This is a genomic window from Shewanella sp. MBTL60-112-B2 (assembly GCF_019655055.1).
In the GTDB taxonomy this organism is placed as follows: Bacteria; Pseudomonadota; Gammaproteobacteria; order Enterobacterales; family Shewanellaceae; genus Shewanella.
Window position 1 is genome coordinate 1 of sequence record NZ_BPFA01000005.1, and the last position, 57671, is coordinate 57671.

The following is a 57671-nucleotide window of genomic DNA, read 5'->3' on the forward strand; positions in this document are numbered from 1 at the left end:
GGAAAGTAGAAGCAAATATCCATCAGGGCCAGAGGAGTACCTCAATAACAGGCCGAATATATGGGTGCAATGAACTCTTCTCAAAGTCGATATTAAATATCTTGCAAACCGGATGGGTCCATATATGTGGTGAATGTCATTAAAGCAAGGAGCACTTAATGACCTTGCCTCATAACCGCTAAACTCTCGCTGAGCGACTAAATGTTTATACTGATTGGTATTATAATCCAGCTCTTAATTAAGGCTTAGTTACTCGCTAAGCCTGCTTTCTGCTTTCTGCTTTCTGCTTTCTGCTTTCTGCTTTCTGCTTTCTGCTTTCTGCTTTCTGCTTTCTGCTTTCTGCTTTCTGCTTTCTGCTTTCTCATGATATTTAATCACTAAATCCAGCATTATTAACAACGAGTTAATTAGCAATGTATAAACAAACACCTTACTTAATGTGATTGATGTAGCAAAAAATGCTTTACCAAACCAGCAAACGTGACACAAACCAAGATCTTGCGACATATTGTCCACTGGCAATATCATTATTAAAATAAGCCAATTATAATAATGACTTAACCATTAAGGATATACTTATGAAAATCAGCGCACGCAACACCCTAAACGGCACTATCAAGTCAATTGAAGAAGGTTCTGTAAACAACGAAGTTGTTATCGAACTAGCACCAGGTGTTGAAATCACTTCTGTTGTAACTAAGAAATCTTGCGAGCAACTAGGTCTAGTTGTTGGTGGTCAAGCATACGCGATCATCAAAGCAAGCAACGTAATGGTTGCTGTAGACTAATATTAGTCTATATAAACAAATGCTAAAAAGCCGCCAACACTGCTGTGTTGGCGGCTTTTTTGATTGACAGAATTAATGAATATGAGCGCTTAAATCACTTTAAAGACTGATTGATATTATAGGCCTATCAGCGCAGCGACTGAGCCTATGATAATCAAAGATATCCCGGCTAAGATAGTGTACTTAACCCGAGTCGCTCGTTTGTAGGCCAATAAACCAGCGTACTGAATATCGATATTCTCAGAGTTTTCAAACCCTCGACCCAGTGTCCAGGTGAACAGCGTCATACGATCAGAAGAGGAGAGCAAGCTAGATTCAGATCCCAACAAAGAATCCCATAGCGCCCTATCATGTTGCTTTAACACTCGGTTAAGCTCTGGTAAGCCCATAAAGGCTAACCCCAGAAACATAAGAATAAAACCTAATGCCATCACAGCCATAACGTCCTCCATTGACGAAAAATCATCCAACTTTTGTATTAACATCGGGTATTTTTCGAAAGATGTAAAGCTCTGTTATAACTCAGTCAAAGTTTTCGGTGATAACGACAGCTAATTCAAAGCCATTACCATTACTTCACGCTTCTAAAACCTGCGTATTGCACAGCACTTGCTGGCGATTGCTTCTCCAGTTGATAAGGTGTTTTCAGTATTCTAGGATCCAGGCTATTGCTTACGCTTGCTTTACCACTGCAACCGCAGCCACCACTCGAACCACCACAACAGCCGCCCTTTTTCTCATGGTTTATCGAGGCACGTCCTTGAGCCGCATCTACTAAGCGATGATTGAGATCTTTTGCCCTGTTGATAAGCTCAGCTACATCCAAAGCATTATCAGCCTGACTCACACTAATACCCGCATCAAGCAGCTTGCCTAACATGCGTTCACCAATATGCTGCACCACAACGATATCGGTTTTATGGTCGATGATAAGATTTAGCATTGCCTTCTTGGCGCTACATCCACCACTCATGGCAGGATTGTCATAACGCCCAATGAGCTGTAGATGCTTATCATAAAAAGCGATTTGTGGAGCTTTAGTGAAGTGAGTAGCCAAACGATCTCGGCTCATAGGAATAGCAATGATCATGATTAATCCTTGTTTGCAATTTGGGGAAGTAAAAGCGCCTGGCCTTGAGTGACAGCCGTGGCCACTTTTTTACGAGCACTCGCCAACAAGTAGCCAAAAGTTTGCCGTGAGATCCCCATAGATGAAGCCGCATCTAGCTGACTCATCTTGTGGACATCTCCAAGGCTCAGCGCTTCAAACTCATCAGCTTCTAGCTGAATCTTCTCAAGCTGAGTCGATGGGATACCATTTGGTTTAAACAGACTACATGGTACGCAACTACTAAGGTGACGACATTTCTTGGGTCTAGACATTAGCAGTTGCTCTCTGACTATTTGTTGGTATTAACTCGATATAAGCTGACTTGCGCTTACACATTGTCATGCAAGAAATAACTGCAGCAATAGTTATTGGCCTACGCCATTAACCACTATTATTAGGGATGATTTCACTGTAAACCGAGGCCAAACTCACACTCAAAAATATTCAGCTACTCTAAATAATTGCTTGTTACATAAAGATAAACTACATAAAGACAAGCTACATAAGTATTAAGATAACTTGTTATGATGCGGCCACATAACAACGCGATGGCAAATAGCATTGAGCAGGTACTCGTCGTGAGAAATAACCAACAGACCTAAATTACGCCGCTTGGCACTGGCTAGCAACTGTTGCCAGAACTGGGACTGGGTCACCATATCCAGATGAGCAGTCACTTCGTCACAGATCAAATACTCAGTGGTCGGCACTAAAGCCCTGATCAGATTAAACCGCTGTAACTGACCACCCGATAACTGATTAGGCCTTCTCGCTAACCAAGCCCGCTCTACACCATACTCTTCCAGTAAGGGCAGGTAGCCATCACCCCTCCAACTTTCAAATAACGAGTCTTTTAAGCTCAAACGTGGATTAAAGGCAAACTCACTCTGTTGAATAAGCCATTGCACTGGATTAGCCTTACCGGCCAGCTTTTTAGGTAAAGTAAGTTGCTCAGCCTCCACGTTAAGCATGCCTGCCAGCACACTCGCTAACGATGACTTACCTACTCCGCTAGGGCCAGATAAGCCCAGCACTTCTCCAGGCTGCAAGCTAAGGTCTGGAAAGGCGATTGTTTGCTCTCGTCGCCGCAAACAAGCATTACGCAGCGTTAGCATCTAATTGCCCCCAATGCTCCGGCAGTGCAGCCCATAAGCTTTGTGTATAGCTGTGACATGCTCCACTGCGGATATTGGCACTGGTCGTGATCTCCACCATCTTACCATCACGTAATACTAAAATTCGATCAGCCACAGTAAGAAGGTGCCTTAGATTATGGCTTATTACCATCACCGCGACATTCTCGCTACGCGCTAGATAGGCTAAATGTTGATAAATAGCTTCCGCACTTTGAGTATCGAGGCCGCAACAAGGCTCATCGGCGATCATAATCTCGCTCGCCTGCCAGCATGCTTGGGCCAGCAACACACGCTTTGCCATTCCCCCAGACAATTGGTGGCGGTAACAACGACTAATATCGGCAGCCAATGGGAAACGCTGTTTACGTGTTGCCCCTTTAGGCACTCGTTTCAGCGCGTAATTGAGTTGTGATGAAATCCGCCTTAAGGGATCGAGTACTGATGCTGACTGCGCCGCCAATACCCGCCTATCTCCAGCGGCATAAATTACCTGGCCACTTAAGCTAAAACCCTCAGGGACTTGCCCTAACAATGCCTGCGCCAATAAGCTCTTACCGCTACCACTGGCTCCAACTACGCCAAGCACTTCCCCTTTGGTAATAGAGAAGCTTAACGGGGATAACAAGCAGATCTCCCGCGATTGAATACTGAGTTTATCGACACACAACATTTAGCATGCTCCTTGAAGATGAGTCTGCGGCCCCTGACGCAGCGCCGCTAACAATTGCTGGGCAATATAAGACAGCAGCAATAGGCAAACGAGTAACAATAGCCCAGGGCAAACACCCAGCCACCAATGGCCAGTTAGCACATACTGACTAGCCTGAGCTAATAAGGCTCCCATAGACGGATTATCAGGATTTAATCCAAAGCCCAGAAAGGTTAAGGCTGCCATATGAGTCAAGGCATGGGGGAACAACAGCAAGCCGCCAATCCACCACTGAGGCAGGATATGCGGCAACATATGGCTGCGTAGCCGTTGCCAAGCAGTGCAACCAAACTGACCAGCAAGGCGGTAATAAGGGCTTGACTGTACTTGCTGCATCTCGAAGCGTAACAATCGGGTTAACTTTGGCCAGTGACTCAGGGCAATGGCTACCACTAAGCCCCACTCTGCGCCGCCAAACACTAACGAGAGTAAGATAAGTAGCAGCAGATGCGGCAGCGACATAAACAGATCCACCAGCAAGTCGACCACCCAACGGCAATAAGGGTGCAGCATGGCAAACATCGCCATCAGCAGTGACAAAAGACTACTCATCAATACCGCTAGTCCACCAACATAGATGCTCTGCGCCAGTGCCTGTAAACTGCGACTAAACAGATCTCGCCCTAGCCAATCTGTGCCAAAGAGATAAGCCGTAGAAGGAGCCTGATATTTATGGAGTAAGTTGAGCTCATCCCCCAGCCAAGGCCAAGAAAAGGCCAAGATAATTAAGCTTAACAAGCTAAGGCTTGCCAAGATAAAACCCGGTTGGCGCAAGGCTCTAGGCATCATTAACCTCTAGCATAAAATAACCCGACAGTAGGTTAGCTATCAGATTGCCACTAAATACCAATAGTGCGGATATTAAGGTACAGCCCATCAACAGCCCCGTATCACTCGCTAAACCGGCTTTAACGATACTCGCCCCTAGACCAGGAAAACTAAATACGCTTTCGGCAATCAAGGAGCCACCAAACAGTTCGGCGATAGTGGCAAACTGCAAGATAATGGCGGGTAGCAGACTGTTACGGACCACATGAAACAGCACCACCCTAGATAAGCTGTCGCCATGGGCTAAGGAGTACTGCACATAATCAGATTGCAGCACATCTATCACCTTTTCACGTGTATGAAGCATGATTGGCGCCATACTCACTAGGGTCAATGTCACCACGGGCAGTAATAGGTGTAACATCATACTGCCCAGCGACTGCTGCATAAAAGTCATGCCGATTGGCGCCGCGCAGCAAACGGGAGTCAGGCTAAGGCCGATGGAAAACAGGCTGATAAGCAGCATAGCCAGCCAGAACGACGGCATACAAACCATCAACCATGCCAACTTTTGAATGATGCGATCTAACCAGCCGCCGCGATAGATTGCCGCGGCTAAGCCAAGCAAGTAACCGAAAACCAAAGAGCAGATCCAGCTTAAGCCGATCAACAGTAGTGACAGCGGCAATTGCTCTGCAATCACACTCGAAACAGGTTGCTGATAGAGGCTAGAGTAGCCCAGATCTCCTTGAGCTAAGCCTGAAAACCAGTGAATAAAGCGCTCTGCGACACTTTGATCTAACGCCAACTGGCTCGCTAATAAAGCCTTTTGCGCTTCCGAGACCGCAAAAACATTGCCGCCAAGATAAGCGTTGAGCGGATCCAGTGGTGACCAACTCAGTAACAGATAAGCCAACACGACGACGAGAAAAAGCAATAACAGCAAGCGCAGGCTAGTGTGCAATATCGACGTTGATAACTTGCTCATCGATTAGGGCACTGCCAACGCCACTGCTCAATATTATTGGCGAGCGGCCAGCCATGCCCATGAGCCTCGATCCCCGGCTTAGCAAGATCTAAACATTCATTTGCCGCATAGAGGTGCTTTAAATTAACTAACCACGTCCATGGGCGATCTGCGGCGATCAAGGCTTGCGCCTGTTGCCAGTAAGGCAAAGAACCAGACCATGATCCTGCCGTTTGAGCACTGTCTAGCGCCCTATCCACCTCAGGATTGCTATAGTAACCCGAGTTGAAATAGCCTTTACCTCGACTATCACTATGATAAACAGCCCTCACCTCGGTGGCACTGTGGCTGCCAAAACCTAATAACACAGGCTGGCGATGCATTTGCTGATAAATAGCTTCCCAACTCTTACCGACAGCTTTTATCTCTATACCTAATGGCTTAACCATCTGCGCGACCGCTAACGACAATTGTTGACGCACCGTGTCACCCGCGAGGTAATAGAGGGTCATGCTGGCTGGTACACCATCTCGGTAGCGTAAACCTTGTTTAACCTGCCAACCATTTTGCTCGAGTAGCTGTTTAGCCGCCGTGAGATCCGCCTGAGTCGAAGGGCTAGTTGTGGGCCCCCAAGGCAAACCATCGGCAATTGAATAGGCTGGAGTGGCAAAACCATCAAGTAACTGCTGCACCAGCACCTCACGGTCTACAGCGAGTTCCACAGCTTGGCGGATCGCAGCATCGGATGTGACATCATTGCCAATGTTATCTGCTTGAGATGCCAGCATGGGCCAAGCTATACCCCGGTTATCGACACTATCAATACTCCATAGCTTATATCCAGGTGGTAATATCTTGGCATATCGCGGTGCGATAGCGGCGAGATCTAACTGGCCAGCACGCAACCTTGCATAGCGGCTATCCTCGTCACTAAAGGTCACTATCACCTTAGAGAACTCAGGCTTTTGGCCATAATAGTAAGGGTTTGGCTGCATGATTAGCTGCTGATTTCGATCCCAGCGCACAAACGCTAGTGGCCCAGAGCCGATAGGCTTTAGGCCGTATTGAGCGCCGTAGCTCGCCTTAGGAACGATGGCCAAATTAACCAAGTTATCGATAAAGGTAATGTCGGCTTGTTTAAGATAAAACTCTACACGGTAGTCGCCCTTGATCTCAACCCGATCGAGCTGAGTTAAATCATGCAGAGAGGCGCTTTTCTTAGCGGTATCGAAGCTAAATTTCACGTCGCTTGCGGTTAATCCTGTGCCATCGTTAAACTTAACGCCTTGGCGTAGATCGACAGACCAAACAAGACGATCGTCGCTTAAACGCCATTGCAGCGCTAGATCGCTTACCAAGGCTAAGGCGTTATCACGTTTGATCAGGGTCGACTGAAATAACGGCCGATTATATTTACCCCAACCATAAATAGGATCGAAACCCGTTTCAGGCTCGGCGCCTAAGGCAAGTGTCAGCACTTTATCAGTGCTAGCAACACTCGGTAAGGGCAGTAACGAAATAGAGAGAATGAATAGAATTAACGACTTCACAAGATCACCAACAATCCTTGAGTAATACTATTTTTAGAATCGTCACACTACACTTAATTGTTCAGTAAAACAGCTGCTCAACAAAACTAAATACCGCATCGTTGACCTAGATCAGTTTTCTAGTCATGCATCTTGTTTATACCTATAAGACACTAAAAGTAATTAAGTTTTATGGAATTTACTCTATGTCTAACGACACGATTCGTTTTACGGTTTCTTTGCCCAAGTCTCAATTTGAAGAGATTGAACAAGATCTATTACAGCGAGGTTATCAATCACGTTCTGAGTATATTCGCGACCTTTTCAGAGACCGTTTAGTCGATAAACAATGGAATGAGAGTAAAGAAGATGTAGTTGGTGTGCTGACCCTTATCTTCGATCATCATCAGCGTGGCTTGACTGAGAAACTGATCGATATTCAACATAACCACTTAATACATGTCTTGTGTAGCACCCATGTACATGTCGACCACCATAACTGCCTAGAGACTATTATCATTAAGGGGCAAGCGGCCGAGCTAAACGCCATAGTGAACCGGATCTCGGCGTTAAAAGGGGTCAAAGTTGCACGCCTAAGCCGTGCGGGTGTGGTGTAAACTCGAATCAAGCCTCTTGAGTAGCCTAATAACCCGCCTTAAAGTACTGGCTTGGCGTGTTACCAAGGTGCTGCTTAAAAAAGCTGATAAAAGCGCTATCGCTCGCAAACCCCAGTGCAAACGCCACGGCAGAGACACGACGACCTTCGGCGAGTTGCTCTATCGCAGCCTGCAAGCGCCATTGCTGTCGCCAGGCTTGATAACTCATACCGGTTTGCTTATTAAAAATCCGCGAAATAGTCTTTTCACTGGCACCGATATCACTCGCCATCAGATTAAGTTGTTCGGCTTGATGTTGACCAGACGCTAGCCTTTCGAGCCAAGTTTGTAAGCGTTTATCCGTTGGTATGGGGAGTGATAACTTGAGCTCTTCAGCCAAGTTGAGCTCCTCAATAAATAACGCGATAAGTGCAGCTTGTTGCCCAGTTGGCATATCCCAAGCCCACATAGCCATTCGCTCAATCAGCGCCCTCAGTAAAGGGTTAACTCCGAGCAACTTAACCGTGCGAGGAAGTTCAGAGAAAACTTCAATATCAAAATAGATTGATCGGTAGGCCACTACATTACGCATCTTTACACAGTGCTCTACTCCAGCAGGGATCCACGCAGCCTTGGTCGGCGGTAGCACACATTGGCGCTGACTTGACTCCGCTTCATATAAAGTAATCGACATACACCCACGTGGCGCATACAAAAGCTGAGCTTTTTCATGCTTATGCATTCCCGAGTCATGCTGGCCCACATCAGCTGCAATACCAACGATACTAGCCTCAATGCTATCAAGATCAAATCTGCTTTCATGATCAATTATTGCCATTAACGATACTGTCCGATTTCAGCTGTTTTAAGTCTTTATTATTGTAATAGCCCTAATCCGAAATCGCTACACTGCCTACCGCAACGAATTACTGACCGCAAATATTACGGAATGACCATGAAAAAAAGACCCGAGATCTGGCTAATCACCAGTTTAATGATGTTTCCTCAAATCGTTGAGACTATCTACAGCCCCGTGTTACCTCATATCGCTACAGCCTTTGATGTCAGCCAGCACGCCGCCTCGCAAACCCTATCAATATACTTTGTCGCATTTGCTCTAGGCATCATTTTTTGGGGACGCTTAGCCGATATCATAGGCCGCAAAAGCACAATGTTACTGGGCTTACTGAGCTACGGCGTAGGCTCCCTGATTGCTCTTCAAAGTGTTGAGTTCGAACACCTGTTATTTGCACGTAGCTTGAGTGCATTTGGTGCTGCGGTAGGTTCAATAGTGACTCAAACTATACTGCGCGACAGCTTTGAGGGAGCAGAGCTAAGCAAGGTATTTTCAATTATGGGCATGGGGGTAGGAATTAGCCCTGCGCTTGGACTGATCTTAGGTAGCATTCTTGCCAGTGAGTTAGGCCATAGAGGCGTATTTTTAGGATTGGCAATACTAGCGGCTATCTTGCTGTGGTTGTGTGTTTGGCGACTACCGGAAACTAAAAACACAAACCATAAGGCCGCCCCCTTGAAACCTCTAGCGGTTAAAATGCTCAATGACATAATGCTATGGCGTAACGCCTTGTTGGTTGCATGCTTTAATCTGATGCTTTTTGGCTATTATTCACTAGCCCCTTTTATGTTTAGCCAACTTGGACTCACCGAGAAACAGTTTGGCGCAAGCGGCATAGCACTAGCCATTGGGGTGCTCGCAGGAAGTGCTAGTAATAAACGCTTAATTAGTAAGGGGTGGCCTGTCGATACTTTGATCTCCTTAGCCTGTATTGCCTCTTTAATAGGAGCAATAGGCGTGCATCTGAGCCAGTCTAGCCTGTTATTTTTACTGCCGATGATGTTAACCGTGTTCGGATTTGGCATCGCCATTCCCAATATTTTGAGTCAGGCGCTGCTCAATTATAAAGAGGTTGCCGGTACTGCAGGGGCATTATTTGGCTTAGCTTATTATCTGCTATTAGGTGCAGGACTGGCATTAGCAGCAATCAGCCATAATTTAGCCGAACTGCTATTGTTCAGTGCATTACTTAGTACAGCGCTCTCCCTCAAAAAGTGCTAGCAGCCTTAAGTTAACTAATCACCGTTAATCATTAACCAACAAGAGCTTATTGATCCTTTTGTCGATCGCAAAAGTAACCTGACACATCCCGCTACTTTTGCGATCGACACGGCAGTTTAGTATGTTGAACATTGGCAAAATATGGGGCTTAATCCAAAAGCTTACCGCTGGCAGGATTAACATCCAAATTCCCCACAACTCAATGGCTCAATAGCCCGCATACTTCACACCTCGTAAGTAGTGTTATCTATTGGTCGCAAATAAGGTATTACAGTGATCTCTAGACTTCCTAAATGGGTTGAGTATGGTGCGTTTATTCTGGCTTTTACGGCAGGCAGCGTGAATGCTATCGGCTTGCTTGGATTTGAACATCAATCGGTTTCTCACCTGTCTGGCACCGCAACCTTAATCGGGACTCAGCTTTTAAGCTCGTCACCTACGGTATTGTTTCACCTGCTGGGGATCTTAGTCAGCTTTATGTTTGGTGCGACGATTTCAGGCGCCTTCTTATCTGGCAGCAGCGTTAAACTAGGGCGTCATTACGATACCTTACTACTTATCGAGGCTGGCTTACTGCTAGTTGCCATCTATCTACTGCAAGATGGCACCTATTACGGCCACTATATGGCATCGGCGGCCTGCGGCTTACAGAATGCACTAGCAACCACCTATAGCGGCGCTATCGTGCGCACCACTCATGTCACAGGAATATTCACCGACTTAGGTATCATGCTCGGCGGCATCTTGAAGGGAGAAAAGTTTGATAAACGTAAAGCCGTACTGTTTATGCTTATCATTGCAGGTTTTATCTCTGGCGGCGCCTTAGGCGCTTACCTGTTTGCTAAGCTGCAATTCTTTGCCCTACTCGCCCCCGCTGCCATCTGTATCGCACTGGCTATGAGCTACCGATTTTATAAGGCTTTAAATCGCCCGAAGCCTTAATATCAGACCTTAGGTAACACCAAAGAAGAGTTGTTACCACTTTGTTACTATCAAATAAAGTGTGTACCATTATGGCTAATTAAAAATGAGCCATATCATTGAACATAAAATGCATATGGCCAAAAAGGACTTTGGCATGAAGCATACATCAACCTCCCTCGCTATTTTATTCCTCCTATCAGCCTGTGGAGGTGGCGGAGATGACGCAAAAATACCTCCAGTAACAGAGACTCCTCCAAATGTCGAAACACCCGAACCAAGTAAAGTGATAATCAATTCTGCAAACTATGAATTAATTAATATCTTCTCTTGGACAGTTCCAGAGGCGTCGATTCAGCTGGGAATGCTAACAAATAATTACTTAAATATATTGCTAGCAAGCGATGATTTATCTGTCGAGCATATCTGCGAAAATAGCGGAAGCGCATCCATAGAACTGCTAGATAAAGACAATTCAAATGGCGTTTCCACTGGAGATGAAGTCAATATTGATTACGCTAATTGTCAAAGTAACGCACTGAATACTATTGTAAGTGGCAAACAACACCTACTCATTAATGCCCTATCTTCAGACTCATCAGAGCTGATCTCTGATTTTGATATTAGCAGTGAGTCTAATGGTGATATCACCCAAGTTTTAGGCGCGTTTAAAGTGCTAAACCGTAACAGCACAAGCCAAGATTACCTTTCAGTTGAGCATAGCTCCGATGTTAAGTTCTCATATTTAGATATGACTGATACTTGGTCTACGCTATTTGTTGAAAAAACCATAAACAACATCGATAAAACTTATGACATTACATTTAATTTCCAACTTTTATCTGATGGTTTAGAAAGCATAGTGAGCTGTGAAACGAAAGATGAAGTATCTGGCTTAATTTACGGCGAACCTAATATCTTTTCCATCTACTGCTATGGAGGAGAGAACTCACTACTACACGTTAAAAACTCATTTGAGACAGAGGAAGATGGTGTCGGTAGCGTTTCTAACAGCCAAGAATCTTTTACGTTTTCTCATCATTTTGAAGACACTACTGAAGGGGATTTATTTCAACCTATTACGCAGATTTCTATGGATTTTATGTTTGATCTAGCAACAGCAAACATACAAGATCTGCGAATGGAATCTGTTATTGTTGACGGTATCCAGCATTTTGCATATGTCATTGGCTCTAGCTTCAGCGACGGCTCGAAAGGCAATATCCACAAAGTTAATTTAGCGACCATGCAATCAAAAGAGCTTGTATCGACTCAAGGTATTATCAAGCTCGCTCGGCTTTCAAAAAATGGTGATCGACTGTATCTGCTAGAAAAAACTGAAACAATCGAAGGCTACGACTATTCAAATGTTAGTATTTATAGCACCGAAAATCTGTCCACGGTTTCGAGTATAGATTTTAATCAAATCATTAAGGATACTTGTCATTCATGCGAAGCCACTCATATAACGATTTCAGATATCATTACCTCCCCAACAGAAAATGACACTTGGTTTGCAGCCGCTTATTTCTCAATAGGTGGAAATGATAAACACCAATTGTTTATGTTAGACACAAATGGTGTCGTTGCTTCTTCACCAATAATAGATAATAACAACTCTGTTTGGTACGGTGATCGAATAAGTCTAGCCATCAACTCAGATCACAAGCTGTTTACCCTACATAAAGAGAGAAATAACAGCGATCAATGGTTAAGTCAGTTTGAACTAAACGCAGGCTCTATCGAGTTTATAAAAAAAGTTAAAGCTAATGATGGTGAAAGTACAAACAACATCATTTTGATGGGCAGTGCTAATGGCCTAGTGTTTACAGAAAAAGGAAAGTTTTTTAATGCTGAGACACTCAATTTAGAATGGAGTGCGCCTTTTGAGCCTTGGATGGAAGCTAAACCATACCCTTTAATAATTAGTAGTGAACTAAATAAAGTTTATCAGCTACATGGAAGTAACTGGGAGCCAAGTTTCAAAACATTCTCACTCGATACTGGTACTTATATTAACCTAGAAAAAGCAGATTTTATTGAAGGGGCTTATCAAGGATTAATTATCAGTAACGGAGGAGCTGGATATATTGTCACTGTTGCACCAAATAAAATTACTCGAATAGGTAAGAGTTACCTTCCCTAACCTAGAAACAAATGCAGTCTCTGCCACGAGACTGCATACAAATTATGCCTTAAAAGTTACTGCTTAATTGTGACTTTCTCAATCACTATGACTTCTCTTGGTACATCATCATGGTCGCCTTTAGACGTTGTTTTAGCACGGCCGATTTTAGTGACTACATCCATACCTTTAGTGACTTGGCCAAATACTGCATAACCCCAGCCCGCATTAGTGGTCGCCGTGTGATCTAAAAAGCTATTGTCGGCTAAGTTAATAAAAAACTGACCCGTTGCAGAATGCGGTGCGTCGGTGCGCGCCATAGCGATGCTGCCACGCACATTCTTAAGGCCTCGGTTGGCTTCGTTGACGATGGCCGCTCTAGTAGGCTTCTCTTCCATTTCGGCAGTAAATCCCCCACCTTGGATCATAAAGCCTTTTATGACTCGATGAAAAATCGTGCCCTCAAAAAAACCGTCTTGGCAGTACTTGATAAAGTTCTTAGAACTGACAGGTGCCTTCTCCAGATCGAGTTCAATCTCAATATCACCTAAATTGGTAGTCAAAATAATCATAGTACTCACACTCTCATCATGCGTTTAATGCTGCTAAGGCAACATTTTACTCCTAGTTAAGTAGAAATTACATTTTTAACTCAGAGACTAGCTTTAGCCTCACAGGCTAGTAAAGCACATGCTAAACCACCTAGTTCAAAGCCATATATATAGATAACACTAAACTACAACACAAAACGTCAAAAAAATGACTCGAGCTTTGATTTGTAAGGGTTTTTGTCACATATAGCCAGACTCAAGTGTGGTCAAAATCACGTTATTAACCAAGATAAGTCGATAAAATCTAATCTAGTAAACAGCTTTAACCACCAATAAACAAAAAATATAAAACAATAAATATAAATCATTATTTTAAAACAGAAAAAATAACAAGGAAAAACAATGAACCATAAACCTGAAGCCAACTTGGAAAATGTAGGACGCCGAGGATTTTTAAAAACCACCACAGGCGTTGCACTTGCAGCAGTCGGAACAAGTTTACTGCCAGCCACTGCACATGCCAGCAGTGACAATCATATTGAGCCTTTTCACGGTCACGGCTCAGGGCACGGTTTCTGGAACAAGGTTCGCAATGAGTTTATCCTAAACAAACGCACGACCTATATGAACATAGGTACCTCAGGCACCATGCCTAAGCGTGTTTTGAAAGACTATAACCGCGCCAATGAGCAAATCTCTATTAACCCTTGGAACAGCAATATTCCTACCCTAGATTATGCCAAGCAGATTGCCCCAAGCTTTGGTGCCGATGAGCATGAACTCGTGCTTTGTCGCAACACTACCGATGGCTTATGTACCATTATCAATGGCCTACAATTTGAATATGGCGACATCATCTTAACCACTAATCACGAGCACCCAGGCGTGACTACGCCGCTCAAACATGTTGCAGAGCGTTATGGTGCCGAAGTCATCGAGCTCGCTATCCCTGTTTATACTCCTGGTAACGACGTCAGCGTTGATGACTATGTTCAAGTCTTTGCCGATGCCGTAAACCAATACGGTAACCGTGTTCGTTTAATGGTGTTCTCACACGTCACCTTTACCACAGGTACCACTCTGCCAGCTAAGCAGATCTGTAAAAAGGTCGCGATTCCAAACGGTATCGTCACTTTAATCGATGGCGCACATACACCTGGCATGTTTAACCTAGATTTTCATGATATCGACTGTGACTTCTACTCGGGTGCAGGCCACAAGTGGCAGTGCGGCCCAGGTGCTACAGGCTTCCTATACGTACGTAATAACGCTAATCGTTTATACGAGTTCTGGAGCGATCGCGAAACACCGCTATGGTTTATTAATAGCTCATCGACCGCCACTGCAGTACAAGCTAGGTTGCAATCGATTGGTCAAGATAACTACCCTGCAAAACGTGCACTGGCTAACGCTTGTGCACTGTGGGATGAAATTGGTCGTGATGCAATTGAAGAGCGTATTCTAGATTTAAGCGCCCTATGTAAAAAAGAATTGGCCAAGAAATTCCCAGAGGCAATGATCTTCGCCCCTAATGTCCGCAAGCTATCAAGCGGCCTGACGTCTTTTAATCCATTCGATGATCTGAATAATGGCGAGCTACTTACTGAGTTCCGCGACCGTTTACATGAAGAGTATGGTTACATCGTAAGAACCACCTCTTTCTACTTAGATCAGTACGATACGGTTAAGACATACTCTCTGCGTATTTCTACTCACCTTTTCCATGACAACGATGATGTTAAAGGCTTAGTTAAGGCGATGAAGCAACTTTATCGTGAAATGAAATAATAAAATAAGAACCAATAAAAACGGCCCAGTTGTTATGATTTACATAAAAAACTGGGCCGTTTTTTTATCTTGTCATCTAACAATTAGCCTTGGCTAACTGACTCACTCCATTTGTTCAGCAAAACCGGCATCCTGCTGATCTCGAAGCAGCAACTGGGTAAACTCTTCTGCCGGAACAGGACGACTAAATAGATATCCCTGACCATACTCACAATTATGTTGCTGTAAAAACAGCGCTTGCTCATCGTTTTCAATTCCCTCGGCAACTACCTTAAGTTTTAACGATTTAGCCATCGCCAGTATCGCCGATACCAAGGATGCATCAGATGAGCTCGTTGTCATCTTATTGATAAAGGCGCGATCAATTTTCAGCTTAGTAAACGAAAACTTCTGCAAATAACTTAACGCCGAATAACCTGTACCGAAATCATCAATAGATAGGCCTATGCCGAGCTGCTTAAGATAAGCAAGCATCTGCATCAAGGCATTATCTTGCTCTATCAAGAGGCTCTCGGTGACCTCCATATCCAGCTGACTAGCAGGAAGGCCTGTTTGCACCAACACATCGACAATACGCGCCTGCAACGCCTCACAATACCTAAATTGCACACTAGAGAAGTTGATGGCTATCTTAATTGGGCTAATCAACTGCCATGCAGCAGCTTGAGTACAGGCCTCCAGCAAAACAATGTCACCGAGACGGTGGATTAAACCATTTTTCTCCGCCAAAGGGATAAAATCCTCCGGCGAAACAAAACCCAGTTCACTGTCGGTCCAGCGCATAAGCGCTTCGGCGGCGACGATCTTACGGCTGACGAGATCTAAGATAGGTTGGTAATAGATCTCAATATCACCTTGTTGCAAAGCTTGATGTAAACGTACGTTGAGGGCAAAACTACGCTGCACATCAAGGTTCATCTGCTCATCGTAAAAATTAAAACCATTTCTGCCCATATCTTTTACGCTGTAAAGCGCCGTGTCTGCGCGTTTCAGTAATGTCGAAGCATTGGTTCCATCTTTAGGGTAAACAGACATACCGATACTTGCCGAGACAAAAAACTCTTGCTGCTCAATGCGAAATGGCTTTTCAAACACAGATAAAATACTACTCGCCACTAACTTGGCTGAGTCTTGATGCTGGATCTCCGGCACTATCACCAAGAACTCATCACCACCTAAGCGAGCCACAATATCACTGGTACGAACTGACTTGAGTAGCCGCTTACTAGCTTGCTTTAATAACAGATCTCCGGCGTGATGCCCCACTGTATCATTGACCTGCTTGAAGTTATCGAGGTCGATAAACAGCAACAGAATTTTAGTCTGTTTCACATCGGCTCTGCGGATCAACTCCTGCAAGCGAGCCATGCCATGAGTACGATTGGCTAGATTGGTTAATTCATCATGAGTCGCCTGATATTCCAGCTTGCTTTCAGACTCCTTACGCTTAGAGATCTCTTCATGTAACTGAGTATTTTGCATCGCCAGTTTTTGTTGTTGTTCTGAAGATAACTCCACCTGGGTCTGTAACACTAAATTGGCGTTATTCACCCGCATCAGATAAATAAGCCCTAGGAATACCGGCAGTGCCAACAAAGAAATTCCCACGATAAACCACGTAGAAGTGAAAATATCTTGCTCACTAACTGGCTTAAACCAACTTTCTAACACCAGTGACGTTGAACCGACCTTTTTCTCAAAGTAGATGATGCTAGCATTATCGCTGTAATAACGAGTCTTACCAAGTGCTACATCAGATGCACAACCTTGTAGAGAGTTCCAAACCAGTATGTCTCCAATTGGAGTGACCAAAGTTAAGCAACTGCCACTGTCGAGATGCTCTTGGGTCGAGAGCAGTTTAATCAGCAGCTCTGTGTTTAAACTGGCCACTAGAATCGCAACCGGTTTATTTTGGTGATAAATGGTCTGCAGCAACTGAATAACAGGGCCATCGACACCTTTCACTATGTGCAGTTTATGGCTTTTGGTTTCCATCTCTTTTAAAGGAAGTTGCTTAATATCAAACGCTACCTCAGGCCGAGTATTAACAATAACTGTTTGCCCCATCCCGACAATCATTACTCTGGTATAGATCAGCTGATCATCCATCATATTTAATTGGCTGAAGTTCTCTATCATCTGAGTAAGACTAAATAAACTCGAACCCAGTCCATATTGCAACGACATACCCGCGGCTAAATTTGAAAAATAGGTATTAACGTCACGCTTCTGACTCAGATTGGCAATATTCTTTTCACTGGCATCGAAGAAAAAACTCAAGTTTTCGGTGTAATTACTCACACGTAAATTAAGTTCGCTATTTTGTGACTCTTTTAAACGACTCTGACCTAAGTTAGTTACAGTCAAAATAAGGATTAAATAACCACTCAATAAAATGCCCGCAATGATGATCGCGGTCTTGCTGTTAAACCATTTAAAGTGCTTCATGTTACTGGTAAGTTTCTACTACAGCTTGTTCGAAATATTTTTGATAATAATGAAAAACCGTCGGGTAATGTTTTTTCACTAACTTGTTATAGCTACCATCCCCGCGGATCATTTTCAGATATTCATTAAAGGCTTTCCTCAGTTGAGGCGAGTCCTTACGAAAGCCTATCGCCATTCTCTGATCTTCAGAAATTGGGCCGATTATCTTGATTGCATTTGGCCATTTTTCTATCGCTATCAGAGAATCAGCCACATCTAATAAGGTCGCTTCTGCTTCTATACTCAGCAGGAAAGGCACCATCTCATTGAGCTGCAATTGTTTCACTGGCAAAATCACATTGGCTTGAGTCGCATAAAGATTGTAAAGATCGGGATCAAGGCAAGACTGCTTCATTGCCAGGATATCACGCTGTTTCAGCAAATCTTTCACCAGAGCGACATCCTCAGGTGTAGAGCCTGTTGGCGTAATAGGGTTAAGATCGGAACTCGTACGCGCAACAAGCCATACCGCAGAGGGGAAGTAGTCATCGGAAAAATCAACTAACTCTTCACGCCAATCCAAGATAGTCAGGCCGTTGGCTATTACATCACCAACTATCGGCTCAGACTCGCCATAAACCACCTGGTTATTAATAAATTGGCCATTACGCCCAGTCAACTTACCAAAAACATCGGTCCATTTGGCTGGTACAAACTCATATTCCACGCCAAGATAATCGGCAAAGTTTTGCATCAGCTCAATATCGAGGCCGCTATGGGTGATTTTATTGCCTTCTGAATATTGAGACACAAAATTAGCATAGGGCACACCAAGATGGCGTAATACCCCCTCAGCTTTAATCTCGGCTAAATCCCTTGCCATGACTTGAGACGCTAATACTCCAGAAAAAATGAATATTACCAGCTGAATGATGAATCTTGATTTCATTTGAAACACCTTCATAAAAATCTGACGACTTTAAGATCGTTTAGGTAAAATTTGAGTCCACGGAGTATACCTTGAGTCAATGTTAATTCCACGACTTAGACAGCAATTTTAGCAATCGTGATAGTATTTATTTACTTATCATAACAACTAATGAAATTAGCATTTTAAAACAGATAGATAAACACTAAATGACAAGCTATTGATTACCTGTAAACAGGCTTAAAACATGTCAAGAAAATGACAGGTGACAGCAAAATAAGCAGTTAAAAAAAACAATAAAAAAAACCAGCAAAGCTGGCTTTTTATTAGTCTATTTTAGGGCGTAAAACTTACCCGATAAGAATGTTCATATTGCTCTAGATGGTGATTTTCGATAGCAATATAGCACCATGGCGATTATTTGAAACATGGCAGATTAATGGTTCAGTTAGCTCGTTCAATATTAAGCAACGGGTTTACCTAAGTGCTTAAGCAAGCCAAAAGCCTTACTCATGTGTTGCCCTGCAACCACAAAACCTTGCAAGCGTTCATCTGTATCGAATGCTTGTACACAACTTCCTTGGCTATCGATATCTAACTGCCAGCGATTAACCTGATGCACTGCTTGCCCCGCCAACTGAATGGGATAATGCGGCGTTTTAACCTTCACCAACATGGCGGGCAATACTACGGCCGTCTCATGGCCTAATAAGGTTTTAGCTAATGCATTGGCGCAAACTAAGGCTGGCTGCAAATACGCTAACACCTTGCCACCAATCTCGGCGCAGTCGCCCAAGGCATATACATCCATTGCCGAAGTTTGCAGTTGGTTATCAACCACTATGCCTCGATTAACCATCAAGCCTGCTTGCTTGGCTAACAAACTGTTAGCCTGTAGACCTGCGGCAGAAATCACAGTATCGACAATGAATGACTCCCCGTTTGCCAGCGTGACTTGCAAACAGCCACTATTATTACTCGAATCATTACTCAAATCGATACGAGTCACCTTAGTATTCAGCGCTAGATGTACGCCTAATTGCTGCATCAGCTTACTTAGCTCAGTGGCAATGTATTCCGGTAATAAATTGGCCATCAGCTGCTCGCAAGGATCGACAGTGATGACCTGCTTGCCTGCAGTTGCGAGATCCATAGATAACTCGCTGCCGATCAAGCCGCCACCTATCACTAATACTCGCTTAGCCAATGCTAACTCTTGCTCAGCGGCTTGATACTCTTGCAAGCTATTGAGTGTCACAATGCGATCCACAGCGTTGCCAGACATAGGTGGCACAAAAGCCCTACCCCCAGTTGCCATAACGAGCTTTGCGTATGAGTACGCCTTACCCGCAACCATGATCTGCTGCTGTTCAGGAGCAATTGAATCTACAAAAGTATTAGCAAACAACTCAAAATTCAGTTGCTCTGCCATCTCTAAACCAGACGCTCTCACCAGATCGCTCGCCAGTTGCTGTTTAGACACCACATGGCTTAAGTCTGGCTTATTGTAATCATCGCCATTATCAGCAGTAAAAACTTGGATCTTTACCCTTTGATCGCTACGACGAATGGCCTTAATAAGCTGATAGGCGGCAAAGCCACTACCAATGATAACGATTGGCGCATCAAGTTGTTCGCTCATCAAGTTATGCTCCAGCTATTGGTTGAAACACTTCTTTACCAATACCGCATTCAGGGCAAAGAAAATCTTCAGCCACATCAGACCAAGTAGTACCTGGGACGACATCTTGATTCGGCTCACCAATAGCGGGGTCATAAACCCAATTACATACGGTGCATAGCATCTTTTGGCTATCAAGCACAGCAACGCTTGCATCACTTTGAGCCACTGGCGTAAACGACTCAACACTGCTATCTATTGTAGCTGGCTCACGGTTAACTATGTTTTGCTTTAATGGTTCAGACAAGTCCTTAAGCGCCCACTGCTTAGCTACATGTTGGCCATACTCACGGCATTCACGCATGGCTTTGCCATCTGGGCGCCACTTGGTTTTCATGCCATAGGTAGTTTCAAAGCCAGCATCAGTTAAGCGCGTATGGATTCTATCAACCGCACCGCCATTCCAACCAAAACTACCAAAAGCAGCCGCTTTTTTGTTTTTAAAACGTAGACCGGTGATCTCTTCTAGCATGCCAGCCACTTTAGGCATCATCACATTGTTCATCGTCGATGAGCCGACTAAGATCCCTTTCGATCTAAAGATACTGGCAAGAATGTCATTCTTATCTTGGCGCGATACATTAAACACTTTCACTGCAACGGCTGGATCGACATCATGGATCCCTTGAGCAATCGCATCGGCCATCATACGGGTGTTATTCGACATCGAATCATAGAATAGAGTAATGCGATCTTCTTGATAATCATTAGCCCACTCCAGATATTGGTGAATGATCTGTGTTGGATTATCACGCCATACAATACCGTGTGAAGTGGCGATCATATCGACCGGCACATTAAAGCTAAGCACTTCATGGATCTTCGCAGTCACTAAGGCACTAAATGGCGTTAAGATATTCGAGTAATAACGCAGGCATTGATCCATTAATTCTGTTTGATCGACTTCATCGTTAAATAGGCGTTCATCGCAATAATGCTGACCAAAGGCATCATTGCTATACAGCACAGCATCACCAGTTTGGTAAGTCATCATGCTATCAGGCCAATGCAGCATAGGCGCTTCGATAAAGATCAATTGCTTACCGTTACCTATGTCCAAGGTATCGCCAGTTTTAACAACATTAAAGTTCCACTCAGGGTGATGATGGTGGCCAACAATTGAGTCCACCGCATTTTCAGTGCAGTAGATTGGGGTATTGGGGATCTTGGCCATTAGCGCAACTAAGGCGCCAGAATGATCTTCTTCGGCATGATTTATGACGATGTAGTCGATCTCATTAAGATCGATCTCCATCTCAAGATTTTGGATAAACTGCTGACTAAAGCGATGATCAACCGTATCGATCAATACCGTCTTTTGCTCACGAATAAGGTAACTGTTGTAGCTAGTCCCTTTAGTCATTTTATACTCGGTACCATGGAAGTCCTGTACTTCCCAGTCGCGTTGTCCTACCCAATGAATGTTGTTTTTGACATGGATTGTCATATTGCCACCTATTACTAAAATTCAAATAGTGTATTAACACTAAACCTGAAGCTGTAATAGCAGCGAACGTGCCAACATTTTATTTAATTGATTCTAAAAGATTTAATGATAAACCAATCAATTCGGCGCTGTCTTTTTGATAGCATTTATCTCTGTCAAAATGATATCGGACAGTCAATAAGACAGTAATTGACTCGAAAATATCTGAGCTTACTAAGCAGTCTATTTTTAAAGGCCACTTTTAAAAGCCATCAAACGGCTTTACACACAATATTCGCTCAGAAGAGGCTAGTTTTCTTAGCTGATACAGAGTCATAAATCTTGTGGCGGATTTTATCCAGTACGCTCAATGACTTACTCAAGCCTGCTACTGGCATCAACCGAGACAACTTTTGAGGCAGGTTCTGTTTGGTAGCGAGTAAACATCGCCGCGATGGCTTCACTGTCGCCAGCAAAGCCTTTCTCGCTAAGAAACTGTTCGTTGTAGAGCTTACATGCTGAGCGCTCAGGGAGATCGCAGTAGAAGGTCACAATCGTTTTACCTTGGCCCATTTTAGCTGCAGCGTATAAAGCCCCTGCGACATTAAGCGCGGCGCTGCTGCCAAGCACAATGCCATCGTGTTCTCTCACATGGCGAGCAATGGCCACTAGATCGCGATCCGGTAAAGAAATGGCTTTATCGATCTTGGCCTGACGGAAGTTTTCAACTAGACGCATAATACCGATCCCTTCGGTAAACGAGCTCCCCGTTGCGCAGTACTCTCCGTCATTTAAATAAGCGTAGATCCCTGAACCATCCGGATCTACTAGCCAGGTTTGTAACTCAGGGTTTTGCTCTGACAAATAGCGCGAGTTCCCTGCGATCGTGCCGCCAGTGCCGGCAACCGACACTAACGCATCGATCTTGCCTTCAACTTGACGCCAGATCTCAGCTCCAGTATTACGGTAATGCGCCTTAAAATTACTGGTATTTTCAAATTGATCGGCCCACCAATAATCGCTGTTGGCCTCACCTAATCGTTTAGCGGTGTGATAGAAATGATCCGGGTTAGCAAACGGGCAGGCATCGACCAACTTAAGCTCGGCATCAAACAAGCTGATCATCTGCTCTTTCTCTGGCGCTTGGCCTTTAGGCATCACCACCAGCATCTTAAAACCTAATGCTTTAGCCACTAAGGCCAAGCCGATGCCGGTATTACCTGCAGTCCCCTCAACGATCGTCATGCCTGCCTTTAATTTTCCGCTGGCGATCGCGTCTTGCACCATCTGCAAGGCGGCGCGATCTTTAATAGAGCCACCTGGATTTTGTTGCTCACACTTAAGCAAGATCTCGCAACCAGTCAGCTCACTTAGACTATTGATCCTAAGCAGATCGGTATTGCCAATAAGATCGGTGACATTGCTAGAAATAACCGGCGGGCTTGTTAAATCGCTTGGATCGGATTTAGATAAAGTAGGCATAGGGTAGGACTCTTTATGGTCTTAATTTTTACAATATTAGTTTTTACAATAGTAGTCACAGAAAACACTAAAGCCAAGTCCATCAAACCTCAGGACTTAGCAGCCGCTCGCCAATCTCACGAACGCGCTGCAAGTTTGAGTGATGCGCTACACCCAGCCTAGCTCGCGGAACTTTGCCAAAGTCTTGCAGAAGTATTGCATCTGCGCTGGCGTGCCGATTGAAAGACGATTCCATCCTTCGCCGTGATTAAACGGACGCCCAACCAAGATGCCTGCTTTTTGCATCCGCTGCATATACAGCTCACTGTCGCCATTCACTTTATGGAAAATAAAGTTGGTTTCGCTAGGAAGATAATCTAAACCCAGCTCAGTAAGTTGCTGATAAACCAATGCTCGAGCCTGAGCATTTGACTTAAGACTTAGATCTAGCCATTGCTGACTTTCAAGACTGGCTTTTGCCGCAACACAACCAATTAAGTTGGCGTTATCAATACTCGCCTGAGCTTGCATCGCTTTAATCAACTCGCCATGAGCAACACCATAGCCGACACGTAAACCCGCGAGTGCATAGATCTTTGAGAAAGTACGGCACACCACAATATGCTTTTGCCCTTGTTTAACTCGCTCAATAGCAGAGACAAATCCCGGCTGTGCTACATATTCCACGTACGCCTCATCAACAATAAAGCTTAATTGGCTCGATGCTTGATCTAACCATTGATTAAGTTCGCTTTGGGGTAATAACAAGCCTGTTGGGTTATTGGGATTGCATAAATACACAATCGACGGACCATTGTGGGCTGCCACTTTGGCTTTCATCGCGCCAAGATCAGTTTGCCAATCGCTATCAAGCTTTACCTTCACCACGGGTACACCACGCGCCATAGCGTAATCAATAATCACACCGTAGCTTGGATCTGGCATCACTAACTGGGTATTAGTTTGCACCAGTGCATCCAATGCCATCTTCAACACTTCAGATGAACCATTGCCGTAGATAAGCTGCGAGGTTTCAAGTGACAAATTGCTGGCAATCGTTGCCATCAAATCACTGCGCGCAGCATCTGGATAACGCCATGCATTAGGCAATGCTTCAAGTACCGCTTGCTGTGCCTTAGGCGCTAGCCCTAATGGATTTTCGTTAAAGTTAAGCGGTATCGCTTCAGCAGTATTGACCCCTGGCGCTACAGTAGGGTTAACTCCGATAGGCGCTGAGTGTGAGCTACAACCTAACGTTGCTAGGCTAGATGCAGCCGCACCAGCATAAAGAAATTGACGACGGCTTAATTTAAAAGAGTTTGACTTAAAAGAACTTAACTGCATATTTAGTTATAATTATTGAATTAATATATGGCTGGGATATTCATATTAAATAGCCGCCATCGCTAGTATTTCAAAGCTAATTTGCTAACTAGATCACATTTAAATCTAGCCGTAAGCTTATATAAATAATGTATAAATTAGCTAATACCTTGCTACTTGTTTAAACATCAAACAACAGATACAAAAAAGCCCTATCAAATTGATAGGGCTTTAAAGCTAGTCGATATAAGGTTAGCCGATTAGCTTATTGTATCTAGTAGATTATCGAGCGAACCAAGCATCAGCCCAAGCGCTACCCACACCTGGCGCATAATGACTTGCTGAACCGCTACACCAGCCACTGTTTGGCCATGGTAGACACTCATAAACACCACCGGCGTTAGTCACAACATCACCAGCTTGGTACTGAGTGCCTGCAGCGTAAGCTGGGTAGTCACCACCTTCATCTTCTTCAACTAAGCTCACGCTAGTACGGCGAGTTAACTCTTGCTCAGGGGCGCTAACCACGACTTCATAGCTACCCGCGACTAAATCTGTCGCAGACAGAGTCATAGCTGAAGTGCTTGCGCTATTAACTTCAGTGCTAGCAAATACGTTATTGCCTTGCACTAAGCTAGCTTTAATCACCATAGTTTGGTTAACGCTAGCGCTAAACTCGATAGTGACACTACCTTGCTCAAGCACATAACGGGGTGCAATACCTGTTACATCAAGAGTAGGTTTAACCACTGGTGGTAAGCCGCCATCACAGTCGCTATCACCTTGCGATTTCCAAACGCCCCACTCGCCTGTAGTACCTGGCTCATCACCTTGAGTCCACCAGCCAGCTAACCAGCTCTGACCTGAATAGCTAACCGTTTCACCGCCAAGGTAAACCTTTGCTTTATCCCATGCGTTTTCACACACAGCACCTTGCTCTTTAACAGTAACAGTTCGCAATGCAATGGTTTGTTGCCCCGCACTGTCTGTTACGCGGTAAGTGAGTGAATACTGACCTAATGTATCCGTATCAACATCACCTTCAATAACGATATGATCAGTTAAGTCACCATCTTCGGCATCAAGTGCGCTAACACCTGCCATAGGGTAAAACTCACTACCAACGAATACACTGGCGTTAGTTACGCCTTTGATTTCTGGCTTGGTGTTATACACTTCAACACTACGCACTTGTTCAGTCAGATTATCATCGCTATCAGACACGCGGTAGGTTAGTGCATACAAACCTAGTGCGTCAGTGTTTACGTTACCTTCGACTTCAATTGACGATGTTAAGTCACCATCTTCCATATCATTCGCGGTTACGCCAGCTAGTGAGTTAAACTCGCCACCTAACTTAACCCGAGTATTACTGATCCCATTAAAAATGGGTTTACCGTTATCAGGCTCTGGCGGCAAAATATCTTGGCCATGAATAAACGGACCGTATGCCTTAATGAATGACTCATTGTAAGCCTGACCCGCTGAGTTTTGCCCCATATCCCAGTTAACTGACCAAGTCATCACACCACGTAATGGTTGACCTTGTGCTTTTAGTTGTTCAAAAGCAGCGTACAGTTTTTGTGGGTCTTTAACATAGCCCGTTGCTGCGGCATCGATGTTAGTAGGAATACCAAACACAAGTTTGTCGTGCGGGATCTTAGTAAAACCATTGTTACCGTTCGCTAGTGCATCAGCGATATGATAAATAAACTCTTGCTTTAAGTTATCGTTGTTTTGGGCAATCCAACCTAGGCCTTCGATATAAATACCGTCACCGCCTTGGTTATAAAACTGTGGGTTAATCCAATCGTAGTAGCCTTCTAGTGCCGTGATATAAGGCACGTACTTGCCACCAGTTGTTAAGTATGGAAATTCTGGCGCCATAGTGATCAAAAAGTTTTTACCTTGCTCACGGTAGTAATCTTTAACGATACGCAGCGCAGCAGGAATAACTGTTTGGTTGTCTGCAGCGGTAACAGCCGCTTGCTCAAGGTCGATATCCAAACCATCAAAGCCATATATTTCGACTAAACGAATGATTTCATCAGCCAATGCTTGCTCTTGACCATTACGCAGCTCAATGTGCGCATCTGCGCCGCCCAATGCGATTAATACAGAACGTCCTTGACGGTTTAGCTCACTGATTTGCTCAATAAACTGTGCTTCCGACAAGCCCACTGCAGGATCTAATTTAAAGGTAGGAATTGTGCCTACAGCGCCATAAACCTTCATAAATGACACATCAACAACGTTATATTGCGGATCAACTTCTTCTAATGTCACACATGGCGCTATGCCACCTTTGTAACCACCACCAGCACACCAGTTATGCCAATAGCCCACAACAACACCCGCTTGTGGATTAACCATATCGCTACCGTTAGCCATAGCTGGAGCAGATAACGCGCCCATAGCTAACGCAACACTAGCACCTAATAGGTTGATTTTTAGTGATTTCATGTATTTATCCCTTTTCATTAGATATAGAAAAGCAACAAACAGGCATGCAATGCGGCCTGTGTCACTTGTGGTAGCGCCACTGCCATAGGTCGCCCCTTAGACTGGATGCTTTGCGTCACCTGCTTTCACAGGCTTTGCCTTTATCATCAAGTGCACATAGTGCAACTTGTAAGATCTGGCGGATTATTATCTGTAACCCTAATGTTGTAAATCGAAATATATCGATTAATCACCAACTTATAACTATAAAACCCATAAAACCATCAAAGACAAAATATTGACAACCAACATATTGATAAAAAACAGATAAAAATAAACAAAATTAAAATCTAACTAGCACCACGACCAATAAAACCCTGTTCTAACCAATAAAAATAACCAACAAAATATATTTTTAAAAAGAAATGCCAAAAAACTTACATAAAATCAAATTCGTCGACTTTTTGCAGTGCTTGTCTCAAAACTCAGTTTATTGACGCTATCTAACAAATAACTGGATAAGGAGTTCAACTTTGGTTCAGCTAGCAAACGCTAATATTGCATGCGTATTAAGCCTTAACCGATCAAACGTTGATTAAGAGAGTTGAATGAAAATCCATGAAACCAACCTAGTTTATGAACACTTACCTAGTGTGATGGTACTTCTTGATTCAGTTGCCTTTATGTGGGTCGTCACCCTAATCACTATCGGTATTTTTAGCTGGTTAGCGTTAAAGCTATGGCACCTACATTCACTTCCTAAATATCTCGCTAAAGAGCGCGGCATGCGACAGGCCAAGTTAGTCTTTTGGCTTTGTATGTTAGGCCTGTTTTGGAAACCGCTTTGGGTACTGGCTGTTATTGCCATCGTCACCGACTGGGACAGAGCACAAGAATGGATTAGAGGGACACGCGCATGAAAGAGATAATGCTGCCGTATATTTTTATTGTCTGGTTATTGTTCAAGTTCAAGGTGATCAAGTCTAGGCCGCGTAACTATTTTATTAGTGTGTTTGTGGGCTGCTTAATTGCACTCTCACTGTTTTTAGCGCACCGCTTTTATTCACCGGCGGATCTGACCAACTCAACGACGGTAAGAGCTCCTCATGCAATCCTCTCTCCTGCATTCGGGCAGCAGATAGATAAAGTTGCAATAGACCATAACCAGCAGGTAAACAAAGGCGATCTACTCTACACCTTAGTCGATGACAAGGTCAGCAGCGCAATCGATGAAATCAATGCACGCATCAATGAGGTTGAACGCAGCATCGAAGCCACTGAAGTTAAGCTGGCGCAAGCAAAGCGTACTCATCAACGCAAAGCCAACCTTGGCGAGCATGTTAGCGAGCGCGACTTAGAAAATGCCGAGGATAACGTAGAGATAATCAAAGCTGAGCTTAAGGTGCAACACGCTCAGCTTGAGGTGCAATACGCCCAACTACGTAAGCAACAATTTGAACTCAAACGCCTTGAAGTTCGCGCCCCATTTGACGGCATGGTCACTCATGTTTATATCGCCGATGGCTCAAGAGTCGGTGCAATGCACCTGTGGGATACTGGGCGTAAATTTGTCGAAATGCGCATTCCAGATCAATCCTTTGCCTATATTCAACCAGGTCAATTTGCCGAGTTTTATATTGATGCTTACCCGGGGCAGATTTTTAGAGCTAGAGTACACAGCAAGGTTGAAGCCACAGGTGAAGCTCAAGGCGATATCTTACCCCGTGAGCAAATGGTATCGCGTCATATCAACTTAGGCTCTATGCCTGTTGGCCGCACCGTAGTGCTAGAAATTGATGAGGCCACTATGGCGATGTTACCTATTGGCGCAACGGGGTCAGCATGGATAAGCGCCGATAAACCTCTGTCGATATTAGGCTTTCTCGACATTATTGGCGGCGCAACCGTGCGCTTAACCGCGGTTAAGTCTTACCTTAATCCGCTTTAACGCAATCAAAAACAAAAAGCACAGCTTAGGCTGTGCTTTTTGTTCAATCTCATTTCGTGCCAAATTACGAGCGCAGTGATTCAATAAGATGCAAAAGACGCATAAATAAATTAATAATGTGCACATACAGCATGCCACCAAAGTCTATCGCTTCATCTAAGGTTTCACCGTACTCACAAGCAACGGCCCAAGTGTAACCAATGTAACCACACATGCTCAGTGCAGCAATCAAATGGATCATATCGTGACTGTGACCAAAGAACAGCAACCAAGTCAGCTCAACTGACACGATCCAACCACCTACCACGCACAATACTTTACCAAAACTAACAAAGAGCTTAGGCACAATCGTTGCGGTAATAATCATTAGTAAGGTAATGCCTGCAGTGTACTCAACAGCTAACGCGACCTCTGCAGCAGTAAATCCTTGTAGGAATAGGCTCAAGGTAATACTGATACTCAAAGTCATCAGGTTGTAGCCTAAAAAACTAATCAAGGGCACCGGATACTTGAGCATAATCAAGCAGCCAGCCATTAATGAAGCAAACACAACTGCCAATAACACCCAAGGATTTATCCATTGCAGTATTTCAACTGGGAAATACGCAACAGCAAGATAGTTAATGCTAAAACCCCAAATTAGCACTAAACCAATCACTAAATTGAATACCCGTTTGCTTACAGGCCTGTCTTCTAAAAAGACGCCTGATAAATACCGATTCATACTGACTTCTGATCTTTGCATGCCAACTACCTTTTGACTAACACCAAGCGAATGCTATAAATTTCGCGTAGCTTAACTAAGGCAGTAGTTTAGCTATATAGCGGCGAATAACTTTTGCAGAACATATCAACAAACAAGGCATTAACTGCATAATACATATACAAAAATCATCTTTCTGCACTTCAAATCTTCCTAGGCTAACCTCTAAAGCCTGTTATTATTCAAACACGGCCTTTTATCGAGCTAGCTATGATCACTTGGAAACATCAAATAGACTCACTAAAGCACCTGATTGATTGGGTGTGGTATCTCGATGTTTCTGCTGACGACAACATTGATGCCATGCCGCAACTGGTGCCCAATGTGAATGCCCATTATATCATTTCGCCCAGCCAACAGCCCTATCAATACACCAGTGCTAAAGCTCAGTTTTCAGGCAGTGGCAGCTACTTGCTTACAGCCAATACTCAGACTTTGATCCTTGATGATAAACCGCCACTGACCCGTTTAGGTTTTCGCTTTACTCCCACGGCGCTGTATCAACTTAAGCAACAGCAAGCTGGAGTTATCGACCAATGCGTAAAAATAGATTGGCTAGATGATTTACTGCCGCCTGAACGCTATCAAGCCTTAATAGCGCAAGCAAATAAAGAAACACTGCTACAGCAGGTTGAGCGAGATCTCAGCCCGCTGCTCACCATCGCAAAGTCTGACCCCACGGTAAACTTAGTTGAAAAGTCCTTACTCTTTATCGAACAAAGCAATGGCATGCTCAGCAGCGAGCATTTAGCCAAGCAGTGTTTTTGTACCAAACGCACCTTAGAGCGTGCCTTTAGCAAAGTGGTTGGCTTGAGCATTAAGCAATATCAAACCATAGTGAAGTTTGAGGCATTGTTTACCCATCTATACCAGCATCCGTTAAATCCAGATTGGGCCGCTTTAGCCGATCAATATGGCTTTAGCGATCAGCCACATTTGATCCGCCAGATGAAAAAGATCTTAGGCGTAACCCCAGCTGGTTACATCAGCGCACGGGATCTTGTTATCGATATTTATGGCGACTTTGAATAATAAAGCTGTTTGCAGCAATTGGTTTGAGCAAACGTTAGCTGAAACTTGTCGCAAATGTTCAATCGCTAGCTTATTGGCCACGCTATGATGGGCGCATATTCATTATTTAGGTAAGCAACATTGTCGATTACACAATTTAAATTAGGCCAAGCAATCCCATTAACAGACTCGCTAACGATTGAGTTAATTAAGGCGAGTGATCTGAGTGAGATCATCACCATGCTGGACGATCCTAAGGTCGCAGAGTATTTGTTTTTCGCACCATCGCCAGTTGAGGTTTACCAAGGCTTCTTTAACCCGATTATTGAAAACACCGCAGAGGCGATTAGCAAAGGCCAATGGCCAGAAAACATCACTGTCGTTATTCGCGATCTTAATGGTCAATATATGGGAATGGCTGGCTTGCCTGCGGTGATGTTTTTGCCTGGTAACTTTGAAGTTGGCTACCAGCTGCCAGTGCACGCTTGGGGTCAAGGTATTGCCACTGCGGCCTGCAAGTTTTTAACTCATCTTGCCTTTAGTGAGCTCGATGCCCATAAAGTGACTGCCGATTGCCACATTAGTAACACCGGCTCATATAAAACCATGCAAAAGTGCGGTTTTATCCATGAAGGCAGCCAAAAGGATTACTACAAGCTAGCGAATGGCTTTGACGATCGCGTGCATTACGGCATCACCAAGGCGCAATTTCAGGCTTTATAAGCATGATTCTTACCCGCGCAGTTAATGCTTCAGCGCTGCTATAAAGGCGCTTTACCAAAGTCGAAATCGGTAAAACTTGGCATACTGTCGATTTAGCTTGGTATAAAAACCGTGATGAGTGTTAAAATCTTGGCCTATTGATTTTAGCCAACATAAAGGTAAGGCAATGAACCCGATTCTTGCGATCTTAAAAGAACATAACGTCAGTGATGAGCAAGCTAAAGAGCTGTTCCAAACACTAACTGAAAACCCAATGATGGCCATGGCGGTAATTGGTCAGCTAGGTATTCCACCTGAAAAACTTCAACAACTTATGGGCCTTGTGATGCAAAACCCTGCCTTGATTAAAGAAGCGGTTGAAGAGCTAGGCTTAGACTTTTCTAAAGTTGAAGCAGCTAAAGCTCAACTGCAGAAGTAAATCTGCTGCAAACGCGAGTCTACAGCCAATAAAAAGAGTAAGCTTAGGCTTACTCTTTTTATTGGCTAAACTGCAGTCTACTTATTGATGATTTAGCTAGCGAACAAGGCTATTGATGCGCGCTCAAGGCTATAGTCAAGCCTTCAAGACAGTAGCAATACAGCTTTATTTAATCACCTTTAGCAGTAATCAACTTAGCTTCAGGGAAAGTAGGAATATTCAGTTCATTAGGTAAACTAAATAGCTCTGCATCAACCACATCATAGCCGTCTGCGGCATCACTAACTTCCTGGTCTTACCAATATCTATATACATTTGTGTCGGCTCAGCAATGGTCGCTAGAGCATCACTAAAAGCGCTAATTTCATCTTTTCAATAAACTGCCATCATCACTCACTAAGAGCAAAATCAGCCGTTTATGACTACCGCTCGACTACAACAAAAGCTTGAGCTAGTGCACACTTCCTAGCAGGCTGCTTGCGCTGTTTCTGCAGCCGCGTACAATCCGCGCCAACAATTTATTGTGCTGTATATCGCTGGAAATTTGGTCCAGAAGTCTCTACCACAAGACCTAATCTTGTGACTACAGCTCAATCACCGTCCGTTGCCAAAGGTCTAAAACACTTGGCAGCCCAGTGGTATCCGCCAATAAATTTATTGAACTCTTAATGCATGAGCCCTGTGCTCACGCATGCACACAATAGCGCATCAATAAATAAGGCATCACAGTGGCGATCTCTAGCTTACTTCTACGTGCGGGACAGTCCCGCTTTATGGAAAACACCTTCCAGCTTTCTAAGCGTAATGCCAATGTTGGCACCGAGCTATACGCAGGTTTTATTACCTTTTTAGCCATGAGTTATATTCTGGCGGTAAACCCAGCGATCTTAGGCAGCATTGACGGTATGGATAAAGGCGCGATCTTTACTGCGACTGCCTTAGCGGCAGCGCTCGCCACTTTAATCATGGGCTTTTTCGGTAATTATCCGGTAATGCTTGCGCCAGGGATGAGCATGAATGGTTTCTTTAAAGGCATGCTCGCCTCAAGCTCTGTGGCGCTGATTTGGCATGAAGCGCTGTTCGGAATTTTCTTGTCGGGTATCGTCTATCTGATCTTCTCAATGACTAAGATCCGCAAACAGATGATTGAGTCGATCCCTGAAGATCTTAAGCTCGCCATCACAGTATCTTTAGGCCTGTTCATCGCCTTTTTAGGCTTAAAAAATGCCGGCATTATTGTTGCTAACCCCGTGGTGCTGGTGAGCATGGGAGATATCACTCAGCCACAAGTTGCCATCGCCTTTATCAGTTTATTTGTCGCCGTCGGCTGCATGGTGCGCAATATTAAGCTGGCCACCTTTATCGCCTTCATGACCTCGATTACCTTAACGCTCATTAGTGATGCAGTACTTGGAACCCAATATGCGCCTATTCCTGAAAACTGGTTTAGCGTACCGCCAAGCATCGAGCCTAGCTTTGGTAAGGTATTTAACTTTGAGTTTTTAACCGTCGATAAGCTATTTGATCTGCTGTTTATCGTAATTATTTTCTTTATCGTCGACTTCTTCGATGGCTTATCGACGATTGTCGGTGTCGGCAAAGATGCAGGTATTATCGATAAAGATGGCAAGGTACCCAATGCGCGCTCAGCATTAGTGGCGGATGCGGGCGGCACGGTTATTGGTAGCGTATTAGGCACCACTTCTATCACCGCGTTTTCTGAGTCGGGTATTGCCTCGGCGCAAGGGGCTAAAACAGGACTAGCGGCGGTGGCAACTGCCTGTTTGTTCCTGTTGGCACTATTTTGCTACCCAGTGTTCTCTATGTTTTCTACCGCTATTGTCGCCCCTGCGATGATCGTAGTGGGCATTTACATGGTTGGCCGCTTAGGTCATATCAATTGGGATCATAAGCCTTCATGTATCGCCGCCTTCTTCACCGTAATGTTTACCATTTTAAGCTTCTCACCGGCTAACGGTATGGCCATGGGCTTTATCAGCTATGCGTTTGCTATGCTAGTAGCAGGTAAAGGCCTTGAAGTGCATCCAATTATCTATGGCTTATCACTGATTTTTATCGCCTATCTAGTGATGCTTTAACATAAGATACTGGCAATAAAAAAGGGTCTGCAATGCAGACCCTTTTCTTTACGCTAAACCAATTAGCTTGCTAAATGACTCACCTTAACTAAGGACACTTTAAAGTCATCGGCTTCGACGATTTCAAATTTCAGCTTGGCAAATTCAACCACATCACTCACCTTAGGAATGGTTGAGTTCACTGCCAACAATAGACCTGCTACGGTAATGTATTCCTGCTGCTTATCGATTAGTCCTATGGTCTCTAAACGCGATTCTAAGTCATGCAGTGAGGTAGACCCCTTAACCAACCAGCCGTCGTTACATACACTGATCTCTGGCGTTTCACCAATATCTGGGAACTCACCCACAATCGACTCAAGCAAGTCGTGTAGGGTCACAATACCTTGAATGCTACCAAACTCATCGGCAAGCACCGCCATACCCGCTCTAGACTCCCTAAAGCCATCAAGTAGACGAATCACGTTGATGCTATCTGGCACGATATAGGCAGGGAAAGCGGCTGCGATATCCGCTAGGTTTTCACCCGCTTCAATGCCTAGCAATAAGTCTTTACTGCGCACGATACCGACTAGGTTATCTAACGAGCCACTGCATACCGGGAAGTTTTGGTGGCGACTGTCTTTAATCGTTTGTTTAATCTTATCGGTGCAGTCCTCTGTATTTAACCAAACCGTCTCACTTCTTTGAGTCATCACTGTGCGCACATTACGCTCTGATAGCGATAATACACCGGTGACCATCTCACGCTCAGCATCTCCAAAGCTAACAGGCGCAGGCTCTGCGCCTTCGTCGTCATCATGGACGTTGTAATGCTTATTACCCATCAAGCGGAAAATGGCTTCAGTCGTACGTTGGCGCAGCGGCACACGCTCAGCATGCTTTGCATGGCTTGAGCTAATCATTTGGTTAAACATTTCAATCAAAATTGAGAAACCAATCGCTGCGTATAGGTAGCCTTTAGGAATATGTACCCCAAAACCTTCTGCTACCAGAATAAAGCCAATCATCAACAAGAAGCTTAAACACAATACGATAACCGTTGGGTGAGCGTTAACGAAGTTAGTGATCGCCTTAGACGCTAACAACATCACAATCATAGACACGATAACCGCAATCATCATCACAGTTAAACTGTCGACCATACCCACTGCGGTAATAATTGAATCAAGTGAGAATACCGCATCAAGCGCTAAGATCTGCGCGATGATCACTCCAAAACTGGCATAGACATTAGCGCCTTGCTGTTGGTGCAAATCTCCTTCAAAGCGCTCATGTAATTCATGGGTTGCTTTAAATAACAGGAACAGACCACCTGTGATTAAAATCAGATCTCGGGTTGAGAAGCTGAGATCGTAAATACTGAACAGAGGCTGAGTTAATGTGACTAACCAAGACACAATACTCAGTAGGCCTAATCGCATAATAAGCGCGAGCGACAATCCGATGGTTCTTGCCTTGTCTCTTTGTTCTGGCGGAAGCTTTTTAACTAGAATTGCAATAAAAACGAGGTTATCGATACCCAGTACGATCTCGATAATAATTAAGGTAATTAAACCAATCCAAATTTGGGGTTCAAGCAGAAATTCCATCGTGTGTTTTCATTTGCCAAAGGCCGGTGCTGTTAGCACCAGTTTGGTCAATAGCTCCAAAATATAACGCATTAATAAAAGTTAAACGCATTTATATGGGAGAATTAACAAAAACGATAATTAATTAAACTTTAACTTTGGATTTTTCACCACAAAGCGTCCCTATGTTTCCAATAGAAAAACCTGATAAACAATTTAAGCCTTTATTAAGCTGCCTCTATGGCTGTCCACTAAACAGCAAAAAGGCCAAGTGAAAATCCCTCGGCCTTTTTAAAAATGACGTGACTAAATAGTGATTATTGAATTTCGAATTCGATGTCTAATTCTGATTCATTCAAACATGTCTCATCCGACTGTACCAATTGATCGAGCTGGTAGTAATGACAAATATCAAGCTCACCTTCTGAGTCGAAGTCTTTACGCTTCAGCCTATGTCCAGTCTCGCTATACCAATAAACACTTTTTTGCTGGTAACCATTTGTGCCGTAACCATAAGTGATCACATCTGGCCCAGCATCACGCCCATAAACCCAGTCACCTGAGTCATTGGTTAGCATCCAAGCTTGATATTGAATATCACCATTAGTGAAATACTTAACCACCGAGGGGGCATCTAACTGTATGACATATAATTCATTTTCAATCTTAGACTCCATCTCAAGTATAGGCTTACCTTGCTCATCTAAAAGATCGTAATAAGCAAACGAGGTATAGCTATCAGGGTCAGTATTTATTCCTTTGCGAAATGTCCATGCATGTTCAGGGTTACCCGATGCATAAAATCGAGTCATAGCCGGTGCACACTGGTTATGATAGGTATACTGGCCATTCTTAACATAGCCCGTTGTAACATTTCCCGAGTCATCAGTTTGCTGCTGAATGGGATAAACCGTACCGTCCTCATCAATAAAATGCTGGCATTCATCAATGGGTTCAATGATAGGTTGAGCATTGATATCGATGCCATATTGATGATCTAAATCGAGCTCTGTCTTAATGTCCCCTGCGCCATTATCAAACTCACAGCGAGTGTAAAGGACGTCTTGTTTAGTGTTTGGGTCTAAATAGCTACACCACTGCGGACTACCATCGGGATTAAATACCTTCTCTTTTTCACGGGTCTGTTCAGCATCATGCCAAGCCATACTGCTGTATGTTGATGCATCATCATCGGCATAAGTAATTAAATCTGGACCAAATGCACGGACAAATAACTCAGCAGCACCAGCAGTCCATTGTTTAACTCGGATCCTACCGCTAGGGTAATACTCGTTGGTTGAAGGTTGATCATCTAACACTAGGCTGTGCCCATTCTCATCTTCGCGGGACTCAATTTTCTTAATAGGCTCGCCTGAAGCATCTAGCGCATCATAATAACTGCGATACGAAATCTGACCGTTATTGTGATTTACCCCATACAAGAAGTGTGTTTGCTCCGATAAATTTCCGGAAATAAAGTATTGAATGTAAGCCGGTTGGCAATCGTGATGACGAATAAATTGCTGATCAATTTCATAACCCCACATTTGGAGTCTAGCCCCTGAACCATCGATACTTTCCTGCATCGATATCGGGTAAATATTGCCTCGATCATCCACATAGTTATCACAGCGATCGATTGGCGTTAACACTATGCTTTCAGCCTCGACAGCGACTTGCTGCACTTGTACTTTCTGCTCTCCCTCTTTCGCTAGGGTTAGCTCTTTAAACTGCTGATAAGTTTCTTGCCCCGCAAAATCGACACTATAGGTTGTTAATGTTAGCAATTTATCGGCGGGGACTTGCAACAAAACTCCACTCCACACCCCGTCAACATTTTCCAGTTCAGTGATCCGCTCTTTATCATCAAATTTAACTTTGGCAAAAGTAGTCAAGCTGGTGTCTTTGCCTTCCCCCATAGCTGGGGCATTCGATGCCACAAAGCTGCTCACGCCATTGGTGACCTGCAATGGAACATCCAAATAAATCTTAAGGTCAGCGGGGTCAGCAACAACTAGACTCACTTCGGCATTAAGGGCTGGGAACAAACCTACACTTTCTTGAGCAACCCTAAGAGCGAAAACACCAGCATTCAATGGGGTAATTTCACCATTCTGATCCACTTTAGCTATCATCTCGTCAGAGCTAGTAAAATTCAGGCTGTTATTGTTACCGCCTGAGATTGTCAACCTAACTCGCTCACCAAAGGCCGTCAGCACAGTGTCTACCGTATCTATTACCAATGGAGAGTAAACGGCAAGATTAACACTCTCAGAATAGCTGGCATAATCAGACTCAAGAGCTAACTTAAAACTTATTGCTTGCGCACTAATACCACCTGGAACACTAAACTCAAGGGTTGCCGAGTCAGTATTGACGACCTCAATAGCCTGCCCTGTTTCTTGTACCCAAGAATACGAAAGTGGATAATTAGATTCTTCACCCAACTTAACGGCGAGAGTCACAACCTCATTAGCAAGGTAGGCCTTATTGGCGCCATTAACGGTCAAACCTGGGATGGCGGGATTAATGACATTTAACTTAATAGTAAGAGGCTGAGATTGCGCCCCCTGCTCATCAAGCGCGATGACTTGAACATCATAGACCCCCGCAGTTATTGCCGAGCCGAAAGTCAGTGATGCACCGCTGATCATCACATCTAAATCAGTACCCAATAACTGGTAACTCAATACATCACCATCAGCGTCGTTGAAGTATGTAGCTAACGGCAACGTGTTATTTTCTTGACCTAATATCAAGTCATGGTCAATGCCATCTGATATCAACATCTGCGGAATTGTATTGTGTTGCGCTTGTGTCGTGTCATCACCGCCACCACAAGCGACTAATGACATAATGGCTACTGCAATTAGTGTTTTTTTCATCCTTAAAACCCACATAATTAGTTAAAGTGAGTATCCATAAACCTCACACCAAGCTGTAACATAGCTGTAACAGCCTGAACAATCAACGCCTAATGCGCTTATAAATCAGATAATTAGGAATTACATACATTATGCAGCGGAGCAAGTATTGGAAGGTTAAAGACAGTGAGATCTTACTTTCAATTAATCTAGCAATAAACAATGATGATTCTGTACCTAGGTAGCAACTGTAGTTGCTGAAGTCATTGATAAGTTGATGTGAACTTGAAATCAGTGCAACTATAATAAATAACCTTACCCAAGGATAAGGCCACCTATAAAAGAAGCTTAGCCACAAGACGAGCTGTATTGATTAAGCTCGATAAGGCCACGCAGTATGATGCCGTGATAGCGAGCTTGAATGAGTTGATAATCCATAGCCGGCGCAAAATAGTAAGTTACCTCTTCGGCGCCAGTTTGCGTTACCGGAATTAAACTTAACTCACCCCAAGGCGCAATATTCTTGCTAATCGGTTTTTGCACATAATATTGATAAGGCTCAATGGCGTCAGATGCCTGCCTGATTAAACGAAACTGCTGCCGACCTAGCATTAGAAACTCACGCATTTGAATCGCCAAGGTGTCTACGTCACGCAGTGGAGTGTCATCAGAGCGGTAACCTTCAATATCGCCATCAACATCAACCTTTGATACGCGGCCGTTATCGCTAAAGCTGGCATACATGTCTCTGGCGCGAAAGCCCGTCACTTTTTGATGAAACTTTTCGGTGATCCATTCACTGCTTTCATCCGACCAAACTAGCTCAGCACTTTGTTGGTACTGAGTGCCTATGCCTAAGATACTGGCTTTACTGTTTGAGCTGACCACTGCGCTTTTACCGCGCCATGTTTCGGTTCTGCTCATAGTGCCCGTATGTATGCCGCTGAGGTAAATATCGTAATCAGCATGACGACTACACTGCGTCTCTACTTGCTGCACCTCACCAGATACGGCAACGTCAGCAGCCTGAGTGCTATTAGCTACAAACAAAAACACCAACGCGGATACTCTCATAGACGCACTCAACATAGTTATCGATTTAGTCATAAACCTAGTTATAGACTTAGTCATAGATTTGGCCACTGCAGCAAATAACCCAGTCATGATTAGAATACTTCGTTCACATTAAGATAGAAGTTAGTCTCGTTTTCGCCCACACCAATATCGAGGCGCAAGTTAATATTATCTTTGATTTTAAATCGGAAACCTGTGCCGTATGAGGTTAGCAACTCTTCATTTAAGTCGCTCATCTTATCAGCCACGCTGCCCACTCCGCCCCAAAACACCATGCCATAACGCTGGAAAATCGGTAAGCGATACTCTACTTGGCCCATCATCATCTGCTTGTCGCGGTAGCGACCTTTAATGTAGCCACGCATCGCCCCAGAGCCACCTAAGTCAGGCAGCATGTTCCAAGGTACGTCGCCATCGGTAAAGTGGCCTTGCACTTGCCAAGCGATTAAACCCGGCGCCGAACTCAACAAAGAGGTTGAGCTTAGGTCGATATAATTAGCCAGCTCAAGATCGTAAGTCGAAAAGCTTGAGTATTCATCGTTTTGATAGAGACCGGCATCAATTTGGAATAACCAACCTTTAGTGGCATTTAAACGATAGTCACGCGAATCATAGATACTGGTAACCACTACACCCGAGCTGAAATTGTTTGGTAAAATATCAGCTGAGTCCACAGGCATGCCCGTTTCCACCAGCTCTAATTTTTCAGCGCTAGCGTAGGTAAAGTCAGCTCCAATACCTAGAAAATAGTTATTGGCAACTTCAGTCATCCAGCGTGGCTTGAAGCTATATAACTGCTCTTCAAATTCGTGGTGATTAGCGTCGATATTACCTTGTTCTATACCCTGGCCGTAATAAACCGCCGCCTCGTTGTGCAGCTCTAGTCCCAGCTGTAAACGCTGCTTACCGCCGTTGAAAAACGTCATGTTTTCAACTTCAACACCATAAGAGTTATTCATTGAAACAAAGGAATTTAATACCAAGGATGATGGCTGTTCGTCACTCGCTGAACCATCGGTTTTATATAAGCCTACCATCAGTAAACCTACACCAAACTTCTTCTCAGGCGTGTAATAGGCCGTTGGTAAGTAGCTCATATCGATAGGCTTAGTTTCATCAAACTCACCATCAGCACCAAACACCGACAAGATGTCATCAACCCAAGTCGGCTGCATATCTTTAGGTGTTTCAAATAAAGGTTCAACTGCCGCGGCTTGATGAGATAAGGCCAACAGGGATAACAACAAAATCCGTTTCATAAATACTCTAATCAGTAACGAAGATAATGGGAATTAAGGGGCGGCATTCTACCATTACAAGAGTATTCAACAATGACTTTTTTTGATTAAGGATTAATCAGTTATAAATGTCAGAATCGAATTGACTCAAAAGATTAATGTGTCCTCTGGTTTAAGTCGCTATTGACAATAGTGTTAGTCACTGGAACATCCCATTCCACTCTCTGCCACCTAAATATCATTGCTCATTGTAAGATGACATTTCTTTCACCTGCCAAGCAATAACATGCTCAAAACTCAGATTCATTAAGAGGTAGGTATGAATAAATTCGGACTCAGTTTTAACCATCAGGGAACTCATCACCCAATCCCAGCTCATCCAGTCATTCATGATATCACTTTTTTATGGACGCTATTGGCGCTCTGCGGAGCATTTTTACTGATGATGAAAGAAAGTGTTAACAGTAGCTATTTCTGGAGCATTAATCAGGCCAGTCAGCAATTTAGCCCTGAGTTGCTCGCTAGCATTACCGACATGGGAAATGGTGTTGTCACTGGCAGCTTATTGGTGATCATACTTTGCTTCAAGCCTGCTTGGATCTTACGCGCCATTTTAGCCGCCATAATCTGCCTCGTTGTGACTCATTTACTCAAAAGTTACTTTGATGCATCACGACCCGCAGCCTTGTTAACGCAGATAAATATTATTGGCGATGCTCGCCACAGTAAAAGCTTTCCATCTGGCCATACCGCCACGATATTCCTGCTAGCAGGTATCGTATTCCTATCCTCTAAAAGACGATTAAGTCGAGTATTCTTTGTCTCTCTGGCGACTATCGTTGGGTTATCGCGAATTGCCGTTGGCGCTCACTGGCCAATAGATGTCGCCTTGGGAGCTATTATTGGCTGGAGTAGTATTTATGTCGCAGCATACTTGTGCAGAGAGTCATTACTCCCTAAAAATACACGGCTTTTAATTCTCTCAGCGTTGCTGTTACTACTTGGCAGCTTAAGCTTAATCAATAAAAATGAATTTCCGCACCAGCCTATTGTTGATAGCCTTCAAAAGCTCTATCTCGTGTCAGCAGCGCTTTGCCTTTATATCAGCTATATGTTCAATCAACGTAGCTCTAAGGTATTATTTCACAATGCATAAGAGAAACGGCTTAAGTAAGCCCGACAGTATTTAGCTTACAGCCAGAGTTGATATTACCAACCTGGCTAGCCTACCTATTTGTTGCAGTGATCATGCGAGACAAGCAGTATTAAGCGCTCTCACTTACCGACTCAGACTGTAAATACTTGGCCACATTGACCTCATTTATCTGCGCTGGCGCGAGGAATTTATTGGCGTACTCCAAATAGATCCCGCTTGAGAGGAACAACTTAAAGATATCCATATCTAAGTGTTCATCGAGCGCCATCTTATACAAGATATCAATAGCAACGCTAAGAGATTTAGCTTTTTTATAGGGTCTATCGGCGGCGGTTAGCGCTTCGAATATATCGGCCACTACTAAAATCCGCTCTGGGATAGATAGGTCTTCAGCACTGAGCTTACGTGGGTACCCCGTGCCTTTTAAGGTTTCGTGGTGGGTCGAGGCATAACGCGGCACCCTTGCAAGCTCAGGCGGAAACGGTAAGTTCTCCAGCATCTTAATGGTGCTGGTGACATGCTCATTAATCTTAAACCTATCTTCTGCGGTCAAGGTGCCGCGAGAGATAGTGAGGTTATAGAGTTCACCCAAGTTATATTGATATTCAGGGATCGCCATCTTAATACCAAACTTAGGGTCAAATTCTACCTTGTTGATCCGCTTGATAATATGCTCAGGTTTATCACTTAATAACGGCTCGGTCACTGGATAAACATCCTCATCTTCTCGTTCGCTAAGGTTAAGCTCCTCAACAGGAGAGAGACCCAGCCTATCGTCAAAGTGGCGCTGCCAAGTGATACTGGCGAGCTGAGCGAGACGCTCTTTCGACTCTTGGTCCATAAATTCGCCGCCAACATTGGCTTTGGCAATAAATTCAAAGTCTGCGAGTAATTGATTTCGTCTTTCAACCAGCTCAGCATGATAAAACTCATTGGACTCTTCCCCAGAAGAACGCCGCTTAAGAGAGTCTATCTCGGCGTCACGCCACAGCACTTCAAAGCGCATCCTAACCTCATGAATGCGGTTATAAACGGCTTCGAGCTTAGTGCCCTTATCGACGATATATTCGGGTGTAGTGATCTTGCCACAATCGTGCAGCCAGGCGGCGATTCTAAATTCTCGCTGCTCATCATCGGAGTTAAATTTAAAATCTTTAAACGGGGTCGTCTCTGATTTCTGTGCCGCCTCAGCCAACATCAAGCCAAGCTCTGGTACGCGATTACAGTGCCCTGCGGTATAAGGAGACTTATCATCAATCGCTTGCGCTATCAGCCTGATAAATGACTCCATCAACTCCTTTTGGTTCTCTTCGTACACCTTAATCGAATTCGACATATCCATCATAGAGTGCGCCAATTCATCTAGCTCTTTGATGTTCGTTTCAACTCGCTTCACCTCATCATATTGACGGTTTTTTATCTTATCATTTTCAATAGCTAACAACTTTACTGGGCGAATTATCGGTGATGAGAACAGCCAGGAGACTGGCAAGATGACCAATAAGCAGATACTGGTGAGCAAAATTGAATGCAGTACTTTTTCGACGCTGGTTGCAAGCAGTTGATTGGTTGGCACCACAATCGCGAAGTACTCTTGGCTTTCAGCTGAGAGCTCTTCATCTCCCGCTGAAGGCTCTTTACCTATAGCTGAGGGCTCACTTCCGGCAGAAGGAGCTCTAAGAGGGGTGACGTAGAGGAACTCTTCAACACCATTTAGATCTCGGCGGATCAGTCTATTTTGATTCTTGGGCTCACGGGCCAGATCTATCAACGCCTCATATGGAACGGTTCCCTGCGTCAATAGTGTCTGCTTAATCCCTCCACCAAACCACTTAGCTCCTAATGCTTGTTTTTGCTCTGCTGTAATATTAGCAAGCGCTAGATTTATCACTTCTATAATGCCTGAGTCCTGACTCGGCATCACAACATGTAATCCGGTGTTAAGCTCTAGCGGAGAGAAATCAAGTTGTTCATGATATTGAATGTGCTTAACAAAAAACTGCTTAGCCGTGTAGTGCAAAATAATACTGCTATCGAGCGCAGCAAAAATCGCGCCCTCCTCAACCGCATGCAATATGGCATAGGTAGAAGGCATTTCAACAATCTCAATTAACGGATAATTCTGCCTAATCACCTCGATAATCGACCAACCAGAGGGAATAGCAACTTGCTTACCATTTAGCTGCTCAATATGAGTAATTTCAGGCGTCCCAAGCTGAGTAACCAGTGCATAAGGGAGCTCAAGAAACGGCTCACTAAACTCACCGAGTAACCGCGTTTCGTCAGTTTTTATTACAGAGTGCAGCATATCTAGCTCGCCAGCGTTATAGCTGTCGGTCAATTCCTTCCAGCTAAAACCATTAATGTAGCGCAACTCTAACCCTGTCATATCAGCCACCAGATTTAGTAGATCGACACTATAACCTTGAGGCATGCCTGAAATAGCAAAGTCTATCGGTGCCCAATCGGTTTCATTAGAAACTAACAAGGGTTCAGTACTTTCTATCAAGGCTCGCTGCTTAGCAGTTAACGCAAGCGGTTTAGACTCTGGTATTTCAACGCTTGTTTTTCTATCTTGATTCGATGCAATCAACTCACCACTCTGTTTATAGAGATAGATTTTTTTATCATCAAACTCTTCAGCTCCTCCGCCCTGCATCAACAAATAATCAGACAAGGTAGAAAGAGCAATATCTAAGGCAAGTACGACTTCGCTATCGTCTAACGCAATCGAATAGGTTTGCCCCGGAGATTGTAAGTGCTGAAACAGATAGGGTTCAGTCTTAGAAACGACATGGGGCTTAGCGTCCACAAACCAAGGTCTTACCCTAGCATCATAGTCACTCGGTTCGCTGTGGCTCACCCGCAGATTAAACTGAGCATCGAGATAAGACTGCTCTTTTTGACGTAGTTCGCCTTCACCGCTGATGCTAATGAGTACCCAACGGTCTAGATGAGATGCATTAAGCTGCTTTCTTATTATGGGATGAGCATTTAAGTTGATTAGCTCATAGAAGTCACCATTTGGCATACCCACATAGATGCCATAAAACAAGGGGTTGATCTGCATGACATCGGCAAATGCCTGCCTAACTTCAGGATTAAAGGCGCCATCGATGACGATATTATCGAAATTTGAAAGCAGATGAGTGGTATTGATTGCGCGTTTATCAACTTGAGTGAGGTAGTTGCTGGTATTATTGGCGGTGTGATTATAGAGGTTAACGGCGGCATCAGTAGCCATGTTCTTGCTAAAGTAATATTGCAAACCAATGGCTATCGATGCGGTTAGAATGGTAGCTAAAATAAAGATCCCCACCACAGTCACCCGAATGGTAAATCGCTTATTACTGATCTTGTCCAAGCCACCCATAGTATTCCAACTCTATTATTCAATCCTTGAAAATAACATTCTATAACAGAGCCGCAACAAGTCAACGCGAGTAGCATTAAGCTTTGAAATAATGGATAAAATTACCCGACTTATACGCTAATAATCTTTATGTTCTATTACTACTCTTGCACAACTAATCACTGTCAATTTCAGCTTTTGGTAATAATGCAATTGGTGATAATATCCCGCCGCTGAGCCACAGGGCCTAGATTCAGGCTGTTTAGCCTGTGCTCAACATTCTTATCACGAGGAATAATAATGCTAGCTGTAAATGAATATTTTGAAGGTCAGGTTAAGTCTATTTCTTTTAACGGTGCTGACAAGCCAGCATCGGTAGGTGTAATGGAAGTTGGCGAGTATGAATTCGGAACTGCTGCACCAGAGGTGATGCAAGTGATCTCTGGCGCGCTTACGGTACTATTACCGGGCCAAACTGAGTGGCAAACCTTCAGCGCTGGTGAACAGTTTGATGTGATCGGCGATGCTAAGTTTCAAGTCAAAGTAGCAACCCAAACTGCATACCTTTGCATCTACGGCTAACTAGCACTCAAGTGCCTTAGCTGTAAAACAAGTAAACCATCCACTGATTACCCCATAAGATGGGTCAAGGTGGATGGTTATTTGCTACTACAAATTATTTACTAGAGCCTCTTCGGTAACTTTTACTATTCGCTGTTATTAGACACTTTTATTAATCGCTTTTTATACCTAGTGATAGTTAGCTTACTGTACCCAATTCACTAGCTCACCCGCAGTTTTCAAGCCATATTGCCTTTTTGTAAGCTTGCCTGACGCATCAAACAGTAACAGCTCTGCTGAGTCTGCTCGGTGTTGGCGGATCAGTTTATCGCCCTCAGGGGTGCCCGTTGTTGCAATAAGAAAATGGACAGCGTCGCCCAAGTAATCACGCGCCTCATTCATCTGCTCTGTCTGGCTATTACTCATCGCTAAACCATTATCATAAACGAACACAATAGCAGGCTTACCGGTGCCAATCTCTTCATGGGTAGCCTTAAATCCTTTCGGCATCACCATCACTAAGGCTGCGAACAGCGCCACGATAGAAACTACGACTCCAAGAGCAATTAAAGGCTTGCGACGAGTCTCTTTAGTATTATGTGTATCCAAGATGCAAATCCCTCTTATATCGACAAAAATAGATAATAAATCGCCCCATAATAATCAGCTAACCTGAGGCCTAGATTAAAAATCGAAAGTTAATATTTGCGACTAATTTACCAAAGTGGAAGCTTGGCACTGTTGAAATTGACTCTGGATACAGCGCTGACTCATCGCTTTCGCCTGCTTTAACTGCGACCCATTAAGCTTATCAGTGATAAATGCTAATCGCTGCGCGGCAATTTTATTACCTTGATGCTGGGCGGCAGCTAACCAAACATACACCTTAATGAAATCAGGCTGACCATTAACACCGTTATATTCAATTGTCGCTAAATCAACTTGCGCTTCAACCAAGCCACTCGTTGCCGCTTGTAAAAGCCACTGCTCAGCCTTAACGCTGTCGACCTTTCCCAATAAACCTTCTAAATAAATAGTTCCTAATTGACCCATCGCTGGGGCAAAGCCTCGCTCAGCACTCAGCTGGTACCACTCTATCGCTTGTTGTGGTGACTTGTATTCATTTAAATAGATCTCACCCACTCTATATGGCGCCTCACTGTGGCCGTTATGACTACTCAGCTTTAACCAATACTCCGCACAGCTTAAATCAACGTCACCACCATTGCCCTCAAAGTACATTAACCCAAGCATAAATTGCGCATCTACTTGATGCCTTGGATATTGAGGATCAATAGTTTGACTGGCCAACTGCTGGTACCAATAGCGGGCCTGAACAGGCTTAGCCTCACCGGCTCTGCCGCTGCGGTACATCTCAGCTAGAGAGTATTGCGCCTCCGGCATACCTTTTTCTGCCGCTATTCGATAAAAGTCCATAGCCCGGTGAATATCTCTTTCTACCAGCATACCTTTGGCATACAAGTAAGCCAGATTAGTCGCTGCGTTCACGTCACCTTGGTTAGCATTGTCGATGCACTCTTGAGTCACAATATCGGCTTGCCCCGCCACGGCATAATCACACCAAGGATCAAATAATTTTGACTGAAATTCATTGACCTGTGGTGGCTCCACGCCTTGCTGGCTGCTACAACCGATTAAAGCTAATATTGCTAGCAAACAGGCTCCGAAGCTTTGCTTCGCAGACATAGAAAAGCAAAAACGACAAAAGAAAAGTCTTGGCATAGTCGCCCTATATTAACAATAAAAACTCTGAGTACTAAAGCAAAGTCCAGGCTCAATGTATAGCAGCAAGATAACCGATCTTGTTAGCGCAGTAACCACAGAGTAAAGCTTATATAAAATAGGTTTTACTCCTGCTCCCACACATCCAATTCAGCTCTTTAATAAATAGCTCATTACGCACTAGCATCTCATTGCTTACTAGCAAAAAACGCACTCAAGTCTCATTTATTCATTTAGATTGTCAACATGCCAAATTGACAGCACATAAGAGGGAACTATTATTGCAATAGGCCGCTCATATTAGTTACCCTTGCTAAATAGGCATTTGAAATACCTGTATTAGCAACACAATTAGGCGCCCAACTTAACAGCATATATTGCCAATTTGTATGAGTGCAGACAATAAACAAACTAATGAGGCAAGATTGAATGAATACACTGAGCAAACTATTAATCAGTTCAACCATCAGCATCGCAGCACTAGGCGGCGTAGCCCAAGCAGGTGATCTTATCTGTAAGGTCAAAGGCAGCGACGATATCATTATGAAGAATATTGAGATCTTGCGTTCAAATCAGGCATTAGTAACGATTGATGGCAGTTACACGTCACCGATCATGAATAACATCTACCGCATAGACGGCGTTGATGGCCAAGATATTAGCGAAACACCAACCTATATTGCGTACACTCAATACCCACTAGCAGATCACGAGCTGCTCGCCACAGTACAAGTTGCAGACCAACCTGCGTTTACAGCTATGTGCACTGTCACTGAAGAGATGTAAATCAGCCTGCTTACAGCTGTAATGCTTTTATTAACAGCATCGCCCTACTACAACGCATAAACAGCACATATAGCTCAATAGCTCAATAGCTTGCATCTAAAGCCACTGTTCCAACTAAGATGGCTGCAAGTGTCGCTAAATCCAAATACTCCTTTGCCCCTCCTTTTGCCCCCTTTGAAAGCGCAACAGCCCCCAGCACTTCACATAAAAAAGCCCCGATACCATTCAGTAACGAGGCTTAGCAAAGCAATTTATGCTCTGGAGGTTAACCCAAAATACTTGCCGGTAATACCAATAACTATAACGCTACCTACCAGCGTTTGGCTTGTGATCCAGCAAGGCTTTACCAAATTGCTGCTCCGCCATCACTTTTGCCATTTTAGGTGCTTGCCACAAGGTAGGAAGTAGCACGAAAGAGACCGGAACGGCGGTGATAACAATGAAGGATTGCAAGGCAGAGATCCCACCTGAGCCCATCGCAATCAATGCGATAGCCACTAGCCCCATTAATATCCCCCAAAACGCACGCATCGCGCCGCTTGGCTCGGTTGAACCTGTAACAACCACACTAATGGTATAGGTCATAGAATCACCCGTGGTGACAATAAAAGTAGTAGTGAGGATCAAAAACAGTATCGCGATCAGGGTCGGCATCGGCAGCTGCGAAGTAATCGCCAGCAACACTCCTGGTAAGTTAAAGCCTTCAAATGCATTAGCAATAACACCAGGGTTAGCGAGCTCAAACGCGAGGCCTGAGCCCCCCACCACACTGAACCAGAAGCAAGTGATAAGCGGTGCGATAATAGAAATCGACAGGATCAATTGTCTAATCGTTCGCCCACGAGAAATGCGCGCAATAAAAATAGCCATCATAGGGCCATAACCAATAAACCAGCCCCAGAAAAATACCGTCCACCAACTGAGCCAATTGGCATCGCCACGGTAAAGCGACATAGGAACAAAATTATTCACCATTCTTGCTACGCCCTGCAAGTAACCGTCAACTATGAAGCTGGTAGGGCCAAATAATAGAATGAAGATAATGAGCGCAACTGAAAGTAGAATGTTGTAGCGGCTGACTAACTGAATGCCGCGGCTAAGGCCACTCAATGCCGACAAGGTATACATAGCGATGGCAAACACCACCACTAGACTTTGCGTCATTAAGGTGTCTTGAACACCAAATAGTTCGTTAAGTGCGTAGCTGATCTGTAACCCTAAGAAACCGATAGGACCAATTGTGCCAGCGGCGACTGCAATAATACAGAATGTGTCGGTTAAGGTACCAATCCAGCCATTAAGCGCTTTATCGCCAAAAATGGGGTACAGCAAAGTGCGAGGTTGCAATGGCAAACCTTTATCGTAGTGCAAGTGCATCAATACGATTGCCGCTAAGCTACCGAGTATCGCCCAAGCTAAGAAGCCCCAATGCAAGAATGATTGTGATAATGCATTGATTGCCAATCGGCGGCCTTCAGCTTCGCCATAAAATGGTGGTGAAGAGACAAAGTGAGCAATAGGTTCAGCAGCCGCCCAAAATACGCCACCACCGGCTAATAGGGTACACAGGATAATAGCCAACCATTTAAAGGTATCCATTTCCGGTGCTTTAAGGTTACCTAAGGTAACATCGCCAGTCCTAGCAAAGGCTAAGTAGAGACCAATAACAAAGTTAGCCAGCAGCAGAACTTGCCAAAAAGGGCCAAACCATAGGGTGACTTTAGAGAATCCAACTTGAATGACGTTGGACAGAGCGGAGGTGTCGAAAACAGCAAGCAGTACGAAGAGAACGAGAAAGCCGCCACTTAACCAGAGTACAGGGCTGGCAAAGGCGTTGGAGGTTGATGCGTCACTTCGCTCTGGTGGATGCGCCGCAAGGTAATTTTCATCAGTTGATTTACGCTCAACAGATTGTGTCAAATTCGACATTAAGTATTCGCTTTTGTCGTCGTCAGCCATTAAATATTGAGCTACGGCACTATAAATTAGTGCAGCAAATTTTAAGCTGAACGGTGAATTTTCCTCGGCTATTGCAAAGACTTATAGCAAGTTTGCAAAGGTTGAGGCTGTAAAAGGGGCGATATTTTAACACATACGAAAGTCGAATAAAAATCGCACTTAGCAGCACTAAAGTTGCAACATACATTAGTAAGCAGTGAATTAATTCAATTTAAAAGTGATTTCAAGCATTTAATGTACAAGATATTAAAGGGCCATCTCTTATCGGACTTATAACTAGACACAGTTCCTTAAATTTAAGTATTTACTTAGGGTTAGTGAATTTGTCGTAGTAAAATCATCGCTATACAAAGCGATATCAACACCTGATTAAAAATAATGAAAAACACGGGGTTAAAGGTGAGCGAATACTTTTTTATAAGAGAAAACCAGCCGACGCCAATATATGAAGTCGCAGAGGAATTTGAAGAGGCGGCATGCAGCACTCGGTTTACCTTTCCAAGTGAACCTATACCGGTTGTGGCAACACATAAGCCCAAACAAGCGTATCAGATCCCAGATGTTTTATTAGAGCCCGCACTGGCTATATCTAAGCGCCTGTTTGATTTGATGCAACTAGAGCAATTGTATGGTGCGAACTGGATACCGATAAAGCTGATTGATCAGGGTGAACACGATTTCATGATGTTGCAATTAGCACATGAAGTCGACGTCATTTGTCATGAGCAGAGCATTTTTAAAAGATTCAAACGGGGCTATATATCAGGTATGAAAACACTTGTTATTGACCCTGACAAGCTTGCACAGACTCCGCTAGACAAAAGACAGGTGTTTCGCGATAGCTCATGGGGCTTTTATACGTTTTTTCATAAAGATATCGTTAATCAGATCATGCTCCACTCACCAACAGGCATAGAATTCGTGCCAATTGAAACTTTCAACGAATCGTGGGCAGGCTGATATCTATATTAGATTTAACCAAGAAAACATGCCATTAAAGATGGGTGTTATGAAATTTAAAAAGACACCTGTATAGCGAGCAGTTTATTTTATGCTATCATTCTTTAACCTTATGTTATAGAGGAATGATTATGTCACTAGCTGTTGTGCACCTACGAATTGACGCAAAAAAGGATCCTAACAAAGACTCCGGTTCAAAAGGATTAGATGCTTGGATGCAATTTGAGAGGCATATGCCATTAGGTGGATGGAAAATTGGAGCAAGCATGGCTCCTTACATTGTCAGAGCATGTATATACGATATGCAGGCTAAGCAACGTTATAATGTTCCAGTTTCTGTTGATAACTCAGGTATGGTCATTTTTGACAAGAAAAATGGCAAGTTAGAAAATGCCCCTAGCTTTCTTGGTAACATTTACCCAAAAGGCATTCAGTACAACCGTTTATATACTAATGAAGCTGAGACTATCAGATTCCAAAAAACAAAATAGAAGCTAATGCCATAAAAACTACTCTCTTATACAAAGTCAGAGCTAATTTCTACTCTGACTTTGTCGACCCACAAATCATGTGGAGTAAACAGCTCAAAGTTAGAAAACCCCTTCATTATAGTAGCTTTTTCAGCCAAATAGCAGATAAAATAAGCTTAACAATTATCAAGCTGCTAGCGCATCGTTTATAGCTAGGCAGTAGAACGGATGCTATTGATAAATGATTCTGAAAACTAAATCCCCGCAAAATGTGCAATCTGCGCAAGCGACTGCAGGCCAGCAACAAGAGCAAAACGTGGCATTTTTTCTGCGCCGCGCTTACAAAGACCACCCACAAGTGCTGGTGATCAACGACTTCAAATTCCGCTTTAACGACGAAGTCGCGCAAATAGACCACCTCATAGTATATAGCTACGGTTTTATACTGATTGAATCAAAGAGCATCAGAGGGCAGGTAAAGGTCAACCAGCAACAGGAATGGACGCGCAGCCTAAACACTTATCAAGCAAAGACCACAAAATGGCAAGGTATGCCCTCGCCCATCAAGCAAGTAGAGCTGCAACAAGCCCTATTACTCGAACTATTAATGCACCATCGCAGTGAAATTTTAGGCAAATTGCTCGGCTTTAAACAACAAGGCTTCAAAGGTCGATGCTGGGATCATCTATGTGCGGTATCGAGTGACGCCATTATCGATAGAAAATCCATGCCCAAAACGGTATCAGACAAGCTGATAAAATCTGAATTTCTGGTAGAAAAGCTAGACAAGGTGATGAACCTAAAAAGTAAATTTGCTAGATTTATAAATACTAGCGCTACCCGCCCAGCCTTCAGTCAACAAGAGCTAGAATCTGTCGCCTCGTTTCTTATCAAGCAACATATCGCACCGAATGCGGCAGCAAACACAGAAACAGCAACAAGAACACACCAAGTAGCCACAGAGCAAAACAGTGCGCCACTAGCAAACACACCAATAACAGCAGCTAGCGCAGCACCTGTTCAACAAATGCCAGCTCAACCAATAGCAGCAGACCCCGCATTACTTACAGAAACAGAGAAAAGCCAAGTAATACAGCTAGCTTTGCACTGCAAACATTGTGGAGAATCAACGAATTACGCCCCAATGTATGGCAAATTCGGCTATTACATCAATTGCAAGCAATGCACTAAAAACACGCCGATGAAACAAGCCTGCCCACAGTGCAGCAGCAAGAATACAAGAATTAAAAAACGACAAGAAATTTACACCTTGAATTGCCAAGAGTGTGGTTGTGGGCTGATGATAGTTTAACAAATTTTACCAGAGCTTTTTTAGTTGCCTTTATCCCTAGGAAAATAAAATGTTTGGAAGTGAAAAAAATAATGCAGATGAAATTGGAAGACTTTGGCAACGTTTGGTTCCTCTCGAAGAGTTTATGGGTCAACAGCGCAAGCTCATTGACTCACAAGAAAAAGAGATTTCCTCATTAAAAGAAAAGATTAAACAACCAACAGAAAGCCAGGAAGAAGCACTGCACTCAGCAAGATCCGCAGCACAACACAAAGGTAAAGTAAAAAAGGCAAAAGAAGAAGCCGAAGCATTTGCCAATGAAGCCAATCAAATAATTACTGAATTAAATGTTTTATTTGATGCTACTACACTAACTGCAAATAAATTCGATGGGAAAGTAAAATCATATGAAGATACCTTTAAAAAAGGTGAAACTTTATTTGCCGATATAAAAGCTTCTCATGATCAATTAGAAGAAAGAATTAGCGAAACAAACAGCCTTCTTCTTAAAAATGATGATCTTGCTGAGCGTCTAGATGATGCAGAATCAAGATTAGAGGTAATAAAAGAAATTGATTCAAAAACACAAGGCATATTAAAGAATATAACTTCAAACCATTCTAAAGTTCGAGAATTACGAGATGAGATATTAGGATGCGATACCGAAAATGATGAAGGTGAAAGTGAACACATAGAAGGAATAAAAGATAAATTAGCATCAACTTATTCAACTTTAAAGGTTAATATTACTGAGCTAGAAGAGAATTTGCAGCAGCTTTCCAGTAAATCAGAAACAAACTTTCAATCATTATTAGATACATCAAAAATTCAAATAGAGGAACAGTTAAACTCACAAGAAAAACAATATGGCGAAGTATACCAAAGAATAATAACGCTCCTACCTGCAGCCTTAACCGCAGGACTAAGTGCCGCATACAATGAAAAAATATCATCTGAAAGCTTAGAACTTGAAATACATAACAAGACATTTTCTAAATCTATAAAAAGCCAAGCCACCCATTATTAATCAATAACATATTAACCTCTTTTAATAAGCGCTGCTTGCAAGAGTAATCAGCATTCAATTTTTTCATATCCAAAGAGTACGAATAGCGCAGAAGCTTTAAAAGCCATGATTTGAGCAGAAAATGATAGGATTTAGACGAAAGAAGCCAGCATAAACGATAAGGCTATGAGTAATATTCGGTGGTGTGCTTTAACCGTGTTATCTATCCAAGAAACTGACAACTGTTAGCAAAGTGCCTTCGACGCTTCTCCAAGTGTTCACAATAATAGGTTAACTCCTGCAATGACCCAACGGGACCATGAAACAACTTGCCAAAATCTGTAGCCAACTTGAGCCAATTTTCACTAGGAATATTAAGCCTTTCCAATATCCTTGCTGCACTTTGGGAAATAGCACCGTGCTTATCATCACGAATGATTCGCCCTGTCTCGTCGACAAGTGTGAGGTAGTCTTGCAGCGAGAAATTAATGCCTTTTGATTGGAGCTTTGTCTCATTACCGATAAACGGTAATAACTTAGCAGGTTGTTTACCCCTTAAGGCTGCGCTCACTCGAAGTTGCAAGCTAGTGAAATCAGACTTTTCAGGGGTCTTTGCAATCTTGGCACGAATAGGATTGAGCTCAACATAAGCCATACAAGTTAACACCGCAGCTTCATCAAGTAATGCTTGGCTTTTGAAGCGCCCCTCCCAGAAATGCCCTGTGCAGTTATCTTCATAGTTAGCCTGCCTAGCGATGGGCTCGTTGAGGCAACGCATAAACCAACTGATATCACTAAGGCGTGAGCGGTATGTGGCTATGAGGTGCTTGAGTGTAGCAACCATGTGCTCTTCTATCACATCCCCCTTAGCAAACTTCTGTGTTAAATCAGTACCATTAAACAATTTATGCCATTGTTCAACGACTTCCCTATCTGACCAGCTATTCACCATATCTAAGTCGATATAAAGCACCACATGCAGATGATTACTCATCACTGCATACGCAGCCACATCTATCGCAAACACCTCTGTTAACTTGAGTATCTGAGCCTCAACCCAACCTCGGCGGTGGTCATAATTCTTACCAGTGTATTTATCATCACCACACAAGTAAGCACGACGAACTACACGGCTACAGCAGTGATAGTAAGGCGTATCTTCCAAGCTTATAAGCGTACTTCTAGCGCGGGGCATAGCAATCTCCAACTTAAGCAATAACTAAATAAACAGTTAAAGCTTAGTAAGAGGCTGCAAAACATGCCATTAAAAATGGGTGTCTATGATTGGGCTATATTTTTTCTATCTCATTATTTATGTTTATCTTTTTGTGGGGATTCGCCAGACTCTGACCCCACTTATCACTTGTTATTGACCCTGACAAGCTTGAACAGACTCCGCTATACAAAAGACTGGTGTTTCGCGATACCTCATGGGGCTTTCATACCTTTTATCATAAAGATATCGTCAATCAGATCATGCTCCACTCACCAACAGGCATAGAATTCGTGCCAATTGAAACTTTCAACGAATCGTGGGCAGGCTGATATCTATATTAGATTTAACCAACAAAACATGCCATTAAAGATGGGGGTCTATGGTTGTGACACGCTGAATTGTTTAGAGTGTGGTTGTGCGCAGCAAGTGATTTAGAGCTTAGGGAAAGTTTGCTCTGCCCCTGTTTATAACAACCCCCCCGGAGGTGGACAACAATTTTATTGTCTGTTAACAAGGCGTTAGATTTCAGTATTATCCACAACTAGCCAAGGATGCTATGAAACATATCATATTAATATCTACCATTGCCTTTTTACTTTTTGCTTATTCAAGTAAGGATTCTCGATGGGAATTTTATAAGAAAGACATTGATCAAGAGTTTTGGACGACAATTCCCCATATTGATAGATTATCTAACCAGATCATGAAATTGGATTTTAACTCAAAAAGCTTAATTTTTAGTATTGGGAAGGCAGATGGCACTATCGACATAAGAGATGCCTCAGATTTAAATAAGAAGATAACCATTAAGGCTCATAAAATGCGAATTAGTAACTTGGTATCTTCTAATGATGGTGAGTTGCTAGCTTCTAGTTCGTCTACTGTTGATGAAATGACTAAAGTATGGAACTCGAAAACTGGGAAAAGTATTTTAGAGCTCCCTAAGACGCGAGGACCTGAAGTATTTTCAAATGACGGGAAAATTCTTTATATAGCTCACAACAGTAAACTGTTTGCTTACGATTTGTTAAATCAACAATTCTTTCCTGGTGAATACAAAGCAAATGGTGTTATTGAATCCTTAGCTGTTAGTTCAGATGATAAATCTCTAGCTGTAGGGACTACAGGCAAGGTGCAAATTTGGCAAATAGAAAAGAAACTCTCGGGCATATTCTTTTGGCAGAAACTAGAGAGTATCTCATTAAATTTGGATAGTGAGAAAACACTTTATGGATTGAAAAACTGGATACAAGCAATAGCTTTTAGTAAAGACAATAAACAAATTACAACTATCTCAAGGTTTGGCGGGATTGATATTCTAGACGTCCCTAGTTTATCAAATAGAAAGCAGTATCAAATAAAAAGAACTCAGGTAAAGACGGTAAACTACATAGATAGTGAAGGAGTATTTATAGTTACTGCTATGAAGGCAATTAAAGGAGAAAGCGCAAGGTACATTACTAGATATGTTAAGCCTTTTTCTTTGAAAGCTGAAGATGATGAGTTTTCGTTTAATAATAAGTGTCAACCTAAATTCCCTTATGTTTTTCAAAATCCAAACATGGCTTTTACAGCTAACGTTGAAGCGCTGTTTTATTTAGCCGAAGATGGCAAGTTAAAAAAACAAGCAAAGGTATTAAATTCAGAGGGGTGCCAACTTCCACCTAACGCTATACCCGATTGTGATAAAGAGTTTAGGTTTGTTAAATCACCTGAAAATAAAGTATCTGAAGATGGTTTTACGGTGTTTTACGATGGTCAAGATAAGTTTGTACTTCCTAATCTGGTAAAAGAAGCGTTGGAAAAACAAAAAAATTATGGCTGTAATAAACGTTATGATACCTCCCATAGTAAAACAAAGGTAAAGGAGTTAAAGCAACCTATAAAGCCAGTAACTATATATTATAAAAACAAAAAAACCCCAGTCCCTATAAAGCTCAATCCGGAGTTGGATTCTCGGACATTAAAGCTAAATATAAAAGGCGAATCTTATTATTCTGAAAAGAAATACGATGCCGCATACGCAGCATTTGAAGAAGTAATACAATTAGACTCTTACAACGTCAGAGCATTAAATAACTTAGCCATTGTATCTTTGAAAATAGGTAATAAAAACAAAGCCATCATCTCATCACACAGAGTAATATATTCTCTGCCGGCCTCTGAAAAAGAAAAAGCTGCAGCTTTATTTAATATGGGGTTAGCATGTGAAGGTATAAGGCAGATACAGATACTAGGAGAAAGAAGTGGGCGGGCTGTCAATCGAATGTGGTACTGCCTTCAAGACTCTCTTGAGTTTTACACTCAGTCATACATCACCTCCCCTAGCAAAGGTCGTTCAGATTTAATTATTAAAAAATTTACTAATGCTAAAGCCGCTGAAAAGGAATGCCAATTAAGTGATGGGTACTATAAGTCTTACTTTAAACAAGGTAATAGATTTATTTTTTTAGATGAAAAACAACAACCTGACTTTTTAAATGGCTTAACTCATGAAGCTCATGGCAATACAGTCAGTTTAAAAAGAACGGCATCAGCTAAGCTAACAAATGGACTATATATATCTACTTTTTCGGCCCCTTCCTCCGGGGCTATTGCCCTAGATAATGAATCATGTGAGTTTTTTACCGATAGATAATAGATAAAGGGGGCAGATCTCATTAGCCTCAAAGCCACTTAATTCCGGCCCACAAGCATTGCCGGAACGA

Annotated in this window: 47 protein-coding genes and 2 riboswitches; of the genes, 20 read left to right on the forward strand and 27 right to left on the reverse strand. The window is 43.4% G+C overall.

Annotated features, from left to right (window positions below; genetic code table 11):
• Positions 1-578: 578 nt before the first annotated feature.
• Positions 579-788, forward strand: coding sequence for a molybdopterin-binding protein (locus tag K5Q73_RS04205; RefSeq protein ID WP_220765344.1), 210 nt, complete (start codon positions 579-581; stop codon positions 786-788).
• 116 nt (positions 789-904) lie between these two features.
• Here the strand turns inward: K5Q73_RS04205 and K5Q73_RS04210 are convergent, their stop codons facing one another.
• The 8 genes from K5Q73_RS04210 to K5Q73_RS04245 form a co-directional block, all read right to left on the reverse strand.
• On the reverse strand, positions 905-1228 hold the full coding sequence (locus tag K5Q73_RS04210; RefSeq protein WP_220765345.1) for a hypothetical protein: 324 nt from the start codon (positions 1226-1228) through the stop codon (positions 905-907).
• 131 nt (positions 1229-1359) lie between these two features.
• On the reverse strand, positions 1360-1878 hold the full coding sequence (locus K5Q73_RS04215; protein ID WP_220765346.1) for a NifB/NifX family molybdenum-iron cluster-binding protein: 519 nt from the start codon (positions 1876-1878) through the stop codon (positions 1360-1362).
• 2 nt (positions 1879-1880) lie between these two features.
• Positions 1881-2171 (reverse strand): DUF134 domain-containing protein, encoded by a 291-nt coding sequence (locus tag K5Q73_RS04220; protein ID WP_220765347.1) that lies wholly within the window; start codon positions 2169-2171, stop codon positions 1881-1883.
• Positions 2172-2408: 237 nt separating this feature from the next.
• Entirely contained in the window at positions 2409-3014 is a 606-nt protein-coding gene (locus K5Q73_RS04225; protein ID WP_220765348.1) for an ATP-binding cassette domain-containing protein, read from the reverse strand.
• A complete protein-coding gene (locus K5Q73_RS04230; RefSeq protein ID WP_220765349.1) occupies positions 2998-3705 on the reverse strand; it encodes an ATP-binding cassette domain-containing protein in 708 nt (235 codons plus the stop codon). Before K5Q73_RS04230 ends, K5Q73_RS04225 begins: the two co-directional genes overlap by 17 nt.
• Complete coding sequence (locus K5Q73_RS04235) at positions 3706-4530, reverse strand: ABC transporter permease (RefSeq protein ID WP_220765387.1); 825 nt, start codon at positions 4528-4530, stop codon at positions 3706-3708.
• Positions 4523-5500, reverse strand: a complete 978-nt coding sequence (locus K5Q73_RS04240) for an ABC transporter permease (protein ID WP_220765350.1) — start codon at positions 5498-5500, stop codon at positions 4523-4525. The genes K5Q73_RS04235 and K5Q73_RS04240 overlap by 8 nt, the downstream gene beginning before the upstream one ends.
• A complete protein-coding gene (locus K5Q73_RS04245; RefSeq protein WP_220765351.1) occupies positions 5497-7029 on the reverse strand; it encodes an ABC transporter substrate-binding protein in 1533 nt (510 codons plus the stop codon). Before K5Q73_RS04245 ends, K5Q73_RS04240 begins: the two co-directional genes overlap by 4 nt.
• A gap of 185 nt (positions 7030-7214) precedes the next feature.
• Between K5Q73_RS04245 and nikR the strand changes: the two genes are divergently transcribed.
• The gene (gene nikR / locus K5Q73_RS04250; protein ID WP_220765352.1) at positions 7215-7625 is read left to right on the forward strand and encodes a nickel-responsive transcriptional regulator NikR; all 411 of its coding nucleotides are present in this window, start codon (positions 7215-7217) and stop codon (positions 7623-7625) included.
• Between the two features lie 25 nt (positions 7626-7650).
• Here nikR and K5Q73_RS04255 read toward each other — a convergent pair whose 3' ends face one another.
• Positions 7651-8442 (reverse strand): helix-turn-helix domain-containing protein, encoded by a 792-nt coding sequence (locus K5Q73_RS04255; protein WP_220765353.1) that lies wholly within the window; start codon positions 8440-8442, stop codon positions 7651-7653.
• Between the two features lie 117 nt (positions 8443-8559).
• Here K5Q73_RS04255 and K5Q73_RS04260 point away from each other — a divergent pair, with 117 nt between their 5' ends.
• From K5Q73_RS04260 to K5Q73_RS04270, 3 genes are all read left to right on the forward strand, one after another.
• On the forward strand, positions 8560-9681 hold the full coding sequence (locus K5Q73_RS04260) for a multidrug effflux MFS transporter (RefSeq protein WP_220765354.1): 1122 nt from the start codon (positions 8560-8562) through the stop codon (positions 9679-9681).
• A 273-nt stretch (positions 9682-9954) separates the two neighbouring features.
• Positions 9955-10623 carry a YoaK family protein gene (locus tag K5Q73_RS04265; RefSeq protein ID WP_220765355.1) on the forward strand — a complete coding sequence of 223 codons (669 nt, stop codon included), beginning with the start codon at positions 9955-9957 and terminating at the stop codon, positions 10621-10623.
• A gap of 85 nt (positions 10624-10708) precedes the next feature.
• Entirely contained in the window at positions 10709-12748 is a 2040-nt protein-coding gene (locus K5Q73_RS04270; protein WP_220766131.1) for a hypothetical protein, read from the forward strand.
• 56 nt (positions 12749-12804) lie between these two features.
• Here the strand turns inward: K5Q73_RS04270 and K5Q73_RS04275 are convergent, their stop codons facing one another.
• A complete protein-coding gene (locus K5Q73_RS04275) occupies positions 12805-13299 on the reverse strand; it encodes a peptidylprolyl isomerase (protein WP_220765357.1) in 495 nt (164 codons plus the stop codon).
• 381 nt (positions 13300-13680) lie between these two features.
• Here K5Q73_RS04275 and K5Q73_RS04280 point away from each other — a divergent pair, with 381 nt between their 5' ends.
• Positions 13681-15066: an aminotransferase class V-fold PLP-dependent enzyme gene (locus tag K5Q73_RS04280; RefSeq protein WP_220765358.1), complete on the forward strand. Its 1386-nt coding sequence runs from the start codon at positions 13681-13683 to the stop codon at positions 15064-15066.
• Between the two features lie 102 nt (positions 15067-15168).
• On the opposite strand, the gene K5Q73_RS04285 is transcribed toward K5Q73_RS04280, so the two are convergent.
• From K5Q73_RS04285 to K5Q73_RS04315, 7 genes are all read right to left on the reverse strand, one after another.
• Positions 15169-17514, reverse strand: a complete 2346-nt coding sequence (locus K5Q73_RS04285) for a bifunctional diguanylate cyclase/phosphodiesterase (protein ID WP_220765359.1) — start codon at positions 17512-17514, stop codon at positions 15169-15171.
• A 1-nt stretch (position 17515) separates the two neighbouring features.
• On the reverse strand, positions 17516-18442 hold the full coding sequence (locus tag K5Q73_RS04290) for a transporter substrate-binding domain-containing protein (RefSeq protein WP_259650831.1): 927 nt from the start codon (positions 18440-18442) through the stop codon (positions 17516-17518).
• Positions 18443-18884: 442 nt separating this feature from the next.
• Positions 18885-20063, reverse strand: coding sequence for an NADH:flavorubredoxin reductase NorW (norW, locus tag K5Q73_RS04295; protein ID WP_220765361.1), 1179 nt, complete (start codon positions 20061-20063; stop codon positions 18885-18887).
• Between the two features lie 4 nt (positions 20064-20067).
• The gene (gene norV / locus K5Q73_RS04300; protein ID WP_220765362.1) at positions 20068-21549 is read right to left on the reverse strand and encodes an anaerobic nitric oxide reductase flavorubredoxin; all 1482 of its coding nucleotides are present in this window, start codon (positions 21547-21549) and stop codon (positions 20068-20070) included.
• Between the two features lie 354 nt (positions 21550-21903).
• Positions 21904-23010, reverse strand: coding sequence for a cysteine synthase A (locus K5Q73_RS04305; RefSeq protein WP_220765363.1), 1107 nt, complete (start codon positions 23008-23010; stop codon positions 21904-21906).
• A gap of 147 nt (positions 23011-23157) precedes the next feature.
• Positions 23158-24333 (reverse strand): histidinol-phosphate transaminase, encoded by a 1176-nt coding sequence (locus K5Q73_RS04310; RefSeq protein ID WP_220765364.1) that lies wholly within the window; start codon positions 24331-24333, stop codon positions 23158-23160.
• A gap of 261 nt (positions 24334-24594) precedes the next feature.
• A complete protein-coding gene (locus tag K5Q73_RS04315; RefSeq protein ID WP_220765365.1) occupies positions 24595-26775 on the reverse strand; it encodes an immunoglobulin-like domain-containing protein in 2181 nt (726 codons plus the stop codon).
• A gap of 66 nt (positions 26776-26841) precedes the next feature.
• A riboswitch (cyclic di-GMP riboswitch) is annotated at positions 26842-26924 on the reverse strand.
• A 438-nt stretch (positions 26925-27362) separates the two neighbouring features.
• Between K5Q73_RS04315 and K5Q73_RS04320 the strand changes: the two genes are divergently transcribed.
• Both K5Q73_RS04320 and K5Q73_RS04325 read left to right on the forward strand, forming a co-directional pair.
• Positions 27363-27674, forward strand: coding sequence for an Mg2+ and Co2+ transporter (locus K5Q73_RS04320; RefSeq protein WP_220765366.1), 312 nt, complete (start codon positions 27363-27365; stop codon positions 27672-27674).
• A complete protein-coding gene (locus K5Q73_RS04325; RefSeq protein ID WP_220765367.1) occupies positions 27671-28702 on the forward strand; it encodes an HlyD family secretion protein in 1032 nt (343 codons plus the stop codon). The genes K5Q73_RS04320 and K5Q73_RS04325 overlap by 4 nt, the downstream gene beginning before the upstream one ends.
• A gap of 64 nt (positions 28703-28766) precedes the next feature.
• Here the strand turns inward: K5Q73_RS04325 and K5Q73_RS04330 are convergent, their stop codons facing one another.
• A complete protein-coding gene (locus K5Q73_RS04330; RefSeq protein WP_220765368.1) occupies positions 28767-29447 on the reverse strand; it encodes a Bax inhibitor-1 family protein in 681 nt (226 codons plus the stop codon).
• A gap of 228 nt (positions 29448-29675) precedes the next feature.
• Between K5Q73_RS04330 and K5Q73_RS04335 the strand changes: the two genes are divergently transcribed.
• The 4 genes from K5Q73_RS04335 to K5Q73_RS04350 all read left to right on the forward strand — a co-directional run bounded on the left by K5Q73_RS04335 (position 29676) and on the right by K5Q73_RS04350 (position 33716).
• Complete coding sequence (locus K5Q73_RS04335) at positions 29676-30497, forward strand: AraC family transcriptional regulator (RefSeq protein WP_220765369.1); 822 nt, start codon at positions 29676-29678, stop codon at positions 30495-30497.
• A gap of 120 nt (positions 30498-30617) precedes the next feature.
• Positions 30618-31199, forward strand: coding sequence for a GNAT family N-acetyltransferase (locus K5Q73_RS04340; protein ID WP_220765370.1), 582 nt, complete (start codon positions 30618-30620; stop codon positions 31197-31199).
• A gap of 166 nt (positions 31200-31365) precedes the next feature.
• The gene (locus K5Q73_RS04345; protein WP_220765371.1) at positions 31366-31617 is read left to right on the forward strand and encodes a DUF2999 family protein; all 252 of its coding nucleotides are present in this window, start codon (positions 31366-31368) and stop codon (positions 31615-31617) included.
• 506 nt (positions 31618-32123) lie between these two features.
• Positions 32124-32223, forward strand: a riboswitch (purine riboswitch).
• A gap of 122 nt (positions 32224-32345) precedes the next feature.
• Positions 32346-33716: an NCS2 family permease gene (locus K5Q73_RS04350; protein WP_220765372.1), complete on the forward strand. Its 1371-nt coding sequence runs from the start codon at positions 32346-32348 to the stop codon at positions 33714-33716.
• Between the two features lie 62 nt (positions 33717-33778).
• Here the strand turns inward: K5Q73_RS04350 and K5Q73_RS04355 are convergent, their stop codons facing one another.
• The 4 genes from K5Q73_RS04355 to K5Q73_RS04370 form a co-directional block, all read right to left on the reverse strand.
• On the reverse strand, positions 33779-35308 hold the full coding sequence (locus K5Q73_RS04355) for a TerC family protein (protein WP_220765373.1): 1530 nt from the start codon (positions 35306-35308) through the stop codon (positions 33779-33781).
• A gap of 296 nt (positions 35309-35604) precedes the next feature.
• The gene (locus K5Q73_RS04360; protein WP_220765374.1) at positions 35605-38172 is read right to left on the reverse strand and encodes a hypothetical protein; all 2568 of its coding nucleotides are present in this window, start codon (positions 38170-38172) and stop codon (positions 35605-35607) included.
• A gap of 327 nt (positions 38173-38499) precedes the next feature.
• Positions 38500-39225, reverse strand: a complete 726-nt coding sequence (locus K5Q73_RS04365) for a hypothetical protein (RefSeq protein WP_259650832.1) — start codon at positions 39223-39225, stop codon at positions 38500-38502.
• 92 nt (positions 39226-39317) lie between these two features.
• A complete protein-coding gene (locus tag K5Q73_RS04370) occupies positions 39318-40484 on the reverse strand; it encodes a BamA/TamA family outer membrane protein (RefSeq protein ID WP_220765375.1) in 1167 nt (388 codons plus the stop codon).
• A gap of 298 nt (positions 40485-40782) precedes the next feature.
• On the opposite strand from K5Q73_RS04370, the gene K5Q73_RS04375 reads away from it, so the two are divergent.
• Positions 40783-41619: a phosphatase PAP2 family protein gene (locus K5Q73_RS04375; RefSeq protein WP_220765376.1), complete on the forward strand. Its 837-nt coding sequence runs from the start codon at positions 40783-40785 to the stop codon at positions 41617-41619.
• Between the two features lie 109 nt (positions 41620-41728).
• On the opposite strand, the gene K5Q73_RS04380 is transcribed toward K5Q73_RS04375, so the two are convergent.
• The gene (locus tag K5Q73_RS04380) at positions 41729-44992 is read right to left on the reverse strand and encodes an HD domain-containing phosphohydrolase (protein WP_220765377.1); all 3264 of its coding nucleotides are present in this window, start codon (positions 44990-44992) and stop codon (positions 41729-41731) included.
• A 279-nt stretch (positions 44993-45271) separates the two neighbouring features.
• On the opposite strand from K5Q73_RS04380, the gene K5Q73_RS04385 reads away from it, so the two are divergent.
• Complete coding sequence (locus K5Q73_RS04385) at positions 45272-45553, forward strand: pyrimidine/purine nucleoside phosphorylase (protein ID WP_220765378.1); 282 nt, start codon at positions 45272-45274, stop codon at positions 45551-45553.
• Positions 45554-45736: 183 nt separating this feature from the next.
• Here K5Q73_RS04385 and K5Q73_RS04390 read toward each other — a convergent pair whose 3' ends face one another.
• Both K5Q73_RS04390 and K5Q73_RS04395 read right to left on the reverse strand, forming a co-directional pair.
• The gene (locus K5Q73_RS04390) at positions 45737-46141 is read right to left on the reverse strand and encodes a hypothetical protein (protein ID WP_220765379.1); all 405 of its coding nucleotides are present in this window, start codon (positions 46139-46141) and stop codon (positions 45737-45739) included.
• A gap of 102 nt (positions 46142-46243) precedes the next feature.
• A complete protein-coding gene (locus tag K5Q73_RS04395) occupies positions 46244-47209 on the reverse strand; it encodes a tetratricopeptide repeat protein (protein ID WP_220765380.1) in 966 nt (321 codons plus the stop codon).
• 495 nt (positions 47210-47704) lie between these two features.
• On the opposite strand from K5Q73_RS04395, the gene K5Q73_RS04400 reads away from it, so the two are divergent.
• Positions 47705-48061, forward strand: a complete 357-nt coding sequence (locus K5Q73_RS04400) for a hypothetical protein (protein ID WP_220765381.1) — start codon at positions 47705-47707, stop codon at positions 48059-48061.
• A 306-nt stretch (positions 48062-48367) separates the two neighbouring features.
• Here the strand turns inward: K5Q73_RS04400 and K5Q73_RS04405 are convergent, their stop codons facing one another.
• Complete coding sequence (locus tag K5Q73_RS04405) at positions 48368-49990, reverse strand: BCCT family transporter (protein ID WP_374706806.1); 1623 nt, start codon at positions 49988-49990, stop codon at positions 48368-48370.
• A gap of 429 nt (positions 49991-50419) precedes the next feature.
• Here K5Q73_RS04405 and K5Q73_RS04410 point away from each other — a divergent pair, with 429 nt between their 5' ends.
• The 4 genes from K5Q73_RS04410 to K5Q73_RS04425 all read left to right on the forward strand — a co-directional run bounded on the left by K5Q73_RS04410 (position 50420) and on the right by K5Q73_RS04425 (position 53768).
• Positions 50420-50980 (forward strand): imm11 family protein, encoded by a 561-nt coding sequence (locus K5Q73_RS04410; protein ID WP_220765383.1) that lies wholly within the window; start codon positions 50420-50422, stop codon positions 50978-50980.
• A gap of 131 nt (positions 50981-51111) precedes the next feature.
• Positions 51112-51471, forward strand: coding sequence for a hypothetical protein (locus K5Q73_RS04415; protein ID WP_220765384.1), 360 nt, complete (start codon positions 51112-51114; stop codon positions 51469-51471).
• Positions 51472-51691: 220 nt separating this feature from the next.
• Positions 51692-52762 (forward strand): nuclease-related domain-containing protein, encoded by a 1071-nt coding sequence (locus K5Q73_RS04420; protein ID WP_220765385.1) that lies wholly within the window; start codon positions 51692-51694, stop codon positions 52760-52762.
• Between the two features lie 49 nt (positions 52763-52811).
• On the forward strand, positions 52812-53768 hold the full coding sequence (locus K5Q73_RS04425; RefSeq protein WP_220766132.1) for a hypothetical protein: 957 nt from the start codon (positions 52812-52814) through the stop codon (positions 53766-53768).
• A gap of 202 nt (positions 53769-53970) precedes the next feature.
• On the opposite strand, the gene K5Q73_RS04430 is transcribed toward K5Q73_RS04425, so the two are convergent.
• Positions 53971-54942, reverse strand: a complete 972-nt coding sequence (locus K5Q73_RS04430) for a transposase (protein WP_220761876.1) — start codon at positions 54940-54942, stop codon at positions 53971-53973.
• Positions 54943-55519: 577 nt separating this feature from the next.
• Between K5Q73_RS04430 and K5Q73_RS04435 the strand changes: the two genes are divergently transcribed.
• On the forward strand, positions 55520-57601 hold the full coding sequence (locus K5Q73_RS04435) for a hypothetical protein (protein WP_220761878.1): 2082 nt from the start codon (positions 55520-55522) through the stop codon (positions 57599-57601).
• Positions 57602-57671: the final 70 nt, after the last annotated feature.

What these genes read in the sequence shown, in the direction of transcription:
- K5Q73_RS04360 (WP_220765374.1), bottom strand. Translation starts at nt 38,172, where the DNA reads ATGAAAAAAACACTAATTGCAGTAGCCATTATGTCATTAGTCGCTTGT.
- K5Q73_RS04205 (WP_220765344.1), top strand. Translation starts at nt 579, where the DNA reads ATGAAAATCAGCGCACGCAACACCCTAAACGGCACTATCAAGTCAATT.
- K5Q73_RS04405 (WP_374706806.1), bottom strand. Translation starts at nt 49,990, where the DNA reads ATGTCGAATTTGACACAATCTGTTGAGCGTAAATCAACTGATGAAAAT.
- K5Q73_RS04415 (WP_220765384.1), top strand. Translation starts at nt 51,112, where the DNA reads ATGTCACTAGCTGTTGTGCACCTACGAATTGACGCAAAAAAGGATCCT.
- K5Q73_RS04275 (WP_220765357.1), bottom strand. Translation starts at nt 13,299, where the DNA reads ATGATTATTTTGACTACCAATTTAGGTGATATTGAGATTGAACTCGAT.
- K5Q73_RS04420 (WP_220765385.1), top strand. Translation starts at nt 51,692, where the DNA reads ATGATTCTGAAAACTAAATCCCCGCAAAATGTGCAATCTGCGCAAGCG.
- K5Q73_RS04305 (WP_220765363.1), bottom strand. Translation starts at nt 23,010, where the DNA reads ATGCCTACTTTATCTAAATCCGATCCAAGCGATTTAACAAGCCCGCCG.
- K5Q73_RS04385 (WP_220765378.1), top strand. Translation starts at nt 45,272, where the DNA reads ATGCTAGCTGTAAATGAATATTTTGAAGGTCAGGTTAAGTCTATTTCT.
- K5Q73_RS04355 (WP_220765373.1), bottom strand. Translation starts at nt 35,308, where the DNA reads ATGGAATTTCTGCTTGAACCCCAAATTTGGATTGGTTTAATTACCTTA.
- norW (WP_220765361.1), bottom strand. Translation starts at nt 20,063, where the DNA reads ATGAGCGAACAACTTGATGCGCCAATCGTTATCATTGGTAGTGGCTTT.
- K5Q73_RS04365 (WP_259650832.1), bottom strand. Translation starts at nt 39,225, where the DNA reads ATGAGAGTATCCGCGTTGGTGTTTTTGTTTGTAGCTAATAGCACTCAG.
- K5Q73_RS04315 (WP_220765365.1), bottom strand. Translation starts at nt 26,775, where the DNA reads ATGAAATCACTAAAAATCAACCTATTAGGTGCTAGTGTTGCGTTAGCT.
- K5Q73_RS04400 (WP_220765381.1), top strand. Translation starts at nt 47,705, where the DNA reads ATGAATACACTGAGCAAACTATTAATCAGTTCAACCATCAGCATCGCA.
- K5Q73_RS04345 (WP_220765371.1), top strand. Translation starts at nt 31,366, where the DNA reads ATGAACCCGATTCTTGCGATCTTAAAAGAACATAACGTCAGTGATGAG.
- K5Q73_RS04425 (WP_220766132.1), top strand. Translation starts at nt 52,812, where the DNA reads ATGTTTGGAAGTGAAAAAAATAATGCAGATGAAATTGGAAGACTTTGG.
- K5Q73_RS04380 (WP_220765377.1), bottom strand. Translation starts at nt 44,992, where the DNA reads ATGGGTGGCTTGGACAAGATCAGTAATAAGCGATTTACCATTCGGGTG.
- K5Q73_RS04310 (WP_220765364.1), bottom strand. Translation starts at nt 24,333, where the DNA reads ATGCAGTTAAGTTCTTTTAAGTCAAACTCTTTTAAATTAAGCCGTCGT.
- K5Q73_RS04260 (WP_220765354.1), top strand. Translation starts at nt 8,560, where the DNA reads ATGAAAAAAAGACCCGAGATCTGGCTAATCACCAGTTTAATGATGTTT.
- K5Q73_RS04280 (WP_220765358.1), top strand. Translation starts at nt 13,681, where the DNA reads ATGAACCATAAACCTGAAGCCAACTTGGAAAATGTAGGACGCCGAGGA.
- K5Q73_RS04215 (WP_220765346.1), bottom strand. Translation starts at nt 1,878, where the DNA reads ATGATCATTGCTATTCCTATGAGCCGAGATCGTTTGGCTACTCACTTC.
- K5Q73_RS04210 (WP_220765345.1), bottom strand. Translation starts at nt 1,228, where the DNA reads ATGGCTGTGATGGCATTAGGTTTTATTCTTATGTTTCTGGGGTTAGCC.
- K5Q73_RS04320 (WP_220765366.1), top strand. Translation starts at nt 27,363, where the DNA reads ATGAAAATCCATGAAACCAACCTAGTTTATGAACACTTACCTAGTGTG.
- K5Q73_RS04240 (WP_220765350.1), bottom strand. Translation starts at nt 5,500, where the DNA reads ATGAGCAAGTTATCAACGTCGATATTGCACACTAGCCTGCGCTTGCTG.
- K5Q73_RS04435 (WP_220761878.1), top strand. Translation starts at nt 55,520, where the DNA reads ATGAAACATATCATATTAATATCTACCATTGCCTTTTTACTTTTTGCT.
- K5Q73_RS04235 (WP_220765387.1), bottom strand. Translation starts at nt 4,530, where the DNA reads ATGCCTAGAGCCTTGCGCCAACCGGGTTTTATCTTGGCAAGCCTTAGC.
- K5Q73_RS04225 (WP_220765348.1), bottom strand. Translation starts at nt 3,014, where the DNA reads ATGCTAACGCTGCGTAATGCTTGTTTGCGGCGACGAGAGCAAACAATC.
- K5Q73_RS04285 (WP_220765359.1), bottom strand. Translation starts at nt 17,514, where the DNA reads ATGAAGCACTTTAAATGGTTTAACAGCAAGACCGCGATCATCATTGCG.
- K5Q73_RS04325 (WP_220765367.1), top strand. Translation starts at nt 27,671, where the DNA reads ATGAAAGAGATAATGCTGCCGTATATTTTTATTGTCTGGTTATTGTTC.
- K5Q73_RS04255 (WP_220765353.1), bottom strand. Translation starts at nt 8,442, where the DNA reads ATGGCAATAATTGATCATGAAAGCAGATTTGATCTTGATAGCATTGAG.
- K5Q73_RS04430 (WP_220761876.1), bottom strand. Translation starts at nt 54,942, where the DNA reads ATGCCCCGCGCTAGAAGTACGCTTATAAGCTTGGAAGATACGCCTTAC.
- nikR (WP_220765352.1), top strand. Translation starts at nt 7,215, where the DNA reads ATGTCTAACGACACGATTCGTTTTACGGTTTCTTTGCCCAAGTCTCAA.
- K5Q73_RS04375 (WP_220765376.1), top strand. Translation starts at nt 40,783, where the DNA reads ATGAATAAATTCGGACTCAGTTTTAACCATCAGGGAACTCATCACCCA.
- norV (WP_220765362.1), bottom strand. Translation starts at nt 21,549, where the DNA reads ATGACAATCCATGTCAAAAACAACATTCATTGGGTAGGACAACGCGAC.
- K5Q73_RS04220 (WP_220765347.1), bottom strand. Translation starts at nt 2,171, where the DNA reads ATGTCTAGACCCAAGAAATGTCGTCACCTTAGTAGTTGCGTACCATGT.
- K5Q73_RS04330 (WP_220765368.1), bottom strand. Translation starts at nt 29,447, where the DNA reads ATGCAAAGATCAGAAGTCAGTATGAATCGGTATTTATCAGGCGTCTTT.
- K5Q73_RS04290 (WP_259650831.1), bottom strand. Translation starts at nt 18,442, where the DNA reads ATGAAATCAAGATTCATCATTCAGCTGGTAATATTCATTTTTTCTGGA.
- K5Q73_RS04335 (WP_220765369.1), top strand. Translation starts at nt 29,676, where the DNA reads ATGATCACTTGGAAACATCAAATAGACTCACTAAAGCACCTGATTGAT.
- K5Q73_RS04230 (WP_220765349.1), bottom strand. Translation starts at nt 3,705, where the DNA reads ATGTTGTGTGTCGATAAACTCAGTATTCAATCGCGGGAGATCTGCTTG.
- K5Q73_RS04270 (WP_220766131.1), top strand. Translation starts at nt 10,709, where the DNA reads ATGAGCCATATCATTGAACATAAAATGCATATGGCCAAAAAGGACTTT.
- K5Q73_RS04370 (WP_220765375.1), bottom strand. Translation starts at nt 40,484, where the DNA reads ATGAAACGGATTTTGTTGTTATCCCTGTTGGCCTTATCTCATCAAGCC.